The 55676-nt window shown below is 63.4% G+C and carries 54 protein-coding genes, 1 tRNA gene and 1 other RNA gene (2 of these 56 cut by a window edge); 24 read left to right on the top strand and 32 right to left on the bottom strand.

Features of this window, described 5'->3' with window-relative positions; genetic code table 11:
* The 4 genes from ACVI1L_RS19195 to ACVI1L_RS19180 all read right to left on the bottom strand — a co-directional run.
* Positions 1-254, bottom strand: the beginning of a protein-coding gene (locus tag ACVI1L_RS19195) for a 5-formyltetrahydrofolate cyclo-ligase (protein WP_057016202.1). Its footprint begins 325 nt before the window's first position; 254 of the gene's 579 nt are visible here — the first part of the coding sequence; the start codon lies at positions 252-254; the stop codon falls past the left edge of the window.
* Between the two features lie 171 nt (positions 255-425).
* Positions 426-586: non-coding RNA, 6S RNA (gene ssrS / locus ACVI1L_RS19190), on the bottom strand.
* Between the two features lie 265 nt (positions 587-851).
* On the bottom strand, positions 852-1235 hold the full coding sequence (locus ACVI1L_RS19185) for a cell division protein ZapA (RefSeq protein WP_028332812.1): 384 nt from the start codon (positions 1233-1235) through the stop codon (positions 852-854).
* Positions 1232-1552 (bottom strand): DUF4164 domain-containing protein, encoded by a 321-nt coding sequence (locus ACVI1L_RS19180; protein WP_018269681.1) that lies wholly within the window; start codon positions 1550-1552, stop codon positions 1232-1234. The genes ACVI1L_RS19185 and ACVI1L_RS19180 overlap by 4 nt, the downstream gene beginning before the upstream one ends.
* 333 nt (positions 1553-1885) lie before the next feature.
* On the opposite strand from ACVI1L_RS19180, the gene tkt reads away from it, so the two are divergent.
* The 8 genes from tkt to ACVI1L_RS19140 all read left to right on the top strand — a co-directional run bounded on the left by tkt (position 1886) and on the right by ACVI1L_RS19140 (position 11756).
* Positions 1886-3868 (top strand): transketolase, encoded by a 1983-nt coding sequence (gene tkt, locus ACVI1L_RS19175; RefSeq protein WP_057016201.1) that lies wholly within the window; start codon positions 1886-1888, stop codon positions 3866-3868.
* Between the two features lie 160 nt (positions 3869-4028).
* Positions 4029-5036 carry a type I glyceraldehyde-3-phosphate dehydrogenase gene (gene gap / locus ACVI1L_RS19170; RefSeq protein WP_016842563.1) on the top strand — a complete coding sequence of 336 codons (1008 nt, stop codon included), beginning with the start codon at positions 4029-4031 and terminating at the stop codon, positions 5034-5036.
* A gap of 179 nt (positions 5037-5215) precedes the next feature.
* The gene (locus tag ACVI1L_RS19165; protein WP_057016200.1) at positions 5216-6412 is read left to right on the top strand and encodes a phosphoglycerate kinase; all 1197 of its coding nucleotides are present in this window, start codon (positions 5216-5218) and stop codon (positions 6410-6412) included.
* A gap of 131 nt (positions 6413-6543) precedes the next feature.
* Positions 6544-7611: a class II fructose-bisphosphate aldolase gene (gene fba, locus ACVI1L_RS19160; protein ID WP_057016199.1), complete on the top strand. Its 1068-nt coding sequence runs from the start codon at positions 6544-6546 to the stop codon at positions 7609-7611.
* 316 nt (positions 7612-7927) lie between these two features.
* Positions 7928-8953 (top strand): class I fructose-bisphosphate aldolase, encoded by a 1026-nt coding sequence (locus tag ACVI1L_RS19155; protein WP_076825042.1) that lies wholly within the window; start codon positions 7928-7930, stop codon positions 8951-8953.
* The gene (locus tag ACVI1L_RS19150; RefSeq protein ID WP_456783557.1) at positions 8954-9643 is read left to right on the top strand and encodes a thiamine phosphate synthase; all 690 of its coding nucleotides are present in this window, start codon (positions 8954-8956) and stop codon (positions 9641-9643) included. It abuts the gene before it with no gap.
* A 7-nt stretch (positions 9644-9650) separates the two neighbouring features.
* Positions 9651-10733 (top strand): SEL1-like repeat protein, encoded by a 1083-nt coding sequence (locus ACVI1L_RS19145; RefSeq protein ID WP_057016198.1) that lies wholly within the window; start codon positions 9651-9653, stop codon positions 10731-10733.
* Between the two features lie 228 nt (positions 10734-10961).
* Positions 10962-11756, top strand: a complete 795-nt coding sequence (locus ACVI1L_RS19140) for an inositol monophosphatase family protein (RefSeq protein WP_253624981.1) — start codon at positions 10962-10964, stop codon at positions 11754-11756.
* A 14-nt stretch (positions 11757-11770) separates the two neighbouring features.
* On the opposite strand, the gene ACVI1L_RS19135 is transcribed toward ACVI1L_RS19140, so the two are convergent.
* The 3 genes from ACVI1L_RS19135 to ACVI1L_RS19125 all read right to left on the bottom strand — a co-directional run bounded on the left by ACVI1L_RS19135 (position 11771) and on the right by ACVI1L_RS19125 (position 17394).
* A complete protein-coding gene (locus tag ACVI1L_RS19135) occupies positions 11771-12910 on the bottom strand; it encodes an AAA family ATPase (RefSeq protein WP_316396474.1) in 1140 nt (379 codons plus the stop codon).
* A 116-nt stretch (positions 12911-13026) separates the two neighbouring features.
* On the bottom strand, positions 13027-16182 hold the full coding sequence (locus ACVI1L_RS19130; RefSeq protein WP_456783556.1) for a multidrug efflux RND transporter permease subunit: 3156 nt from the start codon (positions 16180-16182) through the stop codon (positions 13027-13029).
* Positions 16183-16188: 6 nt separating this feature from the next.
* Positions 16189-17394 carry an efflux RND transporter periplasmic adaptor subunit gene (locus ACVI1L_RS19125; RefSeq protein WP_141341973.1) on the bottom strand — a complete coding sequence of 402 codons (1206 nt, stop codon included), beginning with the start codon at positions 17392-17394 and terminating at the stop codon, positions 16189-16191.
* Between the two features lie 541 nt (positions 17395-17935).
* On the opposite strand from ACVI1L_RS19125, the gene ACVI1L_RS19120 reads away from it, so the two are divergent.
* From ACVI1L_RS19120 to ACVI1L_RS19110, 3 genes are all read left to right on the top strand, one after another.
* A complete protein-coding gene (locus ACVI1L_RS19120) occupies positions 17936-18922 on the top strand; it encodes a hypothetical protein (protein WP_057016194.1) in 987 nt (328 codons plus the stop codon).
* 27 nt (positions 18923-18949) lie between these two features.
* Positions 18950-19978, top strand: coding sequence for a peptidoglycan -binding protein (locus ACVI1L_RS19115; protein ID WP_057016193.1), 1029 nt, complete (start codon positions 18950-18952; stop codon positions 19976-19978).
* A gap of 382 nt (positions 19979-20360) precedes the next feature.
* Positions 20361-20747 carry a hypothetical protein gene (locus ACVI1L_RS19110; protein WP_456783555.1) on the top strand — a complete coding sequence of 129 codons (387 nt, stop codon included), beginning with the start codon at positions 20361-20363 and terminating at the stop codon, positions 20745-20747.
* A 115-nt stretch (positions 20748-20862) separates the two neighbouring features.
* Here the strand turns inward: ACVI1L_RS19110 and ACVI1L_RS19105 are convergent, their stop codons facing one another.
* Complete coding sequence (locus ACVI1L_RS19105) at positions 20863-21183, bottom strand: PilZ domain-containing protein (RefSeq protein ID WP_456783554.1); 321 nt, start codon at positions 21181-21183, stop codon at positions 20863-20865.
* Positions 21184-21504: 321 nt separating this feature from the next.
* On the opposite strand from ACVI1L_RS19105, the gene ACVI1L_RS19100 reads away from it, so the two are divergent.
* The 3 genes from ACVI1L_RS19100 (at position 21505) to ACVI1L_RS19090 (ending at position 25241) form a co-directional block, all read left to right on the top strand.
* Positions 21505-23019, top strand: coding sequence for an AMP-binding protein (locus tag ACVI1L_RS19100; RefSeq protein ID WP_456783553.1), 1515 nt, complete (start codon positions 21505-21507; stop codon positions 23017-23019).
* Between the two features lie 144 nt (positions 23020-23163).
* Entirely contained in the window at positions 23164-24135 is a 972-nt protein-coding gene (locus tag ACVI1L_RS19095) for a S1C family serine protease (RefSeq protein WP_057016190.1), read from the top strand.
* A 23-nt stretch (positions 24136-24158) separates the two neighbouring features.
* On the top strand, positions 24159-25241 hold the full coding sequence (locus tag ACVI1L_RS19090; protein WP_168859135.1) for a carboxylesterase family protein: 1083 nt from the start codon (positions 24159-24161) through the stop codon (positions 25239-25241).
* Between the two features lie 114 nt (positions 25242-25355).
* On the opposite strand, the gene ACVI1L_RS19085 is transcribed toward ACVI1L_RS19090, so the two are convergent.
* Positions 25356-26255 (bottom strand): SDR family oxidoreductase, encoded by a 900-nt coding sequence (locus ACVI1L_RS19085; RefSeq protein ID WP_057016188.1) that lies wholly within the window; start codon positions 26253-26255, stop codon positions 25356-25358.
* A 56-nt stretch (positions 26256-26311) separates the two neighbouring features.
* Positions 26312-27052: an SDR family oxidoreductase gene (locus tag ACVI1L_RS19080; RefSeq protein ID WP_229192660.1), complete on the bottom strand. Its 741-nt coding sequence runs from the start codon at positions 27050-27052 to the stop codon at positions 26312-26314.
* 120 nt (positions 27053-27172) lie between these two features.
* On the opposite strand from ACVI1L_RS19080, the gene ACVI1L_RS19075 reads away from it, so the two are divergent.
* Entirely contained in the window at positions 27173-28060 is an 888-nt protein-coding gene (locus ACVI1L_RS19075; protein ID WP_076824997.1) for a LysR family transcriptional regulator, read from the top strand.
* A gap of 63 nt (positions 28061-28123) precedes the next feature.
* The gene (locus ACVI1L_RS19070) at positions 28124-28330 is read left to right on the top strand and encodes a hypothetical protein (protein ID WP_016841536.1); all 207 of its coding nucleotides are present in this window, start codon (positions 28124-28126) and stop codon (positions 28328-28330) included.
* A gap of 73 nt (positions 28331-28403) precedes the next feature.
* On the opposite strand, the gene ACVI1L_RS19065 is transcribed toward ACVI1L_RS19070, so the two are convergent.
* The 6 genes from ACVI1L_RS19065 to ACVI1L_RS19040 form a co-directional block, all read right to left on the bottom strand.
* Positions 28404-29081: a DsbA family protein gene (locus tag ACVI1L_RS19065; RefSeq protein ID WP_456777802.1), complete on the bottom strand. Its 678-nt coding sequence runs from the start codon at positions 29079-29081 to the stop codon at positions 28404-28406.
* A 36-nt stretch (positions 29082-29117) separates the two neighbouring features.
* Positions 29118-29855 (bottom strand): sulfite exporter TauE/SafE family protein, encoded by a 738-nt coding sequence (locus ACVI1L_RS19060; protein ID WP_051003131.1) that lies wholly within the window; start codon positions 29853-29855, stop codon positions 29118-29120.
* 216 nt (positions 29856-30071) lie between these two features.
* Positions 30072-30794, bottom strand: coding sequence for an LrgB family protein (locus ACVI1L_RS19055; protein WP_057016186.1), 723 nt, complete (start codon positions 30792-30794; stop codon positions 30072-30074).
* Positions 30791-31177, bottom strand: a complete 387-nt coding sequence (locus ACVI1L_RS19050) for a CidA/LrgA family protein (RefSeq protein ID WP_057016185.1) — start codon at positions 31175-31177, stop codon at positions 30791-30793. The genes ACVI1L_RS19055 and ACVI1L_RS19050 overlap by 4 nt, the downstream gene beginning before the upstream one ends.
* A 414-nt stretch (positions 31178-31591) precedes the next feature.
* A complete protein-coding gene (locus ACVI1L_RS19045) occupies positions 31592-32038 on the bottom strand; it encodes a PaaI family thioesterase (protein WP_456783552.1) in 447 nt (148 codons plus the stop codon).
* 5 nt (positions 32039-32043) lie between these two features.
* Positions 32044-32478, bottom strand: coding sequence for an acyl-CoA thioesterase (locus ACVI1L_RS19040; RefSeq protein WP_456783551.1), 435 nt, complete (start codon positions 32476-32478; stop codon positions 32044-32046).
* A 207-nt stretch (positions 32479-32685) separates the two neighbouring features.
* On the opposite strand from ACVI1L_RS19040, the gene ACVI1L_RS19035 reads away from it, so the two are divergent.
* Positions 32686-33243 carry a TetR/AcrR family transcriptional regulator gene (locus ACVI1L_RS19035; RefSeq protein WP_456783550.1) on the top strand — a complete coding sequence of 186 codons (558 nt, stop codon included), beginning with the start codon at positions 32686-32688 and terminating at the stop codon, positions 33241-33243.
* 80 nt (positions 33244-33323) lie between these two features.
* On the opposite strand, the gene ACVI1L_RS19030 is transcribed toward ACVI1L_RS19035, so the two are convergent.
* Entirely contained in the window at positions 33324-33809 is a 486-nt protein-coding gene (locus ACVI1L_RS19030; RefSeq protein WP_076824984.1) for a hypothetical protein, read from the bottom strand.
* A gap of 208 nt (positions 33810-34017) precedes the next feature.
* Between ACVI1L_RS19030 and ACVI1L_RS19025 the strand changes: the two genes are divergently transcribed.
* On the top strand, positions 34018-34299 hold the full coding sequence (locus tag ACVI1L_RS19025) for a PsiF family protein (RefSeq protein ID WP_076824983.1): 282 nt from the start codon (positions 34018-34020) through the stop codon (positions 34297-34299).
* A 328-nt stretch (positions 34300-34627) separates the two neighbouring features.
* A complete protein-coding gene (locus ACVI1L_RS19020; protein WP_141343460.1) occupies positions 34628-35713 on the top strand; it encodes an AbrB family transcriptional regulator in 1086 nt (361 codons plus the stop codon).
* A gap of 206 nt (positions 35714-35919) precedes the next feature.
* Here ACVI1L_RS19020 and ACVI1L_RS19015 read toward each other — a convergent pair whose 3' ends face one another.
* Entirely contained in the window at positions 35920-36492 is a 573-nt protein-coding gene (locus ACVI1L_RS19015; protein ID WP_456783549.1) for a disulfide bond formation protein B, read from the bottom strand.
* 526 nt (positions 36493-37018) lie between these two features.
* On the opposite strand from ACVI1L_RS19015, the gene ACVI1L_RS19010 reads away from it, so the two are divergent.
* From ACVI1L_RS19010 to ACVI1L_RS19000, 3 genes are all read left to right on the top strand, one after another.
* Positions 37019-37103 (top strand) — tRNA-Leu (locus tag ACVI1L_RS19010).
* Positions 37104-37325: 222 nt separating this feature from the next.
* The gene (locus ACVI1L_RS19005) at positions 37326-38696 is read left to right on the top strand and encodes a tyrosine-type recombinase/integrase (RefSeq protein WP_456783548.1); all 1371 of its coding nucleotides are present in this window, start codon (positions 37326-37328) and stop codon (positions 38694-38696) included.
* Positions 38697-39068: 372 nt separating this feature from the next.
* Positions 39069-39989, top strand: coding sequence for a DUF6602 domain-containing protein (locus ACVI1L_RS19000; RefSeq protein ID WP_456783547.1), 921 nt, complete (start codon positions 39069-39071; stop codon positions 39987-39989).
* A 1372-nt stretch (positions 39990-41361) separates the two neighbouring features.
* Here the strand turns inward: ACVI1L_RS19000 and ACVI1L_RS18995 are convergent.
* Together ACVI1L_RS18995 and ACVI1L_RS18990 are read right to left on the bottom strand one after the other, a co-directional pair.
* Positions 41362-42282, bottom strand: coding sequence for a nucleotidyl transferase AbiEii/AbiGii toxin family protein (locus ACVI1L_RS18995; protein WP_456783546.1), 921 nt, complete (start codon positions 42280-42282; stop codon positions 41362-41364).
* Positions 42269-43066, bottom strand: a complete 798-nt coding sequence (locus ACVI1L_RS18990; protein WP_456783545.1) for a type IV toxin-antitoxin system AbiEi family antitoxin domain-containing protein — start codon at positions 43064-43066, stop codon at positions 42269-42271. Before ACVI1L_RS18990 ends, ACVI1L_RS18995 begins: the two co-directional genes overlap by 14 nt.
* A 394-nt stretch (positions 43067-43460) precedes the next feature.
* Between ACVI1L_RS18990 and ACVI1L_RS18985 the strand changes: the two genes are divergently transcribed.
* The gene (locus tag ACVI1L_RS18985; RefSeq protein WP_456783544.1) at positions 43461-44159 is read left to right on the top strand and encodes a site-specific integrase; all 699 of its coding nucleotides are present in this window, start codon (positions 43461-43463) and stop codon (positions 44157-44159) included.
* Positions 44160-44623: 464 nt separating this feature from the next.
* Here the strand turns inward: ACVI1L_RS18985 and ACVI1L_RS18980 are convergent, their stop codons facing one another.
* The 11 genes from ACVI1L_RS18980 to ACVI1L_RS18930 form a co-directional block, all read right to left on the bottom strand.
* Positions 44624-45268 (bottom strand): glutathione S-transferase family protein, encoded by a 645-nt coding sequence (locus ACVI1L_RS18980; protein WP_456783543.1) that lies wholly within the window; start codon positions 45266-45268, stop codon positions 44624-44626.
* Position 45269: 1 nt separating this feature from the next.
* Positions 45270-46010, bottom strand: coding sequence for an SDR family NAD(P)-dependent oxidoreductase (locus tag ACVI1L_RS18975; RefSeq protein ID WP_456783542.1), 741 nt, complete (start codon positions 46008-46010; stop codon positions 45270-45272).
* Entirely contained in the window at positions 46003-47223 is a 1221-nt protein-coding gene (locus ACVI1L_RS18970) for a CaiB/BaiF CoA transferase family protein (protein WP_456783541.1), read from the bottom strand. The genes ACVI1L_RS18975 and ACVI1L_RS18970 overlap by 8 nt, the downstream gene beginning before the upstream one ends.
* Positions 47224-47268: 45 nt before the next feature.
* Positions 47269-47970, bottom strand: a complete 702-nt coding sequence (locus ACVI1L_RS18965; protein WP_456783540.1) for an ABC transporter ATP-binding protein — start codon at positions 47968-47970, stop codon at positions 47269-47271.
* Positions 47957-48706, bottom strand: coding sequence for an ABC transporter ATP-binding protein (locus tag ACVI1L_RS18960; protein ID WP_456783539.1), 750 nt, complete (start codon positions 48704-48706; stop codon positions 47957-47959). The genes ACVI1L_RS18965 and ACVI1L_RS18960 overlap by 14 nt, the downstream gene beginning before the upstream one ends.
* Entirely contained in the window at positions 48703-49701 is a 999-nt protein-coding gene (locus ACVI1L_RS18955; RefSeq protein ID WP_456783538.1) for a branched-chain amino acid ABC transporter permease, read from the bottom strand. Before ACVI1L_RS18955 ends, ACVI1L_RS18960 begins: the two co-directional genes overlap by 4 nt.
* On the bottom strand, positions 49698-50576 hold the full coding sequence (locus ACVI1L_RS18950; protein WP_456783537.1) for a branched-chain amino acid ABC transporter permease: 879 nt from the start codon (positions 50574-50576) through the stop codon (positions 49698-49700). The genes ACVI1L_RS18955 and ACVI1L_RS18950 overlap by 4 nt, the downstream gene beginning before the upstream one ends.
* A 26-nt stretch (positions 50577-50602) precedes the next feature.
* Entirely contained in the window at positions 50603-51799 is a 1197-nt protein-coding gene (locus ACVI1L_RS18945; RefSeq protein WP_456783536.1) for an ABC transporter substrate-binding protein, read from the bottom strand.
* Between the two features lie 144 nt (positions 51800-51943).
* Positions 51944-52819 carry a helix-turn-helix domain-containing protein gene (locus tag ACVI1L_RS18940; protein WP_456783535.1) on the bottom strand — a complete coding sequence of 292 codons (876 nt, stop codon included), beginning with the start codon at positions 52817-52819 and terminating at the stop codon, positions 51944-51946.
* 606 nt (positions 52820-53425) lie between these two features.
* Positions 53426-53755 (bottom strand): hypothetical protein, encoded by a 330-nt coding sequence (locus tag ACVI1L_RS18935; protein WP_456783534.1) that lies wholly within the window; start codon positions 53753-53755, stop codon positions 53426-53428.
* Positions 53756-53860: 105 nt separating this feature from the next.
* Positions 53861-54355 (bottom strand): winged helix-turn-helix transcriptional regulator, encoded by a 495-nt coding sequence (locus tag ACVI1L_RS18930; RefSeq protein WP_253591799.1) that lies wholly within the window; start codon positions 54353-54355, stop codon positions 53861-53863.
* Positions 54356-54477: 122 nt separating this feature from the next.
* On the opposite strand from ACVI1L_RS18930, the gene ACVI1L_RS18925 reads away from it, so the two are divergent.
* Entirely contained in the window at positions 54478-55194 is a 717-nt protein-coding gene (locus tag ACVI1L_RS18925) for a hypothetical protein (protein ID WP_456783533.1), read from the top strand.
* 469 nt (positions 55195-55663) lie between these two features.
* Here the strand turns inward: ACVI1L_RS18925 and ACVI1L_RS18920 are convergent, their stop codons facing one another.
* Positions 55664-55676: the final stretch of a branched-chain amino acid ABC transporter permease gene (locus tag ACVI1L_RS18920; protein WP_456783532.1), read on the bottom strand. 1007 nt of this gene lie beyond the right edge of the window; the window shows 13 of its 1020 coding nt (coding positions 1008-1020); its start codon lies off the right edge, out of view — the gene reads right to left on this strand; the stop codon is at positions 55664-55666.

Below are 55676 nucleotides of genomic sequence, written 5' to 3'. Positions count from 1 at the left end.
GACTGGCCGCGCGCATTGATGCAGGGCAGCGCGAGCCGCGCGCCCCTGTCGGCAAGCTTCTTCATCAACGGCGCCGGATCGAGCTCGCTGCGGATCGGCGCATAGCCCGAGACGATCATGCCCGGCGCGATCTCGAACGGCGCGCCGCGCTTGGCGAGTGCTTCGGCAGCCGTCGCGCGCTGCTCGTCGCTCAGCGCATCGCGCTTGGCGAGAGCAAGTGCCCGGAGCTCGGCCTTCGATGGAGATGCGTGCATGATCCATCTTCCGCTGTCGTCGTCCGCGACAACGGACGATCCATCATCCCAGAGACGCTAGCTTTCGTTAAGGCCAGGCCGCGGCGCGCTGGACGCCCCGTATCGCGGGGCACAACACTGCTAGACAATTCAACCGCCGCAGCGCGACGACAAGGCAACAGCAAAAATCAGTGCGAAGCCGCAGAGGCCGTTGGAGCGCTCGATCCCGGAGTTCCCTACGAAAGTAGGTGGGCACCATATGTCCGGGTCCACGGACCCGGCCAGGGACAGTTCCCTAAAGGATCGATAAGGCCCCGGGGATATATGGCTCCTGACGCACGACGCAGCTTCGCGGGGGCTAATCTAGCCATCGTTGCCCCAATCCGCCAGCGGTAAGGAAGACGCAGCCGAGACTCATGCACTTCTCTCCACCCTCCCCTGGAGGGGGAGGGTCGGTACGCATGAAGCGTAGCGGAATGCGAACCGGGGTGGGGTGATCTCTCAACGCGGGCGCTACACGTGTGGAAAGACCGTCACCCCACCTCGCCGCTCATTTCATGAGCGTCGATCCTCCCCCTCCAGGGGAGGATAAGATCACCCGATGCCGGAAAATATAGATCACCCGATCGCGATGCCGCCGCCGATGGTGCGGTTGAGCACCTGCGTGGTGCGCTCGATCCGCTCCGCGGCGGCGTTGAGCGCGTTGGAGACCGCGGTCTGGGTCGCGCGGGCGCGGTCGATGGCGGCAACGCGCGCGTTGCGCAGCTGCTCGACCTCTTCCTCGAGGCTGCGGATGCGTGCGCTGGCGTCAACCAGTTCGTCGCAGGCGGTGAGCGCCGCCATCACCGTCAGCCGCGCATCGCCGATTTCGCCGAACTTGCCGCGCAGCGATTCCACGCGCTGCTGGAGATTTTCCGCGAGCTTCAGGAGCCGCACCTCCTGGCCCTCCTCGCAGGCCATCCGGTATTGCCGGCCATTGATGGTGACGTTGATGTGGCTCATCTGCTGTCTCCGCCGTCGAGCACGGCGCGAATGCTGCCGATTGCCGCGTCGAGTTTTTCCGCGATCTCGCGATTGGCGCGCTCGAGCTTGCGCGTCTTCACCAGCGATCCGTCGAGTTCGTCGGCAAGCCTGGAGCGATCGGCGCCGAGCGCCTGGATGCGGCTCGCCAATTCGTTCTCGTCGCGGTCGGCCTCGCGGCGCCGCTCCACCGAGCTCTCCAGCGCATCAAGCGCAGCCATCAGCCGCTTTGTCGCAGCATCGATATCGGCAAGCGGTGCCTCGGTATTGCCAGACCCGTTGGCGAGACGATCACTCATGACACGCGGCGTGGACCTTTCAAGTCGGTTGGCTTGGTAGCCTGCGGAAGACAGGCCTGCCGCACGGCAAAACAGGCGGTTCGGCAAGCGTTTACGGGACGAAATTTACGTGGCAAGCGAGCCCAGCGCAACGGCGGCGGAGAACTATGCACCGTTGAATGAAATAGGCGATTTCGGGCAACTTTTCCCCGTTTTGAGGCGTTCCATCGCCTTGGACTTGCGGAATTGAGGTGCTAATCCACCCCCCAACCCGTAAGGCCATCCACGCGCGTATCGCGGCTGCCCGCCCGATGCGTCCAGCATCAGCTCCTCATTTTAGGCGGACTTTTCATCATGACGCAGGTCGATCACACCCGTATGGCCAATGCGATCCGTGGCCTTGCCATGGACGCCGTCGAAAAGGCGAATTCCGGCCATCCCGGCCTGCCGATGGGCGCCGCCGACATCGCGACCGTCCTGTTCACAAAATTCCTGAAATTCGATGCGGCCGACACGGCGTGGCCCGATCGCGACCGCTTCGTGCTCTCGGCCGGCCATGGCTCGATGCTGCTCTATTCGTTGCTGTACCTCACCGGCAACAAGGACATGACGCTCGACCAGCTCAAGCATTTCCGCCAGCTCGGATCGCTGACGCCGGGACACCCCGAGAACTTCCACACCAAGGGTATCGAGACCACCACCGGTCCGCTCGGCCAGGGCATCGCGACCGCGGTCGGCATGGCGCTCGCCGAGAAGATGCTGGCCGCCGAGTTCGGCAAGAAGATCGTCAACCACCACACCTATGTGCTCGCCTCCGACGGCGACCTGATGGAGGGCATCTCGCAGGAAGCGATCGCGCTCGCCGGTGTCTGGCGGCTCAACAAGATGATCGTGCTGTACGACGACAACGGCATCTCGATCGACGGCCCGACCTCGATCTCCGATTCCGTCGATCAGGTGAAGCGCTTCAAGTCCGCAGGTTGGGCCGCCGAATTGATCGACGGCCAGGATCCGCAGGCGATCGCCGCTGCAATCACCCGCGCGCAGAAATCCAACAAGCCCTCGATGATCGCCTGCAAGACCACGATCGGGTACGGCGCGCCGCACAAGGCCGGCACCGCCAAGGCGCATGGCGAAGCGCTCGGCGCCGACGAGCTCAAGGCGGCAAAGGAGAAGCTCGGCATCTCGCTCGAGCCGTTCTCGGTGCCCGACGACGTGCTGAACGCCTGGCGCGAGGCAGGCGCCCGCGGCGCCGCCGAGCACAAGGCGTGGGACGAGCAGTTCGCGCAGCTCGGCAGCCGCAAGCGCGCCGAGTTCGAACGCCGCATTCGCCACGAGCGGCCGCAGTCGCTCGCCAAGGGGCTGCGCGCCTTCAAGAAGGGGCTCCTGGAAAATCCGCTCAACGTCGCGACCCGCAAATCGTCGGAAGCCGCGATCGAGGTGATTGCGGCTGCGATGCCGATGGAATTCGTCGCCGGCTCCGCCGACCTCACCGGCTCCAACAACAACAAGGCGAAGTCGGCGACGGCGTTCGGCGCCAAGACGCCGAAGGGCCGCTTCATCCATTACGGCGTCCGCGAGCACGGCATGGCGGCGTGCCTCAACGGCATCTTCCTGCATGGCGGCTTCGCGCCGAACGGCGCCACCTTCCTGGTATTCACCGACTACGCGCGCGGCGCGATGCGGCTGTCGGCGCTGATGGGCACCGGCGTCGTCTATGTCATGACCCATGACTCGATCGGCCTCGGCGAGGACGGCCCGACGCACCAGCCGGTCGAGCATCTCTCCGCGCTCCGCGCGATGCCCAACATGCGCGTGTTCCGTCCCTGTGACGCGGTCGAGACCGCCGAGTGCTGGGAACTGGCGCTCAACCGCGTCGACGGACCGACGGTGCTGGCGCTGACTCGCCAGAACCTGCCGCAGCTCCGCACCACGGCGCCGAACGACAACCCGTGCAGCCACGGCGCCTATGAGCTGGTCGCGGCGCAGGGTGACGCAAAAGTGTCATTGTTCGCGTCGGGTTCCGAGGTCCAGATCGCGGTCGAGGCGCAGAAGCAGCTCGCCGGACGCGGCATCGCGACGCGGGTGGTCTCGGTCCCGTCGCTGGAATTGCTGCTGGCACAGCCCGCCGAACGGCAAAATGCCATTATCGGCAACGCCCCGGTCAAGATCGCGATCGAGGCCGCGGTGCGCTGGGGCTGGGACAGCGTGATCGGCCATGACGGCGAATTCATCGGCATGCACGGATTCGGCGCCAGCGCCCCGGCGAAGGACCTTTTCCGGCATTTCGGCATTACTGCTGAAGCCGTCGTTAACGCTGCCACGAAGCGCGTCTGACGCTGGCCTGACACCTGTCGGCCAAGGTTGAGCTTGTCGCAAAAAAGGATTACCTAAGCTCCATCTTTTCCGTACGCGCCCGGCCGAACCGGGCGTTCCGCCGTAAAAACCTCGTGGGAGCGCTCCCGCGGGGCTGACAACAGCATTAGAGGAGACGAGCATGGCAATCCGCGTCGCGATCAACGGGTTTGGGCGTATCGGCCGCAACATTCTGCGCGCCATCGCCGAGTCCGGCCGCAAGGACATCGAGGTGGTCGGCATCAACGACCTCGGCCCGGTCGAGACCAACGCACACCTGCTGCGCTTCGATTCCGTGCACGGCCGCTTCCCCGGCACTGTCACGGTCGACGGCGACACGATCAGCCTCGGCGACAACAAGATCAAGGTTTCGGCCGAGCGCGATCCCTCCAAGCTGCCGTGGAAGGCGCTCGGCGTCGACGTCGCGCTGGAATGCACCGGCATCTTCACCGCGAAGGACAAGGCCTCCGCGCACCTCACAGCCGGCGCCAAGCGCGTGCTGGTCTCGGCGCCCGCCGACGGTGCTGACGCCACCATCGTCTACGGCGTCAACCACGACACGCTGACCAAGGATCACCTGGTGATCTCGAACGGCTCCTGCACCACCAACTGCCTCGCGCCGGTCGCCAAGGTCCTGAACGACACCGTCGGCATCGAGACCGGCTTCATGACCACGATCCATGCCTATACCGGCGACCAGCCGACGCTCGACACCCTGCACAAGGATCTCTATCGCGGCCGCGCTGCGGCGATGTCGATGATCCCGACCTCGACCGGTGCCGCGAAGGCGATCGGCCTCGTGCTGCCCGAGCTGAAGGGCAAGCTCGACGGCGTCTCGGTCCGCGTTCCGACCCCGAACGTTTCCGTGATCGACCTCAAGATCGTCGCCAAGCGCGCAACCGACGTCAAGGAGATCAACGAGGCGATGAAGCGTGCGTCCGAGCAGCAGCTCAAGGGCATCCTCGGCTACACCAACGCGCCGAACGTCTCGATCGACTTCAACCACGATCCGCACTCGTCGACCTTCCACATGGACCAGACCAAGGTGCAGAACGGCAACTTCGTGCGCGTGATGTCCTGGTACGACAATGAGTGGGGCTTCTCGAACCGTATGGCGGACACCGCCGTCGCGATCGGCAAGCTGGTTTAAGTTCGACTGTTCGCGATGCCCGGCTCACCGCCGGGCATCTGCGTGTTTGCCGCTCCGTCATTCCGGGATGGTCCGCAGGACCAGACCCGGAATCTCGAGATTCCCCGATGCGCAATTGCGCATCTGAGGTTCGATGCTCCGCATCGCCCCGGAATGACCCCAGGAGTTCGACACCCCCCATGACAAAATCGTTCCGCACCCTCGACGACGTCAACGTGAAGGGCAAGCGCGTGCTGCTGCGCGTCGACCTCAACGTCCCCATGGAAAATGGCCGCGTCACCGACGCCACCCGGCTCGAGCGCGTGGCCCCCACCATCACCGAAATATCCGACAAGGGCGGCAAGGTGATCCTGCTCGCCCATTTCGGCCGCCCCAAGGGACGCGATCCCAAGGAATCGCTGAAGCCGGTCGCCGAAGCGCTGTCGAAAGTGATCAAGCGCCCGGTCGGCTTCGCCGAGGACTGCATCGGCGAGCCTGCGGCCGCCGCTGTCGCGGCCCTCAAGGACGGCGACATCCTCTGCCTGGAAAACACCCGTTTCCATAAGGAAGAGGAGAAGAACGACGCCGGCTTCGTCGCTGAGCTCGCCAAGCTCGGCGACATCTGGGTCAACGACGCCTTCTCCGCCGCGCATCGCGCCCACGCCTCGACCGAAGGCCTCGGCCACAAGCTGCCCGCCTATGCCGGCCGCACCATGCAGGCCGAGCTCGATGCGCTCGGCAAGGCGCTGGAAGCGCCGACCAAGCCGGTGATCGCGATCATCGGCGGCGCCAAGGTCTCGACCAAGATCGACCTCCTGGAAAACCTCGTGAGCAAGGTCGACGCGCTGGTGATCGGCGGCGGCATGGCCAACACCTTCCTGCACGCGCAGGGCGTCGCCGTCGGCAAGTCGCTCGCCGAAAAGGATCTTGCCCCGACCGCGCTGCGGATCATGGAAAAGGCCAACGCCGCCAACTGCGCCATCATCCTCCCCGTCGACGCTGTCGTCGCCAACCAGTTTGCCGCCAACGCGCCGTCGCATGCCTATGGCCTCGATGCGATCCCGGCCGACGGCATGATCCTCGACGTCGGTCCGCAATCGATCGCGCGCATCCATGCCGCGATCGACGACGCGGCGACGCTGGTCTGGAACGGCCCGCTCGGCGCCTTCGAGCTGACGCCGTTCGACCGCGGCACCGTGGTGTCGGCCAAGCATGCCGCCGAACGCACCAAGGCCAGGAAGCTGATCTCGGTCGCCGGCGGCGGCGACACCGTCGCGGCGCTGAACCAGGCGGGCGTGGGCGGCGATTTTTCCTACGTCTCGACCGCGGGCGGCGCGTTTCTTGAATGGATGGAAGGCAAGCCGCTGCCGGGCGTCGAAGTTCTGAAAAACCGTTGATCCAGAGCATGATCCGGAAAAGTGTGAAGCGGTTTTCCGAAGAGATCATGCTTAAACAAAGAGCAAAAGCGCGATGAAAATGAGCTCATCGCGCTTCACATCCACGAACTTGCACTACAGGGAGAAATGGAATGGCTCGCATAACGTTGCGGCAACTGCTCGACCACGCGGCCGAGCATGATTACGGCGTACCTGCCTTCAACATTAACAACATGGAACAGGCGCTGTCGATCATGGCGGCAGCCTCCGAGGTCGACGCGCCCGTCATCATCCAGGCTTCGCGCGGCGCGCGGTCCTACGCCAACGACGTCATGCTCAAGCACATGATGGACGCCGTCACCGAGATCTACCCGCAGATCCCGGTCTGCGTGCATCTCGACCACGGCAACGAGCCCGCCACCTGCATGACCGCGATCCAGGCCGGCTTCACCTCGGTCATGATGGACGGCTCGCTGAAGGCCGACGGCAAGACCCCCGGCGACTGGGACTACAATGTCGGCGTCACCAAGACCGTGACCGGCATGGCCCATCTCGGCGGCATCTCGGTGGAAGGCGAGCTCGGCGTGCTCGGCTCGCTCGAGACCGGCATGGGCGACAAGGAAGACGGCCATGGCGCCGAGGGCAAGCTGTCGCACGACCAGCTGCTGACCAACCCGGACGAGGCCGTGAAGTTCGTCAAGGAGACCAAGGTCGACGCGTTGGCGATCGCGATGGGCACCTCGCACGGCGCCTACAAGTTCACCCGCAAGCCCGACGGCAACATCCTCGCCATGAACGTGATCGAGGAAATCCATCGCAAGCTGCCGAACACGCATCTGGTGATGCACGGCTCCTCGTCGGTGCCGCAGGAGCTGCAGGAGATCATCAACGCCAATGGCGGCAAGATGAAGCCGACCTGGGGCGTGCCGGTCGCCGAGATCCAGCGCGGCATCAAGAACGGCGTGCGCAAGATCAACATCGACACCGACAACCGGATGGCGATGACCGGCCAGATCCGCAAGGTGCTGAAGGACAATCCGGAAGAGTTCGATCCGCGTAAATACCTCAAGCCCGCAATGGAGGCGATGACCAAGCTGTGCAAGCAGCGCCTGCAGGAGTTCAACACCGCGGGCCAGGCCAGCAAGATCAAGAAGGTGCTGACCACGGCGGAAATGGCCAAGCGCTACGCCGCGGGCCAGCTCGACCCCAAGGTTGCCTGACGTATCTCTCCCTCTCCCCGCCCTTCGCGGGGAGAGGGTTGGGGTGAGGGGCTGCTTCCACGAGCGGCGAATGCGGTTAGACCTGTACCCCCTCACCCGGATTGCATCTAGCGATGCAACATAGCCGAAGCTCGACTTCGGCGTTCTTTGCCGACGGCCGCCGAAGGCGGCCTATGCCTCTCCCCGCAAGCGGGGCGAGGTGAACAGAACAAGCCAAATCTACGCGCGATCTCAGCCGCGACGAACGTTTTCTAGGCATTTGCCCGAGAACCGCCTATTTTGGTTTGCAAAGGCAATGGCTCTGGAGGACGCCCCGATGAACCTCTCCGACCTCAACAAAATCGCGCTTGCCATGGTCACCCCGGGCAAGGGCATTCTCGCCGCAGACGAATCCTCCGGCACGATCAAGAAGCGGTTCGACGCCATCAAGGTCGATTCGACCGAGGACAATCGCCGTGACTATCGCGAGATGCTGTTCCGCTCGCAGGAGGCGATGAGCAAGTACATCTCCGGCGTCATCCTTTACGACGAGACGATCTGGCAGAATGCCAAGGACGGCACGCCGCTGGTCAAGCTGATCGAGCAGGCCGGCGCGATCCCCGGCATCAAGGTCGACGAGGGCACGCAGGCGCTGCCGAACTGCCCAGGCGAACTCGTCACCGTCGGCCTCGACAAGCTCGCCGAGCGGCTGAAGAAATATTACGAGCGCGGTGCGCGCTTTGCGAAGTGGCGCGCCGTGATCGATATCGGACCGCGAATCCCGACCCAGACCGCGATCCGTGCCAACGCCCATGCGCTGGCGCGCTACGCCGCGCTGTGCCAGGCCGCGCAGATCGTCCCGATCGTCGAGCCGGAGGTGCTGATGGACGGCGATCATGACATCGACCGCTGCTACGAGGTGACGCAGCGCGTGCTGAACCGCACCTTCCAGGAATTGCGGGTGCAGCGCGTCGCGCTCGAAGGCATGATCCTGAAGCCGAACATGGCGATCTCGGGCAAGAAGTGCCCGAAGCAAGCGCCGGTGCAGGAAGTCGCCGAGAAGACCATCCGCCTGCTCAAGAGCTGCGTGCCGGCCGCGGTGCCCGGCATCGCCTTCCTCTCCGGCGGCCAGAGCGACGAGGAAGCGACCGCGCATCTCGACGCCATGAACAAGATCGGCAATTTGCCCTGGCGGCTGACCTTCTCCTACGGCCGCGCGCTGCAGGCGGCGCCGCAGAAGGCGTGGTCCGGCAAGCCCGACAACGTCCCCGCGGGCCAGCGCGCCTTCTCGCATCGCGCCCGGATGAACGGGCTCGCGAGCACCGGCAATTGGGAAGCCGGCCTCGAGAAACAGGCGGCATAGTTGGCGACCAAGCCCGTTCCGCCGCGGCCGACGCCGCGCCTCTATCTGGCAACGCCGGCGGTCGATGAGCCTGCGCGGCTTGCGGCCGAGCTCACCGAGCTGCTTGCCGCGGCCGATGTCGCGGCCGTGCTGGTGCGGCTGCGCGAGAGCGATATGCGCAGCATGATCTCCACCATCAAGGCGCTGGCGCCCGCGATCCAGAACGCCGGCGCGGCGCTGCTGATCGACGGCTATCCCGATATCGTGGCTCGCGCCGGCGCCGACGGCGCGCATCTGACCGGCGTCGTCGCGATGGAAGAGGCGATGCCGTCGCTGAAACCCGACCGCATTGTCGGCGTCGGCGGGCTCGCGACCCGTCACGATTCCATGGCCGCGGGCGAAGCCGGCGCCGACTATGTACTGTTCGGCGAGCCCGACGCCAACGGACAGCGGCCCTCGCGCGAGGCCATCGCCGAGCGGCTGGAATGGTGGGACGAATTGTTCGAGCCGCCGTGCGTCGGCTTTGCAACCTCGCGCGAGGAAGCCGAGGCGTTTGCGGCGGCCGGTGCGGATTTCGTGCTGGTCGGAGACTCCATCTGGTCCGATCCGCGCAGCGCCAAGGCGGCGCTTGTCGAGATCGGAGAGGCGATTGCGCGGGCGCATGCCGGCACATTCGGCAAGGCCAAGGCCGACGGAAAGGCCGAGGGATGACGCCGGAATGAAATGCCTGCGTCCGATAGCTGTTGCGCTCGGCTGCACGATGCTGGCGAGCGGCGCGATGGCGCAGCTCTCGATCACGCCGCCGGCACAGACGCCGCCTGCGAAGAAGGAGGCTCCGAAGCCGAAGGTGCATTCGCCGGTCGCGAAGAAGCCGACGCCGAAGCCCGCCGCCTCCGCGACGCCGAAGCCTGCCGCATCTCCGACGCCCTCGCCGACCCCGACCCAGGCCGTCGACGATCCCAATGTCGACCTCGTCTACGGCGCCTATCAGCGCGGCATGTACAAGACCGCGTTCGATCTCGCGACCGCGCGCGCGCAGAACAACAACGATGCCAAGGCCATGACGATGCTGGGCGAGCTCTATGCCAATGGGCTCGGCGTCAAGCGCGACTACGTCAAGGCCGACGAGTGGTACAAGCGCGCCTCCGATGCCGGCGACCGCGAGGCGATGTTCGCGCTCGCCATGATGAAGATCGCCGGCCGCGGCGGCGCCGTGGACAAGGATGCCGCGGTCAAGCTGCTGGCGTCGTCGGCCAAGCTCGGCGAGCCGAAGGCGGCCTATAATCTCGCGCTGCTCTATCTCGACGGCCAGACCCTGCCGCAGGACCTCCGCCGCTCCGCCGAGCTGTTGCGCATGGCCGCCGACGCCGGCAGCCCCGAGGCGCAATACGCGCTCGCGACCTTCTACAAGGAAGGCACCGGCGTGCCGAAGGACCTCGAGAAGGCGGCGCGGCTGCTGCAGGCCGCCTCGCTGGCCGACAATGTCGATGCCGAGGTCGAATATGCCATCGCGCTCTACAACGGCTCCGGCACCCCGCGGAACGTGCCGGCGGCGGTGGCGCTGCTGCGCAAGGCGGCCCGGCAGAACAGCGCGATCGCGCAAAACCGCCTCGCCCATGTGCTGGCGACCGGCGCCGGCGCCCCGGTGGACAAGGTCGAGGCGCTGAAATGGCACACGGTCGCCAAGACCGCCGGCAAGGGCGACCCCGATCTCGACGACATCCTCGCCGATATGAGCCCGGAAGACCGCGCCAAGGCCGAGGCAGCCGCGCGAAAATGGATCGGAAACAACGTCAAATGACGCCTTGACGGCGCCACTTCCAGAGGGCACCCAGTCCGAAACCCAGGGCGCCACAGGCCGTTTCCCGTCATCCTGAGGTGCGAGCGGAGCGAGCCTCGAAGGATGCACGGCCCCGGACCGGGCCGTCGATGCTTCGAGACGCGCGTTCCGCGCTCCTCAGGATGACGGGCAGGGTCTTGCTACGCTGCCCGATCGATTTCCAACGCTCGAAAGCCACCAGCTTCCATCATGCTCTATTCCGCTCTCATCAATGTCATGGTCAAGGCCGCGCGCCGCGCCGGCCGCAGCCTCAAGCGCGACCTCGGCGAGATCGAACATCTCCAGGTGTCGCTGAAGGGGCCGGCAAACTTCGTCTCGCTCGCCGACAAGCGCGCCGAGGAGATGCTCTACACCGACCTCGAGAAGGCCCGGCCCGGCTACGGGTTCGTCGGCGAGGAAGGCGGCAAGCGCGAAGGCTCTGACAAGAGCCACACCTGGATCGTCGATCCCCTGGACGGCACCACCAACTTCCTGCACGGCATCCCGCAATTCGCGATCTCGATTGGGCTGAAGCGCGAGGACACCGTGATCGCCGGCGTGATCTACAATCCCGCCAATGACGAGCTCTACATCGCCGAGCGCGGCAAGGGCGCGTTCCTCAACGACCAGCGGCTGCGCGTCGCCGGCCGCCGCCAGCTCAACGAATGCGTTGTGGCCTGCGGCCTGCCGCATATCGGCCGCGGCAGTCACCAGCTGGCGCTGCAGGAGATGGCTGCGCTGCAGACCAAGGTCGCGGGCTTCCGCCGCTTCGGCGCCGCCTCGCTCGACCTCGCCTTTGTCGCTGCCGGCCGGCTCGACGGCTATTGGGAGCGCAATCTGCAGGCCTGGGACGTCGCGGCCGGCCTGCTGATGGTCCGCGAAGCCGGCGGCACCGTCTCCGGCATCCAGGGCAATGACGACCCGCTGCAGACCGGCCACATCGTCTGCGGCAACGAGTTCGTGCACGGCGAGCTGATCAAGATCCTGAAGCCGCTCGGGCAGTAACGCGACGGCGCGATTTAATCGTCGTCGTCATCGTCATCCTGGTCGTCCTCGCGGTCACGAAATTCACCGCCCGCGGTCAGGCCCTCGATGGTGGTGGCGCCCTTCGTCTTGATCACCCGGCGCAGCGGCACCGCGCTCTCGCTGCGCAGCGCTTCCATCAGAGGCTCCGAATGGGTGACGATCCAGATGTCGGCACGGCGCGATGCCTTGGCGATCAGCCGCGCCAATGGCGCCAGCAGCGAGGGATGCAGGCTGGTCTCGGGCTCGTTCAGCGCGATGAACGGCGGCAGCCGATAGCCCATGAACACGGCGAGCAGGCAGATATATTTCAGCGTGCCGTCGGATAGTTCGTGCGCCTTGAATGGCCGCGGCATGTCCTCCAGTTGCAACTGGAATTCACATAGCCCATTTTTTTCCCAAGCCCGCAGTTCGGCGCCCGGAAATGCGTCCTCGATCGCATCCTGCAGATCGCCGGCATCCTGCCTGATCGTGAACAGGGTTGCCAACACGGCAGCCAGATCGTGGCCATCGGCGCTCAGCGAAGGTGTCGTGATCGCGAGACACGGCTTTCGTATCGGCGACGCCGGATCGGTCCGGAAGTCGTGATAGAATCGCCAACTCAGCATTGCATTTCGGATCAGGTCGATCTCGGGACTTCCCTTACCATCCGAAAATCCGGCCAGTGCGGTTTCCGACGGCAGCACCGCATCCTTGTGCTGGCTCCAGGTGCCGTTCTCATCGCGGACACTGACGAGTGAGTTGGTGCGCTCCAACATCAGTATTGTCTTCTTGCCGTGGGTCGCCTCGATCGTTTCGGACTTGATCATCGGCTCACCGGGAAATGCCGCCACGACCGGGCTCGGGAATCCGAGCTCGATGGAATATCTGACGTGGTCGAGCCTCACGGCCAACCGCAGACGCGCATCGTCTCCGCGTCTGCGATGGCCGGACCAGAAGACGGAATTCAACCCGCCTTCGTCGGAGATCGTGCGCGTGATCCGGCCGGTGGCCGCGTCGCGCAGCAGCGACAGCGACTTGTAGAGGTTGGATTTGCCGACGCCGTTCTCGCCGACGAAGACGGACAGCGGCTGGATCGGCATGAAGAGCCGCCGGATCGAGCGATAATTCGAGATCGCAATATCGCTCGGCCGCATCGCATGCCCTCAATCCCCGGGTTGCCCAAATGCTTCCCGTTCAATCCAGAGCTGCAATCTGGATTGGTCAGCTTGCGAAAGCAAGCTGCTGATCTGAGCAGCACCGGTCCCTGATGTCAGTGACCGATCCTTGCCGGCGCGGGCGGGCCATATACCTCACCCTGCCCCGGCGCCGTTTCGCGATCGCCGGCCAGCACGCGCTGCACGCTGACGAAGAACACCGGCACCAGGAGCAGCGCGAGGATCACCACCGCGATCATGCCGCCCATCACTGAGGTGCCGAGTGCCTGCTGGCTGGCGCCGCCGGCGCCGGTCGCGATCGCCATCGGCAGCACGCCGCAGACGAAGGCCAGACCGGTCATCAGGATCGGGCGGAATCTGAGGCTGCAGGCCTCGATTGTCGCCTCGACCAGCGGCTTGCCTTGCGCGCGCAGATCCTTGGCAAACTCGATGATCAGGATCGCGTCCTTGGCGGCAAGACCGATGATGGTGATCAAACCGACGGTGAAATAGACGTCGTTGGAGAGCCCGCGCATCGTCGCCGCCACCACCGCACCGAGAATGCCGAGCGGAATGGTGAGCAGCACCGCGAGCGGAATGGTCCAGCTCTCATAGAGCGCGGCCAGCAAGAGGAACACCACCAGCACCGACAGCGCGAGCAGGAACGGCGCCTGCGAGCCCGACAGCTTCTCCTGCAGCGACTGGCCGGTCCATTCATAGCCGAAGCCGCGCGGCAGCTTGTCGGCGAGCCGCTCCATTTCGGCGATCGCATCGCCCGAGGTGAAGCCGGGCCGCGCCTCGCCGGAGATGCGCACCGCCGGATAATAGTTAAAACCGGCGATCTGCGTCGGCCCCTTCGTCCACTCGATGGTGGCGAAGGCCGAGAACGGCACCAGCTGGCCGCGGCTGTTCTTGACGTTGTAGTTGAGGATGTCGTCCGCGTTCATGCGGCTGGTCTTGTCGGCCTGCACGATGACGCGCTGCATGCGCCCGCGGTTCGGGAAGTCATTGATGTAGTTCGAGCCGAGATTGGTCGAGATCGTGTTGTTGATGTCCTCGAAGGTGAGGCCGAACGCGCCCGCCTTCTCGCGGTCGATCATCAGATTGACCTGCGGCGCGGGCGGCAGGCCTTCGACATAGACCTTCTGCAGGATCGGGCTGGCATTGGCCTCCGCGATCAGGCGATCGGACGCGGCGATCAGCGCCGAATAACCCTTCTGGCCGCGGTCCTGCAGGCGGAACGAGAAGCCCGAGGAGTTGCCGAGGTTGTCGATCGGCGGCGGCTGCAACGCCGAGATCCTGGCGTCGCGAATCGACGACAAATCGCGGTTGATGTCGGCGACGATGGCGGCGGCGGAATCCTTCGGGCCGCGCTCCGACCAGTCCTTCAGGGTGATGAAGGCCTGCGCGGTGTTCATGCCCTGGCCGAGGAAGCTGAAGCCGGTGAGGAACGTAACGTTCTCGATACCGGCGCGATCCCTCAGGTACTTCTCGACCTGCTCGACCGCGGCTTCGGTCCGGGCATAGGACGACTCCGACGGCGTCTGCACGTCGGTCGTGATGAAGCCCTGGTCGTCGACCGGCAGGAAGCCGCCGGGCAACCGCACGAAGCCGTAGGCGACGCCTGCGAACAGCACCAGATAGATCAGCATCAGGCGGCCGGTGCGTTTCAGCCCGGCCTGCACCGTGCTGACATAGCCGGCGCGGCTGGTGTCGAGCACGCGATTGAACCAGCCGAACACGCCCTTGCTGGCATGGCCGTGGCCCTTCTTGACCGGCTTGAGCAAGGTCGCGCACAGCGCCGGCGTCAGCGACAGCGCGAGCAGCGCCGAGAACGCGATCGCCGCCACCATGGTGACCGAGAACTGCCGGTAGATGATGCCGACCGAGCCGGGGAAGAACGCCATCGGCACGAACACCGCCATCAGCACCAGCGTGATGCCGATGATGGCGCCGGTGATCTGCGACATCGCCTTCTTGGTGGCTTCCTTCGGCGGCAGGCCCTCCTCCGCCATGATGCGCTCGACGTTCTCGACCACGACGATGGCGTCGTCGACGAGGATGCCGACCGCCAGCACCATGCCGAACATCGTCAGCATGTTGATCGAAAAGCCCGCGATCATCAGCGTGGCGCAGGCGCCGAGCAGCGCCACCGGAACCACGATGGTCGGGATGATGGTGTAGCGGATGTTCTGCAGAAACAGGAACATCACGACGAACACCAGCACGACGGCCTCGACCAGCGTCGTCAACACCTTCTTGATCGAAGCCTCGACCACCGGCGTGATGTTGTAGGGGATTTCGTAGGAGATGTTGGCCGGGAAGAAGCGCGACAGCTCCTTCATCTTGGCTTCGACCGCGCTCGCGGTCGCCAGCGCATTGCCCTTCGGCGACAGCAGCACCGAGAGGCCGGCGGTCGGCTTGCCGTCGAGGCGGGTGTTGAACTGGTAGCTGAGGCCGCCGACCTCGATCCGCGCGACGTCGCGCAGGCGGACCGTCGAACCGTCATTGTTGGCACGCAGGATGATGGCGCCGAACTCGTCGGGCGAGGACAGCTGGCCCTTCACCAGCACCTGCGCGGAAATCTTCTGGGTATCGGTGCTCGGCTCGGCGCCGATGCTACCGGAGGCGACCTGGGCGTTCTGCGACGTGATCGCCTTGTTGACGTCGTCGGCGGACAGGCCGTAGCCGACCAGCTTGGCCGGATCGATCCAGATTCGCAGGCTGCGTTCGGTCGAATACAGCGTGGCGCGGCCGACGCCGGGGATGCGGCGCACCTCGCCCAGCACGTTGCGGATCATGAAGTCGCCGAGGCCCACTTCATCCAGCGAGCCGTCGGTCGAGTTCAGCGTGATGATCTGCAGCACGGCGGACGAGGCTTCCTCGACCAGGATGCCCTGCTGGATCACGGCGCGCGGCAGCCGCGCCTCGACGCGCTTGAGGCGGTTCTGCACCTCGACCGAAGCCTGGCTGGTGTCGGTGCCCGGCTTGAAGTTGGCGATGATCTCGACCTGGCCAAGCGAGTCGGAGGTCGATTCGAAGTTCAGGATGTTGGCGGCGCCGTTGAGCTCCTCCTCGATCAGGCGCGTCACGCTGTTGTAGAGGTTCTCCGGCGACGCGCCGGGATAGCTGGTCGAGATCGAGATCGAGGGCGGCGCGATGATCGGATATTGCGCGACCGCGAGCAGCGGAATCGAGATCGCGCCGATCAGACAGATGAACAGCGCGACGACCCAGGCGAAGATCGGCCTGTCGATGAAGAAGCTAGGCATGCCGGATCACCGCACTGCGTGCGCGGTCTGGTGCGGATCCGTCGGTGCTGCAGCTGCGTCGACCTCGCGCCAGGCTTGCGGCCGGACCTTGTCGCCGGCGGCGAATTTCTGGAACCCCTCGACGACGACCTTGTCGCCGGCCTTCAGGCCGTCGGTCACGAACCAGGAACCACCCTGCAGCGAGCCGGTGCGCACCGGCTGCACCGCGACGTGATTGTCGGCCTTGACGACGAACACCTCGCTGCCGCCGCCGCCATTGCGCTGGATCGCCTGCTGCGGCACGGCAATCGCATCGCTGTCGATGCCCTGCTCGATCAGCACGCGCACATACATGCCCGGCAGCAGGATGCGATGCGGGTTCGGGAACTCGCCGCGCAACGTCACCTGCCCGGTATAGGCGTCGACCTTGGCGTCGGAGAACAGCAGCTTGCCCGGCAGCGGGTAGATCGAGCCGTCGTCGAGCACGAGGCGCACCTTCATCGCGTCGGGCGCGATGCGGTCGAGATCGCCGCTCTCGAAGGCGCGGCGGAGCTGGTTCATCTCGGTCACCGATTGCTGGAAGTCGGCGTAGATCGGATCGAGCTGCTGGATGGTCGCAAGGCTCGCGGCGTCGTTCTGCACGACGAGCGCGCCCTCGCTGACCAGCGCCGCGCCGATGGTGCCGTCGATCGGCGCGCGGATCGTCGCATAATCCAGATTGAGCTTGGCTCGCGCGACTTCGGCCTCGCGACCCTGCACGTCGGCTTCGGCCTGCTTCAGCGTCGCGATCGCCTTTTCGTTCTCGGCTTCCGGCGCCGCGCGCTGGCTGGTCAAGGTGGCGATACGGCGGGCCTGCAGCGCGGCCTGTTCGAGCACGGCCTTGGCGCGCGCCAGCGCCGCCTCGGTCGACTGCAATTCGACTTCGAACGGGCGCGGATCGATCTGGTACAGGGGATCGCCGACCTTCACCTCGCTGCCCTGATGGAACATGCGGTTGACCACGATGCCCGAGACGCGCGGGCGTACCTCGGAAACACGGGTCGGCGCGATGCGGCCCGGCAGCTCGCGCAGCATCGCGCGCGCCTGCGGCTTCACGGTGACGACACTGACGTCCGGCTCGGGTGCTTGCACGGCGGCGGTTGCGGTGTTCGGCTCGTCGCAGCCTGCAAGCAGTGGCGCCGTCACGGCCAGCATCAGAGCAATGCATGCCGATTGCGCGCGAAGTCCAGACATTGAGATAATCGCCCCTGAAAGGTTTGAACAAACGAACGGCGGTGTCACGGCGACACCGCTCGCGTTGCTGCGATGAAAATAAAATCTGCTTGCTGCGACGCAATGCGTTTTTGGGCGGCTCAATGTCACAGAATGCTATCACTCTGATTTCGCGGCATCTTTTGTCTTGTCACCGCATTGTGAGCGGGTTCCATCGCAGGCTGTGGGAATGCATTAAGGTCTGCGTGAGCGGGAACCCCGCCATTTTGCCTGCGCGGAATGCCGCACCTTGCAACATCGAGACAATCGGACCGAATCACCATCGTCGCGTTCGCCTCACCGAATGACGCGTGCAAGCCGACCTCATTTCGCGATCTGCGGGTGGGGTGTGCAGTTCAGCGGATGGTGATGCGCCGAGCGGTCGGAAAGCCGTGCAAAGCGGCAACGGCCCACGAGATTCCAACTCAAGGTCCTGTTTGCTGCCCCTGGAATCGGCTTTCCTCACTCCGCCGCTGTGCCATATTGCTCGCAGATGCGGCCTTCGCGAACGGATGACCCGGCAATGCCTCCTTCCCGCTCCGACATGGAGATCGAATTGAGCAAGCTGTCCTCGCCTCGTATCTTCCTGGTGCGGATGCTGGTGTTCCTGGTGCTCTGCGGCCTGGTCGGGGTCGTGCTGTACAAGCAGATCGTCACCGCCTTCTTTGCCAATCCGGGGCTGAACGCCCTGATCGGGGCGGTGCTGCTGATCGGCATCATCCTGGCGTTCCGCCAGGTGATCCGGCTCTATCCCGAGGTCGCCTGGGTCAACAATTTCCGCATCGCCGATCCCGGCCTTGCGATCGAGCGCCGCCCGACGCTGCTTGCCCCGATGGCCGCGATCCTCGGCGGCGAACGCTCGGGGCGGATGTCGATCTCGCAGCAGACCATGCGACATCTGCTCGATTCGATCGCAACCCGCCTCGATGAAGCCCGCGACATCTCGCGCTACATGACCGGCCTGTTGGTGTTCCTCGGCCTGCTCGGCACCTTCTGGGGCCTGATCGAGACGGTGGGCTCGGTCGGCAAGGTGATCGACGGGCTCAAGGTCGGCGGCGACTCCGGCGCGCTGTTCGATACGCTGAAGGAGGGCCTCGCCGCGCCGCTCGGCGGCATGGGCATCTCGTTCTCGTCCTCGCTGTTCGGCCTCGCCGGCTCGCTGATCCTCGGCTTCCTCGACCTGCAGTCGAGCCAGGCCCAGAACCGCTTCTACACCGACCTCGAGGACTGGCTCGCCGGCACCGTGCGCGGCATTTCCGGCGATGAAGCCGGCGTCTCCGGCGACATGCAGGGCGCGATCGATCGGCTCCGCACCGCGCTCGAGGAAGGCGGCGGCGGCCGCAGCACCACGGCCGCGATGGCCAATCTTGCCGAGGCGATCCAGGGACTGGTTGCGCATATGCGCACCGAGCAGCAGATGATCCGGGAATGGGCCGACGGCCAGGGCGAGCAGAACCGCGAGATCAAGCGGCTGCTCGAACGCCTCGCCCGCCAGCCCGAGAAAAGCTAGCCGGGGAGCAAGCCCAAGGAGACACCCATGGCCCTCGCCCGCTCGCGCCGCAGCGAATCCGGCTTCAACTACTGGCCCGGCTTTGTCGACGCATTGTCGACGCTGGTGCTGTCGATCGTGTTCCTGCTGTCGGTGTTCCTCGTCGTGCAGTTCTTCCTGTCGCAGGAGGTCACCGGCAAGGACAAGGCACTGGAACAGCTCACCGCCAAGATCGCTCAGCTCAACGACCTGCTATCGCTGGAGAAGCTCTCCAAGCTGACGCTCGACGACCAGGTAGCGCAGCTGCGCGCCGGGCTCGCTTCCGCCGAAGGCGAGCGCGACCGCATGAAGGGACTCTATGAGGGGCTCGCGAGTTCCGGCAGCGACGCGCAGGGCCGCGCCAACGAACTCAACAAGGCGCTGGAGTCCGAGAAGGCCGTATCGTCGCGCGCACTTGCGCAGATCGAGCTGCTGAACCAGCAGATCAGCGCGCTGCGCCGCCAGCTCGCCGCGCTCGAGGAGGCGCTCGACGCCTCCGAGAAACGCGACAAGGAATCGCAGAACCGCATCGCCGATCTCGGCCAGCGCCTCAATGTCGCGCTGGCGCAGCGGGTGCAGGAACTGTCGAAATACCGCTCGGAATTCTTCGGCCGGCTGCGTGCGATCCTCGGCAACCGTCCCGATATCCGCGTCGTCGGCGACCGCTTCGTGTTCCAGTCGGAAGTGTTCTTCGACACCGGCCAGGCGACGCTGCTGCCCGAGGGCAAGACCGAACTCGAAACGGTCGCGAGCGCGCTGATCGATCTCGACAAGCAGATTCCGCCCGAGATCGCCTGGGTGCTGCGCGTCGACGGCCACACCGACGTGCGGCCGATCAACAGCCCGCTGTTCAAGTCCAACTGGGAGCTGTCCTCGGCGCGCGCGATCTCGGTGGTGCAGTACCTGGTCTCGCTCGGCGTGCCGGCGCAGCGCCTGGTCGCCGCCGGCTTTGCCGAATTCCAGCCGCTCGACACCGCGCAGACCGAAGAGGCCTACAAGCGCAACCGCCGCATCGAGCTGAAGCTGACGGAACGCTAGGGCGACGGCGCCTGGCCAACCAGTCGTCATTGCCGGGCTCGACTGTGTTTGCGTCAACCCGTGGGACGGGCACACGGCACTATCCGTTCGTCGTCCTGGCGAAAGCCAGGACCTATAACCACCGCACTTGATCCTGGACGGGATCGTGGCCCCAGCATCGCGCAACAATTGAGATTTGGGGTAATGGGTCCTGGCTTTCGCCAGGACGACATTGAGTGTGTGGCGAGGTCTGTGAGTCACACATCCGCATTCTCGCGACATGAATGTCCAAACTTCATGTCGAAAGATCTGCAACACCGGCGAGGCGTCGCCGCGATCGGTGGAGACCGTTCATTACACGGATATTTGCTTCGCCTTGGCGAGGCGTCCGGGAACGCATCAAATGCGGCTGACGTTATGTTGGTATCGCAATCTCGCGGGCTTGGCGGATATCTCGTCTCCGTCGCGGCTGAGCCTGTCGCTCAAGCCTCACCGCGCCATCTCGGACCAGCGCATGTTCAAGACCAAATTTGCCATCGTCGTCGCCGCCGGCCTCAGCCTCGCGCCGGCCCAGCTTCTCGCGCAAAACACCGGCGGCACCCCGCTGCCACCGAGGCCAGGCGACCGCGCCGCGCCGTCGAACGGCGTCGGCGGCACTGCGCTCCCGACCCAGTCCGGCCAGCGCGTCGCACCGTCTTCGGGCACCGGCGGCGGCAGCGCCGCACCGGCGCTTCCGGGAGGCCCGACGGGCACCACCACCGGCAATGCCGACAATCCGCAGCGACGTTGACGTGAGCCACGCTTGCGCGGGACGTCCTGGCGTGAGCCATTGAACGCGCGCCCGATCCGATCGGCGATGGCCTGCGCCGAACGTCCATTCGAACATTGATTGATGAAACGCCGCGCTAGGTCGCGCCGGCCGGCTCCGCGGCAGGTTCAACCGGCTCGACTTCGGCCGTCACGAATTTGAGCCCGTAGGTCTTGCCGCGACGCCAGACCACCTCGCACGGATAGCGCTTGGCATGATCAGCGAGTAGCGTCAGCGCGAGGCGGTCATTCACCTCGAACTCGACCTCGGTGGTGATCTTGGCGCCGCCCGGCGAGATGTCGACCACGGCGCATTCGCTCTCGGTCGCGCCGTTGTCGACCGTGATCCAGGCCGCACGATTGTTGAGCTGGCGCCGCGGCTCGCGACTGACCTTGGTCCGTGCTCCATTGCTCGCCATCGTCGCCGTCCTTGAAGCCATTGGTCATTGAAAGACATTGCACGCCGTGCACGTCGCTCGACGCGCCCGGCACAGAACCGCAACGGCCACAATGCCGGCCCCCCGTAAAGCCTGGCTTAGCGCGATCGCTTGAACTTTACCGGAATCTTGACGCGGCTTTTAGCGAACAGGGATTCTGCAACTCCATCAGCGGGATACCGGCCGCATGGACAGCCGCCGGCTTGACACGGAGACTGCACTCTTGGTGAAGTGGCGGCCGTGGCCTTGGCCACATCCCTGCAACAAGAGCGCTTCAAGCCGCCTTTTCCGACGGAAACGACCATGCTGATCCCCCTCGCCGACGTGCCGCACTGGTATGCCGAACGCAAGCCAACGGATGCGATCGCCATCAGTCATGGCGCGGATGCGCTGACCTGGCTCGAGCTCGAGCGCCGCGCCAATGCACGGGCGCGCGCCTTCGCCGCCAAGGGCGTCAAGCCCGGCGACTTCGTCGCGATCGGGCTGCCCAACAGCAACGCGTTCTTCGAGACGACCTTCGCGGTGTGGAAGTGCGGCGCGACGCCGACCTCGCTGTCATGGCGGCTGCCGCGCGGCGAGGCCGCTGCCGTGCTCGAGATTCTGAAACCGTCGCTGGTGGTCGGCGGCGAGGCCGACTGGAATGCGCCGAATTCGCTGCCGGTGAATTTCGTGCCGGACGGATTCTCCGAGGAGCCGCTCGATGCGCCGGTCGCGCGCTACTGGAAGGCGATGACGAGCGGCGGCTCGACCGGGCGGCCGAAGGTGATCCTCGATCACAACCCCGCGGTGATCGAGACCACGGCCGAGGCGACGCTTGGCATTGCGCGCGACACCTCGCTGCTCAATCCGGGGCCGCTCTATCACAATGCGCCATTCATCCTCTCGCACTTTGCGCTGTTCGGGGGCGGAAGGGTCACCGGCATGGTGAAGTTCGACGCCGAGGAGACGCTGCGGCTGATCGAGCGCGAGCGCGTGCAATGGGTGAACTTCGTGCCGACCATGATGCACCGGATCTGGGCGCTGCCCGAGGAGGTGCGCAGCCGCTACGACGTCTCCAGCCTGAAAATCGTGTTTCACATGGCAGCGCCGATGCCGCCCTGGCTGAAGGAGAAATGGATCGAATGGCTCGGCCCCGAGCGGATCTGGGAGCTCTATGGCGGCACCGAGCGGCAGGGCGCCTGCGTGATCTCGGGCACCGAATGGATGGCGCACAAGGGCTCGGTCGGCAAGATCGGCGAGACCGCGAAACTGCGCATCGTCGGCGAGGACGGCAACGACGTCGCGCCCGGCGAGACCGGCGAAATCTATTTCCTGCCCAATGACGGCGCCGGCTCGACCTATCACTATCTCGGCGCAACGCCGAAGCGGCGGCCGGATGGCTGGGAGTCGCTCGGCGACATCGGCCGACTCGATGAAGAAGGCTATCTCTATCTCGGCGACCGGCTCGCCGATATGGTTCTGCGCGGCGGCGCCAACATCTATCCGGCCGAGGTCGAGGCCGCGGTCAGCGAGCATCCCGAGGTGCGCTCCTGCGTCGTGGTCGGACTGCCCGATCCGGAATTCGGCCAGCGCGTGCATGCAATCCTCGAGCTCGCCGACAGCGCCGATGCGCAAGCGATCGCCGACGGCATGGGCGATTTCCTGAAGGACCGGCTCAGCCGCTACAAGCATCCGGAAAGTTTCGAGCGCGTCGGCACCGCGCCGCGCGACGATTCCGGAAAGGTTCGCCGCACCATGCTGCGCGACGAGCGCGCCGCGTGGATCAAGGACAACCGTGCCTTCCGCATCATGCCGGCGCGTGCGGCAAAAACCGAATAGGTTCAATTATCTTGCGAGGGGCAGGTCTGCACGCCACATGAGCTGTGCAGGCTGCCCTGCAAGGTATATCATTCCATCTTCCCTGCCGGCAGAACCTCGGTCTACCTTGAGGTTCCAGCGCCCTGCACGCCAGGAGATCCCTTGATGCCCTCCACGACCGAATGGAAAGTGCCCGCGGCCTTTCAGCCTCGCCCCGAAGATTACCGCTACGATCTCGATCGCGCGCTGATGAGTGTGGTCGGGCTGCACTCGATCATTCCGCCGGATGCTTTCAGCGCCGAGACGCTCGGCACCGAGCGCGCCGGCAATGGCGTCCTGATCGACGACGGGCTGGTGCTGACGATCGGCTATCTGATCACTGAAGCCGCCACGGTGTGGCTGCATCTCGGCGACGGCCGCGCGGTCGAGGGCCACGCGCTCGGCTTCGATTTCGAATCCGGCTTCGGCCTGGTGCAGGCGCTCGGCCGGGTCGATCTCGAGCCGCTGCGGATCGGCTCGTCCGCGGCGACGCAGGTCGGCGACAATGTGGTGCTCGGCGGCGCCGGCGGCCGCACGCGCTCGGTCGCAAGCCAGATCGCGGCGAAGCAGGAATTCGCCGGCTACTGGGAGTATCTGCTGGACGAGGCGATCTTCACTTCTCCGTCGCATCCGAACTGGGGCGGCACCGGGCTGATCAACAATGCCGGCGAGCTGATCGGCATCGGCTCGCTGCAGCTCGAACGCGAGCGCTCGGGCCACGCCGAGCATGTCAACATGATCGTGCCGATCGATCTGCTCAATCCGGTGCTGGACGATTTGCGCAAGTTCGGCCGGGTCGACAAGCCGGCGCGGCCGTGGCTCGGCATGTTCACGACCGAGATCGACAACCGCCTCGTGGTGGTCGGCGTCGCCAGCAAGGGACCGGCGGCGCGCGCCGAACTGAAGACCGGCGACGTGATCCTCGCGGTCGACGGCGACAAGGTGACGAGCCAGGCCGGCTTCTACCGCAAGCTCTGGTCGCTCGGCGCGGCCGGCGTCGACGTGCCGCTGACCATCTATCACGAGGGCGTCACCTTCGACGTCACGCTGACCTCGATCGACCGCATAAAGCTGTTGAAGGCGCCGCGGCTTCATTGAGGCAAAGGGAAGAGGCAGCGGCGATGAGCGAGGCGGTGGTTGACGACATCGTGGCCGTGCTGCCGCCGCTGTTGCAGACGCTGGAATCGCTGTCCTTCGTCGCGCGCAACCTCAATCCGCCGGACTTCGATCGCGTGATGCAGATTGCGGGCGAGCCGGAGGAGGCCTTGCAGGCGGTGCGGCCGCGGCTCGCCGACTGGCCGGAGAAATTCGCGCACATCAAGACCGCGCTGGAAGCCGCGATCGAACCGGCGCTCGCCGGCTACGCAGGGCTGCGCGCCGTGCAGAACGGCGAAGGCGATCTGGTCAACGTATTCCGCGCGCTGCGCTATCTGCCGCGGGCGCAGGAGGCGCTCTATCCCTTGACCGAGTTGCCGCCGGTCAGCGGCTTCTTCATCGCGCCCGATCTGCGCGAGGATACCGAGCTGCAGGCGAAGCTCGCGGCCAAGCCCAACGCCGACACCGGCATCTTCCACGAGCGCAACGAGCCGGGCAGCCGCGGCGGCTTCTCGATGTACGTGCCGGAGTATTACACGCCCGACCGCGCCTGGCCGCTGGTGATGGCGCTGCATGGCGGCAGCGGCAATGGCCGCGGCTTCCTGTGGAGCTGGCTGCGCGATGCGCGCAGCCGCGGCGCCATCCTGGTGGCGCCGACCGCGACCGGCCAGACCTGGGCGCTGATGGGCGAGGACACCGACACGCCGAACCTGAACCGCATCATCGACCAGGTGCGCGCGCACTGGACGATCGACGAGACGCGCACGCTGCTCACCGGCATGAGCGACGGCGGCACCTTCAGCTATGTGAGCGGGCTCGACGGCGCCTCGCGCTTCACGCATCTGGCGCCCGTTGCCGCGACCTTCCATCCGCTGATGGCGGAAATCGCCGACGCGGAGCGGCTGCGCGGCTTGCCGATCTTCATCACCCACGGCCGGCTCGACTGGATGTTCCCGGTGCAGACCGCGCGGCAGACCCAAGGCCTGCTGTCGGCCGCCGGCGCGAGGGTGACCTATCGCGAGATCGACGATCTCAGCCACACCTATCCGCGCGAGATCAATGCGGAGATCATGCAGTGGATGAATGGTGAGCGAGCCGACAGCACCTGAGGGATCGTATCCCGTCATTGCGAGCGAAGCGAAGCAATCCATTGTCACCGAGCACGCAGGCAGATGGATTGCTTCGTCGCTGTCGCTCCTCGCAATGACGTTGCGGGGAGAAGATTACCCGTTCACTCGCGGCTTGAGCAGGTCGGAGAAGCCGACCCGGTGCAGCATCTCGTTGCGGACGCGGTCGATCACGCCGAATGCGACTTCGGCGCCATCTTGCGTCGGATCGATGTGGACGCGGAACGGCCGCTTGCCGAACGGCGTATCGACGACCTTGACGATCGCGTCGGCGACCGACGAGGCGTCGGCATCCTCGGGCACGATCGCCGCGAACGCCTTCATGATCTCCTCGCCGAAGCCGGCATAGGGACCAGCCTCATATTCGGCGACGCGGGCCTCGTCGGCGGGACGGCCGGAATGCGCAAAGTGGTTGGTGCCGCCGGTGAAGGCGCCGGGCACGATGATCGAGGTCTCGATGCCCCAGCGCGTAAGCTCCCGGGCATAGATCACGGCCATCGCATCCATGCCGGCCTTGGCCGCGAAATACGGCGCGAGATAGGGCGGCGTGCCGCCGGCCGAAGAGCTGCTTGACACCCAGACCACGAGTCCCCTGCCCTGTTTGCGCAGTTGCGGCAGCGCCGCGCGATTGACGCGCTGTGTCGACAGCACGTTGACGTCGTAGAGCTCGGCAAGCTGCTCGGGCGTGAACGCCTCCGCCGGGCCGAACACCATGTGGCCGGCATTGTGCATCACGACGTCGAGGCGGCCTTCCTCGGCGACGATCTGCGCAATCGCCGCATCGACCGACGCCTGCGAGCCGACATCGAGCTCGAGCGCGCGCAGGTCGACCTTGTTGTCGCGCGCGAACTCCTCGATATCGGCGACCGCGGAGGCGTTGCGGCCGGTGGTGTGGCGCATCGAGGCGTAGACGGTGTGGCCGGCCTTGGCGAGCGCGTTGGCGGTGAGGCGGCCGAAGCCGCTCGAAGCGCCGGTGATGACGATGACCTGTTTCATGACACGTATCCTTGTGAAGTCGGTTGAATGCGAGTTGGGTTGGAGATGTGCGGGCGTCAGACCAGGCCGCCATTGGCGCGGAGCGCCTGGCCGTTGATCCAGGAGCCGTCGGGGCCGGCGAGGAACGACACGACATTGGCGATGTCATCGGGCGTGCCGAGCCGCTCCAGCGGCACCATCTTGGCGAAGCGGTCGATCAATTCGTCCGACTTGCCGTGCAGGAACAGGTCGGTCGCGGTCGGCCCGGGCGCGACCGCATTCACCGTGATGCCGCGGCCGCGCAACTCCTTGGACAGGATCGCGGTCAACGACTCGATCGCGGCCTTGGTCGCGACATAGATGCCGTAGGTCTCGAGCTTGGTGCCGACGACGCTGGTTGAGAAGTTGACGATGCGTCCGCCGTTGCGCAGGCGGCGCGCCGCCTCGCGCATGGTGTTGAAGCTGCCCTTCAAATTGACCGCGACCTGCTGGTCGAACGCGGCATCGTCGCTGTCGGCGATCTTGCCGAGCTTCATGATGCCGGCATTGTTGACCAGCACGTCGACGCCGCCGAAGGCGGCTTCCGCCGCGTCGAACATGCCGCGCACCGCGTGGGCATCGCTCACATCGGCCTTCGCGGTCAGTGCCCGGCCGCCGGCGGCCTCGATCCTGTCGGCCACCGCCTGGGCGGACTTGGCGTCGCCGGAGTAGTTGATGACGACGGTGAAGCCGTCCTTGGCGAGGCGTTCGGCCACCGCCGCGCCGATCCCGCGCGAGGCACCCGTCACCAGAGCTACCTTGTTGGTTTGGTTGGTCATTTTCAGTCTCCCATCAGGTTGTGCGGCCGCGCCGCGTTCGATGGGAGGACACTATGTCTTGGCACCTGCCGGATAATCGTACATGATCCGACATCACTATTCGTTATTACCGGATAATAGATGGACCGTTTCGACGCGATGCGCGTGTTCACCCGGGTGGTCGAGCGGCGCAGCTTTTCGCTCGCCGCCGAGGATCTGGGGCTGCCGCGCTCGACGGTGACGGACGCGGTGAAGGGGCTGGAGGCGCGGCTCGGCGTGCGGCTGCTCGAGCGCACCACGCGCACGGTCCGCCCGACGCTCGATGGCGAGGCGCACTACCGCCGCTGCCTGTCGCTGATCGCGGATCTCGAAGACGCCGAGGGCGCGTTCGGCGGCGCGCGGCCGAAGGGGCTACTGCGGCTCGAGGTGCAGGGCACGCTGGCGCGGCACTTCCTGCTGCCGAACCTGCCGGGCTTCCTCGCCGAATATCCTGATATCGAGATCAACATGAGCGAGAGCGACCGCTGGGTCGATCTGATCCGCGAAGGCGTCGACTGCGTGCTGCGCTTCGGCAAGCTGCCCGACAGCGACATGATCGCGCGGCAGGTCACGATGCTGGAGCGGTTGACCTGCGCGACGCCGGATTACCTTGCGCGTTTCGGCACACCGGTCGACCCGTTCGCACTCGATGGCCATCGCATGATCGGCATCCGCTCGCTGACCACCGGACGCCTGCGGCCGATCGAGTTCGTGATCGACGGCGCGCTGAAGCAGTTTCCGCTGCCGGCGCCGATGTCGGTGACCGGCCCCGAGAGTTACCTGGCGAGCGCCAAACTCGGCCTCGGCCTCGTGCAGGTGCCGCGCTTCCACGCCGAAGCCGATCTGACAAACGGCACGCTGATCCCGGTGCTGCAGCAATGCCCGCCGCCATCGGTGCCGGTAAACCTGCTCTATCCGCGCAACCGCCAGCTCTCGCCGCGCGTGCGCGTGTTCATCGATTACGTGATGCGGGCGTTCGCGCGCAGTTGATCGATCGCCGGAACCACAGCGAGCCCGGCGACGTTATGCTTCCGACACCGGAGGGATTGAGCGATGCGGACCTTTTTCGGCATGATTTTGGGCGCGCTGCTGCTGATATGCGGCGTCTACGTCTACGATTCCATGCGGACATCGAGCGTCGCCAATGGCGAGGTGGCGCAGGACACGCGCACCATCGTCAATTGGGACGTCGCAGCGCATGACTGGAACCTGCTGAAGACGCGCACCCGCGAGCAGTGGGACAAGATCGCGGCGAAGTAACGATTGTTTTCAAGCCGACACAAAAGCAAATGGCCTCTCGCCGGAGAGGCCATTTTCGTTGCAGGAAGCGCGATCAATTCTGCTCGGTCTTGCGACCCATATTGGCCTTGCGGGCGTCGGCGATCACCTGCTCGAACTGATCCATGCTGAGCACGCCTGGTACGCGGTACTTGCCGACGATGAATGACGGCGTGCCGTTGAAGCCGAACGCCAGCGCCTGCTCGTTGTTGCGGGAAAGGATCGCATCGATCGCCTTGGCGTTGGCGTCGTGATCCTTCTTCAGGCGGTCCATGTCGAGGCCGGCGCCCGAGAGCAATTCGGCGATGCGCGGCTCGGTGATGCGCGAATTGACCGAGATCATCGCCTCATGCGCGACGTCGAACTTGTTCTGGTACTTCGCCGCCAGCGCCATCCGCGCCGCGACCTTGGAGACCGGTCCGAGGATCGGCCAATCCTTCAGCACGAGGCGGACCTTGCCGTCGTCCTGCACCACCTGGCGCAGCTCCGGCGCGAGCTTGCGGCAATAGGGGCAGTTGTAGTCGAACCATTCGACGATGGTGATGTCGCCCTTGGGGTTGCCGATGTCAGGAATATCCGGATCGCGCAGCACCTGCTCCTCGGTCAGGACATTGTCGTCCTCGGCGCGTGCGGCGCCCGCGGCCATGAGCGCGATGCCGGCACCGAACAGGCCGAGCGCGCCGCGGCGGGTGGCACCGGCGTTGATCAGGGGCGATTTCGTCAGTTGGTTCATGGCTGGCTTTCGCAAGAGCGCTGCGCCCTTCTTCGTTCAGGACACATTGATGTTACGCAGCAGCATATAGATCGCCACCACGATAATCACAGTCGCAAACACGATATTAAGCGCGCCGCGCCGTTCCGACAGGTGGCGGGCGCTGCTTGTGCCGAGCAGGCCGCCCGCGATGCCGCCGGCGACGAATAGCCCCGCCAGGCCCCACGACACCAGCCCGGACCACGCATAGCTCAGGGCCGTGGTCATGCCGAACGCGGTGACGGCCACCAGCGAGGAACTGACCGCGTTCATGATCGGCATCCCGGTCGCCAGCATCAGCGCCGGCACGATCAGGAAGCCGCCGCCGATGCCGAAGAAGCCGGACATGGTTCCGGTGGCAAGTCCGAGGCCGATGATCGCGGGCATGTTGGACATCGAGATCTTGACGTCGGTCAGCCCGACCCGCGCGCGGTTCTTCAGCATCAGGCCCGCGATGACCAGCATCACCAGCGAGAACAGCGCGAGCAGCTTCTGCCCCTCCAGCATCTTGCCGAGGATGGAGCCGCCGAATGCGCCCAGCATGCCCGACAGCGCGAACACCAGCGCGCAGGACCAGATCACGGTGCCGCCGCGGGCGTGGTTGGAGAGATTGACCGCGGCGTTGGCGGCGACCGCGATCGCCGAGGTGCCGATCGCGACATGCGGCTCCGGCACGCCGACCACGTAGACCATCAACGGCACGGCAAGGATCGAGCCGCCGCCGCCGACCAGGCCCAGCGAAAAACCGACCAGCATGCCCGATGCCAGCCCAAGCACGCTTTGAGTTGCGGAGAAGACCAAGGGGAACAGACTCGCGTTTGAGCCGGCGACCCTAGAAGGATTTGCTGCTCAACGCCATACTAATAGCACAAAACTGCCCTGCAGCCGAACTCTCTATATCAGCATGATCTCCACGCAAACGCGTTGCGTTTGTCGCGAGGGAAAACCGGTTCCCACTTTTCCGGATCACGCTCAGCGCAGCAGATATGTCACAGCCAGCGGCACCAGCAGCGAGGTGACCAGCGCATTCAGGCTCATCGCGATCCCGGCGAAGACGCCGGCGACCTCGTCGACTTGGAAGGCGCGCGCGGTGCCGATGCCATGGGCGGCGATGCCCGCCGCAAAGCCACGGGCACGGAAGTCCGTGATGCCGGTGAAGTTCATCAGGGGCGTGACGATGATCGCCCCCATGATGCCGGTGAGGATCACCGATACCGCGGTCAGCGAGGGATCGGCATGCAGGGATTCGCTGATGCCCATCGCGACGCCGGCGGTGACCGATTTCGGCGCCAGCGACAGGATGACGTCGCGCGGCAGCCCGAACGCCTGCGCCAGCAGCACCACCGAGACGATCGCCGTCAGCGAGCCGATCGCGAGCGCAACCAGCATCGGCAGGATCGCCGCCGCGACCCGCCGGCGATTCTCGTAGAGCGGCACCGCGAGCGCCACCGTCGCCGGCCCGAGCAGGAAGTGCACGAACTGCGCACCGGCAAAATAGGTGGTGTAGGAGGTCCCGGTCAGCAGCAGGAATACGCCGATGATCCACACCGAATGCAGCACGGGATTGGCGAGCGGGTGCCGCCTCGTCTTCAGCGACACCGCGTCGGCCGCCGCATAGGTCAACAGCGTCACCGTCAGCCAGAGCAGCGGCGACTGCGAGAGATAGACCCAGAGCGAGAACGAATTGTCGTTCACGGCCTCTCCTCCTCGCTCGAAAGCAGGCTGCTCGCCGCAACGAAGGTCGCAACCGTCGCCAGCAGGGTGACGATGACGGACACCGCGAGGATCACCAGGACCGCGATACCGTGCTCGGCGAGCAGATCGAGCTTCTGCACCACGCCGACGCCGGCCGGAATGAACAGCAGCGAGAGATTGGCAAGCATGCCGCGGCTCGCGCTCTCGACGCCGTCATCGCCGAGCGGCCCGCGCGCCAGCGCCGGAAAGCGGTCGCGCGCCAACAGCAGCAACAGCAGCAGCACGAGGCCAACCACCGGGCCCGGCACCGGTACCGCCAGCGCGCGCACGGCGACCTCGCCGACCAGCTGGCAGAGCAGGATCAGGCTGAGGCTGGCGATCATGGCAGGAAGCTCACGCGAGACATCCGCCTATCAGGTCGGTGTGGCGGGACCTTGTCAATGCGTGGGTCTTGGATGCATGCGCAGATCTTGGGCGCCGCCGCCTTCAAATCCGTCACACTTTCTCAGACCGTCATCCCCGCTTGTCGTCCCTGCGAAAGCAATGCGAAAGCAGGGACCCATAACCACCGCGCTCGGTGATGACCGGGATCGTGGCCCCAGCCAGCGCAACAATTGAGATTCGGGGTATTGGGTCCTGGCTTTCGCCAGGACGACACGGGGTGTGTGGCGCGGCCTGCATCCACAATCGTCGTCCCTGCGAAAGCAACACGCGCTTCGACCAGCCCCGTCCTCCCGAGGTGTGTGCCTTGCGCCGCAAGGCTCGCACCTCAGGGTGACGGGGATAGAGTTAGCCTTCTACGACTCCCGCCGCGCCAGCGCCATCAGCGTGCCGCTCATGGTCGCGACCAGCGTCTCGACGCCGTCCTGGATCGCGTAGGCGCGGCCGTCGCAGACGGTCAGCGTGCGGCCGGGCTTGACCACGACGCCGCGGAACACGAACCGCTCGCCGCGCGCCGGCGCCAGCAGGTTGGTCTTGAACTCCACGGTGAGGATGTCGGAGCCTTCGGGCATCAACGTGAAGGCGGCGATGCCGCAGGCATTGTCGAGGCCCGCGGTGATGATTCCGGCATGCACGAAGCCGTTCTGCTGGCAGAATTCCGGCGCGTAGGGCATCGCGAGATCGACCTCGCCGGGCTCCATGCGCGCGATCGAGATACCAAGCGTCTGCATCGCCCGCTGGCGTGCGAATGTATCGGTCGCGACGGCGCGATAGTTTGGATTCTTCGGCTCGAAACGCGGCATGGCGGTTACGCGATTGCGGGCTCGGACGGCACAAGATGCGGCATCGCCGCGTAGCGGATCGCCGGCGCGAACGGCATCGATCTGCGCGCGGCACGGTCGATATGCACGGCCGCGATCTCGCAGGTCGCGGCGATCTCGCCGGTCTCCGCATTGCGCATCTCGTGCAGGATACGGATCGACTTGTCGCGGAACTCGACCAGCCGGCTCTTGACCTCGACGAGGTCGCCGGCGAGCAGCTCGCGCTTGTAGGAGATGTTCTGCTGCACGGCGGCCATGCCGCGGCCGGACTCGCGCAGATAGCTCGGCGTCAGGCCGAGCCGCGCGAACATGTTCCAGCTCGCCTCGTCGAACTTGCCGACATACCACATGACGTTCATGTGGCCGATATGGTCGCAGTGCCAGGGGTAGACCATGCCGCGGTAGGTCGCCTCGCCCTCCATCTGATCCCTCCTTCGATTTTTGATACGGTAGCGTATCAGGGACGATAGCAGGCTAGCAATACGGTACCGTATCAAAGCATGATCCGGAAAAGTGCGAAGCGGTTTTCCCTCGCGACAAACGCAACGCGTTTGCGCGGAGATCATGCACAAACAAGCGATTAATGCGCGATGACGATCCCATCGCGCATTATGATGCGCGGAGATCGCATGACTGAAAGCAAAGGCGACGTCTGGGTCGCGGCCGGCTTCGCCGAACTCGCGCATAGCGGAGTCGACGGCGTGCGGGTCGAGGTGCTGGCGAAGAATCTCGGCGTCACCAAGGGCGGCTTCTACCGCCGCTTCAGGGATCGCGCCGCGCTGCTCGAGGCCATGCTGACGCGCTGGCGCGACGGCCGCATCGCATCGATCGAGAAGCACACCGCGCTCGACGGCGCCAGCGCGCGCGAGCGGCTGAAGGCGATCATCACGCTGTATTCGGAGCGCATGAACACCGAGGCGATGGCGGTCGAGCTCGCGATCCGGCAATGGGCGCGCACCGATGAGGCCGCTGCCGCTGCCGCCGCGAGCGTCGATGCCGCGCGGCTGAAGAATGTCGCCCAGCTCTATCGCGCCACCGGGCTGCCGACTGACGAGGCCGATGCGCAGGCCTTCCTGTTCTACTGCTTCATCTTCGGCCAGAGCCTGCTGTTTCTCGAGCGCGGCCCGCGCAAGCGCGCGCAATTGCTGACGCAGTCGGCGGACAAGCTGCTGACGGAAAACCCGTAGAGAGAGTTGCAGCCAATAGAGCCGGTGCAAACGGAAAGCGGCCGGCTTACGCCTCCGCTCGCCAAACTCGGTCGGCTCGCTCAGGCGCCCTTCAGGCGCTTGTTGCATTCGCTGTAATAGCCGCCGCCCTTCTGGATCCACTTCAGGCCGCCATTGCCGCCGGTGGCCTTGTTGGCGTTGTACTGGTCGACGCAGGTGTGCATGCGTCCCTTGCCTTCGGACTCCTTGGCGTATTTGGGATCGATGGCGTTCGGAAATACGGCGGGTCCTGCCGGCGCCGCCGGTGCCGCGGCGGGCGCCTGCTTGGCTTCCTTCGGCGCGGCCGGAGCGGGCGCGGCGGCTGCCGGCGGCGGAGCGGCGGGCGCCGCAGCCGGGGTCGCGTCGGCGCCGCACTGCGCCTTGCGGAAATCATTCCACTTCTGGCCGCCGAGGGTGCCGGCCGACTTGGCCGCCTGGTACTTGGCGCTGCATTCCTGCGCGGTCAGGGCCTGCGCCGGCGCGCTCGCCGCAAAGGCTGCAAAGCCCGACACCGCAAGCACGCACAACAATCTGGTCTGAATGGTCATCCCTGGTCTCCCGTCATCCCTGGTTTCCCGTTGGTTTCCCGTGGGGAGCATTGGCGTAAGACCATTATCCTAGCTCAACCCCGACTTGCGACAACGCGCCAGCGCGCCTGTGCGTTAAAATATTGTGGCGGCGGGACCGCTGCATGTTCATCCACGGTTCAGCATCGTCGCGCGACGTTTCGGCCCTCTTTCCCTCACGAGGTGCCCCATGAAGACGATTTCCACGCTCGCGTCCGCAACCGCCCTGGCCTCCCTGCTGCTGATGGGCGGAGCTTTCGCGCAAACGGCCGCGCCCGCCGCCAAGGACGCCGCTCCGAAGGCCGAGACCAAGGCGCCGGCCGAGAAGAAGCCGCGCACCGCCCAGTCGCTGGAATGCTCGAAGGAAGCCGACGCCAAGGGGCTGCACGGCAAGGAGCGCAAGAAATTCCGCTCCGAGTGCAAAAAGGAGAAGTCGGACGGCGCCGCCGCTGCGCCCGCGGCGACGAAGTAACGTCCGGACAGGCTTGATGCGATTCGCTCTCCCCATCGGGGAGGGCAATCGCAAATGCGCTCGATCGCTCGACGAACCCGTGATGCCCGGCCTTATGCCGGGCATCATGGGTGTTGGCTGGCACGTGGAAAAGACGTGGATGGCCGGGACACCTGCGCGAACACGCGCTTCGCGCTTCTGCCCGGTCATGACGAGTTTGTGGCGACACTGATCGCAATCCCCGGCGCGTTTCGAAGGGTGAAAAATCCGTGCGCCGGGCGAGCCGCGGCGCAATGCTGCAATCGCGAGATGCATTTGTCGCGTTCACGCGAATTTGCCATAAGGCGGCGTGACCCTGATCCGCGCTTCGATGGCAACGGCCATTCCCGACCGCAGCAAAGTCCTGAACGGGCTCGAGACCCTCGTCATCGGCACCGTCGGCGGCTTGCTGTTTCTGTGGGCAGAATTGCCGGGCGGCCTGATCTCGGGGGCGATGGTCGCGGTCGGGATCGCCGCATTGGCCGGACGGCCGCTCGCGGTGCCGGCGGTGCTGACGCAATCGGTGCTGCTGTTGCTCGGCATCTCCCTCGGCTCGCTGATGTCGCAGCAATTGCTGCAGCACATGAGCTCCTATCCGCTCACCATCGGCCTGCTGGCCCTGGCGACGTTCTGCTCGACCTTCGGCTCGAGCCTCTATCTGCAACGCATCCATGGCTGGGACCAGACCTCGGCTTTCCTTGCCGGCAGCCCGGGCGCGCTGTCGCAGATCACGATCCTCGCCGCGGAAAAGGGCGCCGACGTCGCGGCGATCGCGGTGGTGCAGACCATGCGCGTGATCATCTTGACCGCGGCGCTGCCGCTGGTGCTGGCGCTGACCGGGGTGACGCATGCAGCGCCGCCGCCATTGCCAACCTCAGTCGCCTCGCCGTTCGGCCTCGTCGCGCTGGTCGCCTTATCGATCGGCGTCTCGCTGCTGCTGCGCTGGATCAAATTCCCCGCCAGCTGGATGTTCGGCGCGATGCTCGCCTCCAGCCTGCTGCACGGCTCCGGGCTGGTCGATGGCGGCCTGCCGCCCTGGCTCCGCAACGTCGCGCTGGTCGGCATCGGCGCCATCATCGGCACCCGCTTCGCGCGGATGAAGACCTCGACGCTGCTCAGTCACGTCAATGCCGGGCTCGGCTCGTTTGCGATTGCCATCCTGATCTCGGCCGTGTTCGTCGCGGTGATCGGCTTCACCACCCATGTGCGGCTCGCGGACGTCGTGGTCGCCTTCGCGCCGGGCGCGATGGACGCGATGCTGGCGCTGGCGTTGACGCTGCACATCGACCCGATCTTCGTCGGCGCGCATCATCTGTCGCGCTTCCTGTTCGTCACCATCTCGACGCCGGGCATCATCCATCTGTTCGGCCGGCCGCAGGACGACGTCGACGATTAGGCCCCCTTTGTCCCGTCATCCTGAGGAGCGCCACCGGGTCCGCGCGAAGCGCGGCCCGATGACAGGCTCCGCGCGTCTCGAAGGATGAACGGCCCGGCTGGTGCCCGTCCATGCTTCGAGACGGCCGCTTCGCGGCCTCCTCCAGCGGCAAAGGCGAAGCCTTTGCGCGGGCATGACGGATAACGGGAAAACCGTACGGCCCGACCTCAGGCCCTCGCGGCCTTCATCACGCCCCAACCGGCGATCGCGGCCATCAGCAGCGAAATCAGCGCGTTGTAGCCGGCGAGCGAAATGCCGAGGAAGCGCCACTGCACCTCGTCGCAGCGCACCACCTTGACCTTGTCGAGCTGGTCCAGCAGCGAGCCGGCCTTGCCGAAATCCACCATCGGGCCGGTGCAATCGGTCGGCCCCGGCCAGAACCCCCATTCGACACCGGCGTGATAGGTGCCGAGCCCGGCATTGGCGAGCGCGGCGAGGCCGAGGATCACAAGGCCCGCGAGCAGCACCGGACGCGGCGCGTCGCGGGCGGCCGTGAGCGCCACCACGGCGCCGAGCGGCACCGCGAGGTAATAGGCATAGCGCTGCTCGAGGCAGAGCGGACAGGGCATGATCTCCAGCACGAGCTGGAAGAACCAGGCGCCGGCCAGGGTCGCCGCCGCGATCACGGCAATCGCCAGCGCCGAGGTCAGCGCCGGATTGCCGGCGGCGGAAGCATGCGACGGATGGGCGGTGGCAATCGTCACGTCGGTCCTCCGGGGAGCATCGTTCGGGAGGGTCATGGGCCCTGCTCCAAGGTCGTCGATTGCGGTCGTATCGCGTGAAAATACCGCTGTCGAGGCGCGGGACAATCACATCCGCGCGGGTTGACCGTGACGGCCGCCGTCCGCCGCGGTCAGATCGCGTTCAGTCGGTGATGCGTGGGAACGCGCAGGCCCCACTGGGTCATCGCCGCCTGCAGCTCATCGGAAAAGAAAAGGCTCGGATTGAGCAGCCTGCGTTCATGTACGTCATCGAGATCGACGAACCGGACAATACCGTTACGCTCGCGCCTCCGTCTCGAAGTAGGTTGCCGCAGCCGCGGCCAGGCTTGGGGACGGTGGCAGCGGCTGCCGCCGCCGGGCAAACTCGTCCGTGACCGCCATACGGACGGCAACGGCCTTGCGTCGTCCTCGGGGTCACACCCACCGGAAATTCCGCTGCCGGGGCGCGGGACATCCCGCCCGTGCGGGTTGACCATGACGGGCCGCCCGCTATAGTCCGCCGCGCTTCGCGACCCCGGCCTTCCCGGCCGGGACCGTTGCGAATGCCCCTGTGGCGGAACTGGTAGACGCGCTCGACTCAAAATCGAGTTCCGCAAGGAGTGCTGGTTCGATTCCGGCCAGGGGCACCAACCAGGCTGTTCGGGCCCGTTCCAAATCGTCCGCAACCGTCCGCACAGTGCTCAGAAGCCCTTGAAAAATAGGCCTTTCTGCGTACATCCGCGTTCGTCACCGTTTGTTCTTATCCGATCCCAGCCGGCCGGTTTGCTGGTATTTTTGCTGGTATCGTGCTGGTATCGGGAGAACAAACGTTCACGGCGACTTTCGCTATTCCGAACGAAGGAATTGAGCAGATGGCCGGCAAGAACGATGGCGCGTGCGCCAATCCTAAGCAGATCAGGACCGACGTCGACTGCCGCGCAGCCCGACCGAAATTCAACAAGGGCGCGTGGAGTCCCGCCAAGATTTCCGACGTGACCGGTGGCTGGCTCTATCTCCTCGTAACGCCGGACGTGAGCAGGCCAGGTAACGCTGCCTCCAAGCTCTGGCGGATGGACTACCGGTTCCACGGCCGCCAGAAAACCTACTCCATCGGCCCCTACGGCAACGGCAAGGATGGCACCTTCTCGCTCGCCGACGCGCGGCACGAGCGCGATAAGGCCAAGGACCTGCTCAAGGAAGGCAAAGACCCGAGCATCGAGAAGCAGCTCGACAAGCATAGGCAGGCAGCCGCCCGGCCTTTCGGGCAATGGGCCGACGAGTGGCTCGCAAAGAAGAAGGTCGAAAAGGTCAAACGCGGTAGGATCGTCGCGGTGCGCGACCCCAAGACCATAGAGGTGCTTGAACTGCGCGTCGGCTACGTCAAGGCTCGCTTCGGCAAACTTTGCAGGCAGGATATCAAGCGTCCGGACGTGCTCGCTTTCCTGCGTTCATACGAAGCCGAAGGAAAGCTGGAAACCCGGGACCGCGTGCGCAGCATCTGTGAGCAAATCTGCGACTACGCCGATGTCGAAGGAGACGGCTACAATCCATTCCGCAACCTGAATGGGCAGATGATTGCCAACATTTCGACGCCGCGTCCCGGCGTCACCGAACCACGTGACGTGACGCGCGTCTTCAAGCTCATCAGCGCACCGTGGACGAGAGCGAGGTTTGGTGACGTTGTTGGCCTTGCCTTGCGTTTCGATGCGCTGACCATTCCCCGCCCCGGCATGGTCAATGAAATGGAATGGAGCGAGGTCGATTGGGATGACAAACGCTGGACTATTCCAGCCACCAAAATGAAGACTGGTTGGGACCACGTCGTGCCTTTGTCACGGCAGGCGCTCGCAGTCCTGCGCAGCGTTCAGAAGCTTACTGGCAATCGGCGGTACGTATTTTCCTGCTCAAAGGACGCGCCACTATCAAACAATACGCTCAACAAGCGCTTGCGGCTGCTTGGCATTGACACCAAGACTGATCATTGTGCCCACGGCTTCCGGACCACCTTCTCGACCCTGTCTCACCACGAAGAGATCAAGGACGCCAAGGCATGGGATGGTGATGTCGTCGAGCTGCAGCTCGCGCATCTCGATAACTCTACTGTGGAAGGTCTCTACAAGAAGCACGGACCGCTCGCGCTGATCGGCTCGCGCACGAAGCTGATGCAGCATTGGGCTGATCGGATCGACCACTGGCTTGATCCCAAGAAGTTGATGTCGATCAAGGGCGGCGCGCAGGGTTGAGTCACCTATCATCAGGGCTAGTTAGGGCTAGCCAATTCAACACGTGGCAAAGCTCATGTTGATAGCCGTCGACACTTGGACATCTCATACCGGAAGCGGATTGATTTCGCAGCACCCTTGTAAGGCGCTGCGCTTGTCCGCCTGAGAGGTTCGAATCGTGTCGGATGCACCAATTGAATTAGTAACTCCTATAGTTTCTGGCCTTCATCCCACACACCTTTCTCACACAAGGGGAGTTCCAGAGATCGGAGCTTGCCTGTGGCCGTTGGCGCCGCGATCATATAACTCCTTGGTAGACCGCCGCGATAGCGACCAAAGCAGTACAGTGGGTCTTAAGACGTAGCGCACCGCGGCTCGCGGCGGAGGCTTGAGATGACGCGCAGATCCGGCCAGCACCTGACGTATTTGCGGATGCTGCAATTGATAGCCGATCAATCCCGGCAGGAGCTCGCAACGCTTATGCCTCACATGGGAGAGCGAGGACGCATCGCCGAGGAAATCATCAAGAACATTCTGATGCGGATTCTTCCGAAACGGTTTTCAATTGGCACCGGAGTGATCATTTCGGCCAGCGGTGATTGCAGCCCTCAGATCGACATCGTGATCTACGATAATTTCCACAACGCTCCTCTTTTGTCAGAGTTTGGAGCATGCCTTTTTCCCGTGGAGATAGTTCATGCGACGATCGAAGTGAAGTCGCGGCTCACCAAAAGGGAATTCGAGAAATCGCTGGCGGCTATCCGCACACTTCGATCGCTCGGAAGCCAAAGGCACTACATCGTCCCCTCGTACACTAAGAAGGGGAAGCGTTTAGTGTCGAGACCGGTCAAACGCACTCTAGATGTACCGCCTCGCAACTATGTCGTTGCTTTCGCGCAGGAAGGCTTTGGTAAAACCTATTCCGAGTTCAAAACGAACCTGTCAGCGAGTCTCGATAACCCCGATACGTTCATCCATGGTGTTTGCATATTGAAAGACGATTGGTTCGCTGGAAGAATAGCATATGAGCCTCCGTCCGAATTGTATGGATGGGATAGGAACGGCCTACTGCGGTTTTACTCGTCGCTGCTCAAGGGACAGCAGAACTACAGCGTCTATCCGATAGACCTCGACGCTTACCTGAACCAAATATCAGACCCCGCCGAAGGCAGCCCCCCGAGCGCCGACTCACTGCTGATAGTGCCGCCATCACCCCGAAAACCGCCGAAACGGAAGACTCCTGCGTCGACACGCGCGCCGCGAACCGGATTGAAAAAACGGGGAATCGCGGCTCGACGTCGGAAAAATACGTAGTGTCGATGACCGGCTGTGCGCAAATACACTGTTCCAGAAACGGCCGCGCGGCTGATCCGGATCATCCCCTTGATGGCCAAGCAGGGGGAGCTCGTCGAAAGAGGCCGCTTCGAGCTTCCGGTCACTGGATCGAAGCCTGGCTGCGTCGCGACTAGCTCGTGACGACTACTAATATTGCCATCCAGCACCAGCTGCCCAGCCATCGAGCTTCATGATGTTCCCGCACCTTCCACCGTTAGAACTGCGAAATATCTCGCCGATCGAGCACTGTGTGTATTGCGACTCGCGCGAAGGTCTCTCAAGAGAACATGTCATGCCAAGGGGGATGTCAGGTGCGGTAACGCTGCCTGCGGGCAGCTGTGACCAGTGCGCAAAAATCACCAAACGAATAGAAACGACGTGCATGCGTGGGTCGCTGCTGCACGCTCGTGTGAAATATGCCTTGCACAACACGCCATCAGAAAGACCAGAAGGATTCCCGATCAAATTCACGGCTAGCGACGGCCGCAGGTGGACTCAAAAAGTAAGGCCAGACGAGTTTCCTATCACGTGGATGCTACCCGTGCTCGAGCAACCAGGGATAATTTCGGGAGTGACTCCCGAAGAATCGAAGCTCGGCATTTTGACTATAAAGAATGATGACGAGCTTTACCAAAAGCTACTTCGCCGACCAGGCGTCCACTCGGTCCAGCCGGAAAGTGGCGGCGTAGTGATCGATCAATTCTATCGGTGGATAGCAAAAATTGCCTTTTGTTATGCCGTTGCAAGGTTTGGTTATCAGCACGTCGCAGATTCTGCTTTGAGGTCACTTGTAAGAGAATGGCATCCTCACGCTAATTATGTCGTTGGAGGCAAGAATGAGCTCGCTCTGCCAAACACGTCTTACAAACTTGAACAAGCGGAGCCCCTAATTTTCCGGGTTCGAGCATACGAGAAACGGCGCAGAAATCGTCGCTACCTGTGCGTTGAACTGAGATTGCTACCTATAATCGAAACTCCGACCTATTTAGCCGTCGTGAAGGAGCTCTCCCTTGACGCCCCCGAGACGCCTCACGACGCGGGATATCAACTGCACGCGACTTCCGTCTAGCACGGGCATCGATTGTGAAGCATCTGGTATCGCGGCCACCTTTTGGGCGGCATTTCTGGTTGAGTTGTGTCGGCACGCTGCTCCATTCCCCTGCATTTCGCTGGGATAGCTTTACGTCGTACTCGCGTAACGCGCGTTTGCCGGCACTTTAGGCAATCCCACATCAGGCCCTCCAGGCCTGCTTTGCTTTACGCTGGTTGCTTTCGCAACGCCTTCATCAGGTAACCGAATGGGATGCCGCCGCTTCCTATTTAGTCCCGCAAGCTTCGTGGCGAGGCGGATTCAAGCATTGCCCAAGGCACGTTCGAGCTGCGCGACCAGCTTCGCCCTTTGCTCGGTAGGAAGCTTGTCCAGATTGATCTGCTTCCAGCGTACCGCGGGTAGATCCGCCGCAGTAGGGACGCCCAGCAGGCCCCAATCCGGTTTTCCGCGCTTAAACCCTATCAGAAAATCCTTGTGAGCTTGCGGCATTTTTCCCGCGAGTTCTACAACCAGCGTCTCCCGGGCTTCAAGCAACTCGTCCAGCGTCACTTCATCGACAGTCATGCCCTCGAAGCCGTGCGTGAATTCGTGTTGAATGTCTTTGCGGCGAGGAACGACGACTTCGGAAATCGGCCTGTCATGGCTGATGAGGTAGACGATGAACGCCTTACGGAGGTCGTCGGTGATGCCTTCGTTTGCGAGAAGATCGCGGACATCGAAGAGGTCGCGCGGATGCTGCCGGTCGAGCGCCGCGACGAGCTTACCGGCGTATAGATCGGCAAACGAAACAACTTTCATCTGCGCGAACCCGAACGTTACTTCGACGCTCGGCGACACATCGCGCAGTTCGGAGTCGAAGACGCTGCCCCTGATCACGGGTGTGACCTCGATCTTGATCTGTGCATCGCCTTTCTGGACAGTCAGCTTGGTCACGATCTTCTCGCGGGGGTTGACGACCTCCGTCACCTTGGCGCCGAGCAATCCCTTCCTGATAGCCGCCGCCGTGCGCTTCATCGCCGCATCGATCGCAGCAAGGGATTCGGGACGCGGAGCCACCGGCAGATAGGTGAGGTCGATATCGACCGACAGGCGCGGCATATCGCGGTGGAAGAGATTGATGGCGGTCCCGCCCTTAAGCGCAAAATCGGGCTCGGCCGCGACGAACGGCATCGTCTCAATCAACAAAGCCACTTGATGCCGATATTTTTCAGACAGGGGCATTTAGGTCGTCCGGGATGGTTATGAGGTATTTGGTATCGAGTTTGCCGCCCTTGACGAGCATGCGCTTTCCCGTGCCGAGATTAACTTTCGCCTTATCGATCTGTTTGAGCCAGGCGTGCTGATGCCGATCCGCGAGCCAGAAGAACAATCGTGTGACCTTGACGCTCTTGCAGTCGTTCAGAAGCGTTTGCAGCCGCCGCGGACTGAGGTTCCTCAAGCCTTCCGCCAGTGCATCGACCTGATGGAAGCTTTCGTTGCGGGGCAATTCGTCGAGCAGTTCGAGAAACGCGCGTTCGGGCGTCGATACCGTGAGAGGTCGGTCGAATGGTCCCGGCAGTTCTCGCGTTGTGCCCGACTTTGATCCCACCGCGCTTGCGTGCGTTTTGAACAGGCTTTGCGCGCGGTGAACGCGGAATTTCTGTTTAAGTTTGAGTTTGCCGAGCCAGCCGGGAGCAGGGCTCGTTCCGTATAGGTGTACGATCGAAGGACCCGTCTGGCTCAAATAGTGGCCGAGGCCTTGCGCTTCGAGAGCGGTACGTCCACCGACGACGAGGTCGGAGCCGAGCAGTCGCTGCAGTGAAACGACAACGCTTTGCCACGAGAGTTCGCCAAGTGGACGCTTGAAGGTTCCCCGAGCAGGCTGAACAAGCCATCCGGCCGATACATATTGGCTGCGCAGGCTGGTGGAATATCCATGGCGCTCCATCCAGGCGGCGTCGACCAAGAGCCCTTGCGGAAGGGTCCTTTCGAGCTGGTTTAGCTTTCCGTCTGTTTGCTTAGCCATACTAAGTAAACTAACTCTTTTTCAAACCTAGCTCAAGGTTTGAAATCCACCAAATTTACGCAGTCAGACTAAGTAAAAATACATAAACGTAAACTCCTCAGGAACTACTTGGCGAGCGCCACAGCGGTGCGCGGCGTTTGCTGCTTCCCGCGCCATGGTAGCTACGTGGTAGCTATGGCGATAAGTCAGCCCGGAACCATTTACCTAAGTATTTGATTTTTCTGGTACAGTTGGGTGGGCTCGAACCACCGACCTCCTGTTCCACAGCTGGAAACCCCTACATCCGATCTCGGTGTTCCAGCTCACCCGTCGTCACATCTCGGCTCGTGTCGCTGACATTGTCTCAGCTCATGGAGCGGTCTCAGCGGCCCGCGCCCGTACAGCCCTGTCTTCCATGTTCAACTGGGCAATACGCGAGGGCCTCGACATTGCTGCGAACCCGGTTCTCGGCACAAATCGGCCCGCGCAGCCGGGAAGTCGGGAGCGGGTCCTCAGCGAAACGGAGCTCTCAGCCATTTGGCAGGCCTGTGGCGACGACGATTACGGACGCATCGTGCGCCTGTTGCTACTCACAGCCCAACGGCGTGATGAAGTAGGCAGTATGCAATGGGCCGAACTTGATACCAGTTCGGAACTCTGGACGCTGCCAGCCGCCCGGACCAAGAACCACCGCGAGCATTTGCTACCCTTGGTTCCCGCTGCCTTGGCCCTGCTCCCGCCCCGCCGAAACGACCGAATTTTCATTTTTGGTGACGGACCCCGACGCAGCGGCGACCCGCACCGCGGCTTCTCGGGCTGGTCAAAGTCGAAGGCGGCGCTTGATGCCCGAATTGCGGAAGCCGTGGGCGAGCCGCTGCCCCATTGGACGGTTCACGATCTTCGGAGATCAGCGTCCACGATGATGGCCGATCAGCTAGGCGTGTTGCCACACATAGTGGAAGCGATCCTAAACCACGTCAGCGGTCACCGGGCTGGCGTTGCCGGGGTATATAACCGCGCCCGGTATGCGAGCGAGATGCGCGAGGCGCTTCAACGCTGGGCACGGCACGTTGAGGCCCTGGCAGTCCGAAGGTTGGGACAGGTTGCCGCGTGATCGCGAGCTTCGGCCTTTCTCCAACTGGTGTCCTCACGGGGCCGTCGGGTGCCACTCCAATCCTTCGCATAAGGCGGTTCGTGAGCCAGTGGGGCGAGTGCAGATTTACCCCAACAACGAGGAACGTTGTAAGACCCCCGCTTGCAGGTCAGACGAAAGCGACCTCTGTCGCGGAATATCGAAAGCCCGTGTTCGGTGCCGGCATCGTACCGTAGGCGCGTGGTGCCCCCTGTCTGCTTCCTCCCGACCTAGATTGCAGGTTCAATCGCGGAGGCGCCAACCAACTCTCCGACATAGTCATGAACCGCTTTGAACTCCATTTTGTATATGTCAGGCAGAATCTTAGCGGTAAACCCGCCGTGGGGATAGCGCCGCCAACAGGATAACAATTCGTCATTACAGGCTCATTCCCCTCTGGGAGAGCGGTTCTTCATCTCAAGGAGCCACGGACGATAATCCACGTCTCAAATCGCGCAGTTTGTCTTCTCACTGGCGAGGTAAGCTTGCCTTGCTGTTGTTCGTTCAAGATACGGGACCGCGCTATCGCAAATTCCCACGCCATAGTCGATCGCCCAGGTAAGGCACGTCGTGAGAAGGATGTCCGCCGTCGTGAATTGATCACCCATGAGATAGGTTCGCCCGTCACGCAATGCGACATCGACGTTTCGGAGTTGGCCACGAAAGTACTCGCCGGCTTGCTGCACGACTTCTGGCGCATGACCGTAAATATGTGCCAATCCCTTCACCGTTCCATGCCGCCGCATCACATACAGGCTGGTCGAATCGAGTTCGGTGACAATGAAGAAGCACCACTCCAGCCACTTCGCGTAGCCATCGGGATCCAGAGGCACCAGGGGGTTCTCACTGGTCCCGTAGCGACGCGCGAGGTAAGCAACGATCGCGGCGCTTTCGCCGATTGTGAGGTCGTTGTCCTGAAGCAGCGGAATTTTCTGCCGCGGACTAAGTGCAGTAAATTCAGCCGTTTTAGTCTCACCCGTGCGCGGCTGTATGGGGCGCATCTCGTATCGAAGCCCAAGCTCATGCAGTGCCCAATGCGGACGGATCGTGCGAGACGTCCCGACTCCCCATAGAATGATACTGGGATCCATGTCACCAAGCCTCCACGCTTGGCCGCAAATCTAGCTCATGTGTCCAGCCGTCGCGGCTCTGCCGATGGGCGAACCAATAGGCCTCAGCGATCGAGGATGTCCTGGTCAGGCTATCAGGCTTGATAGTCGCGAGATCCACACCCGCGGCCTTCATACGTTCGTGGATAGCCACACTATCAACGCCAGCGTCTATGATGAGGTGCATGACGTGAACGCCTTTCGGCCCAAGTTCACGAGCCATGGCCTGCGCCACTGCCCGCAGACCAAATTTGGCTGCCGAGAACGCGGCAAACCCCTTGCCGCCGCGCAGACTGGCCGTCGCGCCCGTGAACAGGATTGTGCCGCGTCCACGTGGGACCATATGCCGCGCAGCTTCCCGGCCGACGAGAAATCCCGCGTAGCAGGCGAGCTCCCAAGCTCTGGTGAAGAGCTTCTCGGTGGTTTCGAGGAGCGGCTTGTTCACGTTTGATCCGGCATTGAACAGGCAGACCTCGATCGGTCCTACCTCCTTCTCCACCTTCGCGAACAATCCTTGCACCGCCTCCTCGCTGCGCGCATCGACCGAGAAGGCGTGGAAGTCACAGCCCTCGTTCCTGAGCTCTTCGCCGAGTTGATCCGACTTCGCGGCATCCCTCCTCGCGACGCACACGATGAAGCCGCCCAGCGCGAAACGCCTTGCGACCGCAGCTCCGATTGCGTCGCCTGCGCCAACCAGCAATGCAACCTTTTTCGATTCAGACATGTTCGCGCTCCTTGTTGACAGCAACCCGCACGGCCTTGTCTGCGATCATTCTTTCGATCTCCGCATCGGAATATGCGAGTTCGCGAAGCACCTCGCGGCTGTGTTCGCCGATCCGCGGCGCAGGCCCGCCGATCGCAGACTGATTCAGGGCGAACTGAGCCGCTGGCTTCGGCTGCCGAACGCGGCCGACGCCGGGTTGTTCGAATTCTGTAATGATGCCTCTGGCGACGACCTGTTCGTTCTCGATGATTTCCGACCGACGCAAGATCGGCGCGCACGGCACATCAGCGGAGTCAAGTCGCTCGAGCCATTCTGCCGTGGTTCGCTGGCCGATATATTCCTGCATCTTGTTGATGCGTGCGGTGGCATTCAACGAGCGAGCGGTCGGTGTCGCAAAGCGTTCGTCCTTGGCGAGTTCCGGATCGCCCGAGGCCTTGCAGAACCCTTGCCACTCCGAATCCGAGATCGTGCCACAGGTTAAGAAACCGTCCTGCGTCTTGAAGACCAGATCGGGCCGATCGTTGGGGTCGGTGACGGTTTGCTCCTTGCCGACGACCGTGTACTGCATCATCCCCTCGGGCCAAAGGTAGGAGATCATGACGTCAAGCATGGCGACGTGGATGTGATCCCCATGCCCGGACTTTTCTCGCGCATACAGAGCGGCGGCCACGGCCTGCGCGGTCATCACTGCCGTCGTCTTGTCGCAGACGATTGTGCGGATCATCTGCGGCCGATTGGTCACCGGCTGCGACTGAATGTCTGCGAAGCCTGACAGGCCCTGGACGATCGGGTCATAGACCCGCTTCTTGACGTAAGGGCCGTGGTCTCCAACCCCGCTGATCGACACGTAGATCAAGCGTGGGTGGCGCTTCCGCAGTTCGTCGACTCCGAGGCCAAGCCGCTCCATCGTTCCAGGGCGGAAGTTCTGCACGAGTACATCCGCTTGAGCGACCAGTCGAGCGAGGATATCCCGCCCGGCATCGGACTTGACGTCGACGGAGAGAGAGCGCTTGCCTCGATTGGAGGAGATGAACAACGCGGAGAATTCGCCCGCGCTGTCAATGGTTGCCCGGCTGCGGCGGGTGATGTCGCCTCCGATCGGCTCGATTTTCAGGACATCGGCCCCCTGATCCGCGAGGAACATCGTCGCAAATGGCCCGGATACGACCCCGGTCAGGTCCAGCACACGAACGCCGTTCAGTGGTCCCGACATTGAACTCTCCTTTTGGCTTCAGAACTCTGAAAGTGTCTCGAACTATCAAATGCTCAGATACGTGCGGCGCATGGCTTCATCGGAATCCAGCGCCGACATCGCTCCGGCGAATTGAACGCATCCCTGGCTCAGAACGTAGGCTCGGTGAGCGAGCCGCACAGCGAGCCGATAATTCTGCTCGACCAGTAGAATGGGCGTGCCCTCGTCCCTGACCAGTTCAAGGACATCCGCCAGATGGTCCACGATCACGGGCGCCAATCCCTCGCTCGGCTCGTCCAGGATGAGAAGATCGGGGCCGGAGAGAAGTGCGCGTCCGATCGCCAGCATCTGTTGCTCACCGCCAGACAACTGCCCGCCGAGACTGCTGCGCCGTTCCGCGAGCCGCGGAAACAGCCCATAGACATAGTCCGCCGTCTTTCTGGATTGGCGACCACGCGACACCTTCACTGCAATGCCGAGGTGCTCATCAACGGTTACCGACGGAAAGATGCCGCGATCTTCCGGAACATAGGCGATGCCTGCCCGAGCGACCCGATAGGTCGGCAATCGCTCGATCCGGCGATCGCCGAAGACCACCTTGCCCTTGCGCGACGGAACAAGGCCGACAATGGCCTTCAGTGTCGTGCTTTTACCTGCCCCATTGCGGCCGAGAAGCGCCACGCATTCGCGCGAGCTGACGTTGAGCGATACTCCCTGGACCACATGACTGTCGCCGTAATAAGCGTGGAGGTCCTCAACCTTTAACATGGCGGTGCCCCAGGTAAGCTGCGATGACCGCGGAATCCTCCTGAATGTCGCGACGCGTTCCGGTGGCCAGCACTTTGCCGTAGCTGAGCACGGTGATGATGTCGCAGGTCGCGAATACGACGTCCATGTCGTGCTCGACCAGCACAATCGTCAGATCCTTCGGGAGTCGGTTGATGAGATCGATCAGCCGGGCCCGTTCTTGCGGCGAAGTTCCGGCCGCGGGCTCGTCCATGAGGAGGATTTTCGGATTCGCACATAGCGCCAGCGCCACCTCGAGCTGCCGCTTTTGCCCGTAGGAAAGATGCGTGACCGGTACATCGAGGATGTCGGTCAAGTGCATCCGTTCTGCGGCCTGTCTGGCCTTCGCGAACAGATCGCCGAATTCTCCCTTCGAACGCCAGAAGACGCGGCGGCACGGATCGAAGGCCTGGCAGGCGACCCTCAGATTCTCCAGGACGGTCAGATCTTCGAGCAGCATGTTGCGCTGGAACGAGCGTGCAATGCCGGAGTGAGTTACTTTCTCGGGATCGGTTGCGACGGCCTGCCCGTCAACCAGCACCTCTCCGCTGGTCGGTGTCAGCCAGCCGGTGATCAGGTTGAGGAAGGTGGTTTTTCCGGCGCCATTCGGCCCGATCACGGCGCGCCGTTGCCCGGGCGGCACCGTCAGGTTGAGGTTCGAGATGACATCGAGCCCGCCAAAGGCCTTGTGCAGATTTCTGACCTCGAGCGTGCTCATGCCTTGCTCCGAAAGGCCGATTTGAATGCCTCAACCACGCCGTTACGAAAGAACGCGACCACCAGCATGAAGAAAATGCCGAAGAACAGCATGTACTCGGTGGTAAGGACACTCAGCCCCTGCTTCGCCAGGACGAAGACGGCCGCGCCGACCAGCGGACCAGCCACCGTCGTCGTGCTGCCGATAATGACCATCAGGACACCCTCGCCGCTCAATTGCCAGCTCATCGAGTCCGGATTGATGAAGTAGGTGTATTGAGACTGAAGGATGCCGGCGACGGCACAGGTGACAGCCGCAACAACGAACGCGCCGACCTTGTAGCTGCTCACCGTGTACCCCATGGCTGCCGCGCGTCTTTCGTTTTCGCGGATGGCGGCCAAGACGCTGCCGAACGGCGAATCCACGATCCGCCACACGGCTGCGACCGCAAGAACGGTGACCACGAGAATGTAATAGTAGAAAACCACCGGGCTATCGGCGTTCAAGCCGAGGAAGCCGAGATCGGGCCGCGGGATACCCGACATTCCGTCCGAACCGTTGGTCAACCGGAGCTTGATCGCAGCACCGTAGAACATCTGCGAAAACGCAAGCGTGATGAGCAGGAATTCGACGCCGCGGGTGCGCGTGCAGACGGCGCCAATTCCGGCTGCCAGCATCGCAACCAGAACCAAGGTCGCAGGGACAGACAGCCACAGTGGCAGCCCCAGCACAGTCGTCCCGATTCCGATGCCGTAGCCTCCGAGACCCAGGAACATTCCCTGCCCCAAGGAGACGAGCCCGGTGGTGCCGACGAGCAGATTAACTCCTGAAGCAAATATTCCCGCGATCATGATCTCGATCGCGAGCGTCGTGGCGTACGAGGTCGACAGCCAGGGAAGCGCCAGCGCCCCCAGAACGGCCGAAGCGGCCAGCACAAGCGTGGCACGGCGGACCTGGACCGCGGGAGAGATCCCGTCCGACGCCGTCGTTTGAGCAATCGTGACCTCGTCGCTCATGCCACGCGCTCCACGCTGCGGAACATGCCCTGCGGGCGGATGATCATGACGCCAATCAAAAGGACGTAGATCGCAAACATCTCGACCTCAGGCAGGTACGCCTGCGACATCGCATTCGTCATCCCGACGATGAGCGACGCATAGAAGGAGCCTCTGAGATTGCCCAGACCGCCGACCACCACCACGACAAACGTCTCGACGACGATGGTGATACCCATTTGCGAATAGACGCTCGTGAGCGGCGCAGCTATGACGCCGGCCAAGCCGGCCAGTGCGGCTCCAAGGCCGAAGACCGCCGCAAACAGCGCGTTGATGTTCACGCCTAACGCCGTCACCATGGCGCGGTCGTCGACGCCGGCGCGTAGTGTCGCCCCGAGCAGCGTCCGGTCGAAGACGAAAGTCAACCCGGTGGCGACCGCGAGGCCGACGCCGATGATGAACAGCCGGTACACCGGGTAGGATATGCCGAGCAGACTGACGTGGCCCGCCAGCACTGGCGGCGTCGGTACGGCCAGGAAAGCGGACCCGAACAACCATTCGACGGCTCCGGCCGTCGCGAAAAGCAGGCCGAACGTCAGCAGTGCGAGATCAAGATGGGTGGATCGACCACGTTCGGCGAGGGGCTGCAACAGCATCGACTGGAGGACAGCGCCCAGCACAAGCGGCAACAGCGGACCCAGCAGCAACGCGAGCCAGAATGAGCCTGTGGCACTTGCAACGACAACGCCGCAATAGGCGCCCAGCGTGAAAAACGCGCCGTGCGCGAGATTCAGGATGTTCATCAGCCCAAAAATCAAGGTGAGGCCTGCGGCAAGAAGGTACACCAGCATGCTGAGCTGTAGACCATTCAATACCTGTGTGAGGAAAACCTGCATCTGACTGCGCTTTCACTGACGTCGGTTCAGAAGGACTTCGTGCATCCCGGCAAATCTTCGGCGCCCGCGAACTCGGCCACATAGGTCGGCACGAGATTGCCTGCCGGATCCTTCTTGATCTTCACCACGTAGACTTTCTCAAGCAGCGCGCTATTGGTCGCATTGAAGCGGAGCTTTCCCCGTGGCGAGTCGAAGACCAGAGCTCGCATGGTCGCGATGAACTGAGCTTTGTCCGCCGGCATCCTGCCGCCCAGTTTCTCCAGGGTGAGCATGATGGCCTTTCCGTTGTCGTAGCCGAGCTCGGCATTGACTTCAGGATCCTGCTTGAACATCTCGCGATATCTCGCGACGAACTTTTCGTTCGCCTCGGTCTTGACGGTCGGCAGGTAGGTGGTGATGAATTGCGGCCCCACGATCAAGTCGCCGAGGGCCGACCAGTTGAGCTGGTCATATATCCAGTGGTCTCCGACCAGCGGGAGCTTCTCGCGCAAGCCGAAGTCGGCATGTTGCTTGACCAGCTGGACGGCTTCAGCACCGGCGTAGAACGAGTAGATGATTTGCGCGCCCGAATTGCTCGCCTGGGTCAGCGCCGCGCCCCAATCCTTGGTCTTCTGAAAGGGTGTCCAGATTTCCTGAACGACCTTGCCGCCAGCCTCCTGGAACCCACGCTTGAACGCGTCCAGGAAGGAATGTCCGGCGGAGTAGTCGGGCCCCATGATAACGGCAGTGTGGATGCCGTGGGTCGCCCAGTACTTGCCCGAGTTATACTGAAACCCGTTGGCGCTGAACGATGTGCGGGCCACATACGGGCTGCAGAATTTGGCGGTGATCTCGTCCGCGAAAGTGTTCGCGAGAACCAGCGGCACGCCGGCCTTATCGGCCAACCCCGAAACTGCGATGCCGACGCTTGAGCTGACCACACCCGCTACCAGGTCGACTTTCTCAAGTTGAACCAGGCGATTGAACTGCTGAACGCCCACGTTCGGTGTCAATTCGTCGTCGGCCCGGACCACTTCGACGCGTCGACCACCGGCGCTGTTTCCGTATTCCGCGAGAGCGACCTGGAAGCCTCGGTCAATTCCCTCGCTCGGAACCGCATAAACCCCCTTGTACGGAAGCAGGAGGCCGATCTTCAGGGGCGGCAGATCGTCAGCGAGCGCGACCTGCGTCCCGGTGCCGGCGGCAAAAAGCATTGCAGCCGCCAAAATGCTTGTACGCTTCATCCGCGTCCTCCTGCAGCTCATCTCCCGTGGCGCCCGCCTTCCGCGGATGGGCTGCCACGCCCGAGCTCTACAAGGACACGTGATGCAGTACTTCCGTCAGAGCGCCGGCATTTACGAAAAAGCGCCGCAAACCGACTTGGTGCCTCAGGACAGCCGGCTACGGCGAAATGCCGACGGGGTCATTCCGGTTGCGCGTCGGAAGCTGGTAGAAAAGTGCTGCGAATGGCTGAAACCGGATGCACAGGCAATGCTCGTAAGATCTGCGTCCGAGCCTGTCAGCCGCTGTTTGGCGTCTTCTATTCGCAGATTGAGCACGTGACGGTGCGGCGTCGTCCCCGTGCTTACCTGGAAGGCTCGCAGGAAGTGGCGCCTGCTCAGCCCGGCAACACCACTCAAATCCTCTAGCGAAATGGGCTCCGCTAGACGAACCCTGATGTACTCATCCAGCTGCGCCAGAACCCGCGTGCTCAGGCCGCCACGCGACACGATCCTTTCCGCGCCGGCGATCTGGGTGACCCGCGCCAAATGGGCTAGGGCTTGGGCACCCCATCCCTCGGCAAAGAGCTCAAACACATTGTCCGGCGCCAAAGCTTCCCGGCGAAGCTCTTCCAGGCCTCTCGTCAACTGTTCGTGGGCAAAGCCAACCAGCGGACGATCGATGTTGGCCTTAAGGCGGCCATGCACGAACTCCGGATCGATAAACACGACGACGTAGTCGAGCGACGGGCCGACACTCCATTGACCTTGGATCTCCATACCCGCTGGAAAGAGCGCGAGATTGGCTCTTCCGCTGAAACGATGGGCGGCATTGCAGCCGTCGATCATACCTTGGAGATTTTCAGCCCCCCGCCGAAACCAGAACAGCGTGACCTCGGGCTGCCGGAAGTGCCACTCCATCTTGGGCCGGGAAACCCGACGCAGTACCTCGATCCGCATTGCGTCGGTGTTGGTGATCTTCGACGAAACGAGATCGCCCCCCACCATGCGGACGAATGAATTGGACGCATGAAGCGCGGTCATGCCTTCCTCCCTTTCGCGTCCTTCTTCGGGATCGCGACATCGATATCAGTTCCAATATAGAATGCACGAAACCACACACTAATCCAGCGATTTATCGTAACCGCTTGACTTTGAAGACGGTTCGGCGAGCGTTCCACTGCCGCGCCAGGATCGACCTCCATGCCAGCAACCACGACGTCAAGCATCGCGTCGACAAGCTCGGCGGCGCGCCGAGCCTTCACATTGCTGCCCGGAGAGGTGGGCGATCCGATCTAACCCACCGAGATCCGCTGCAGAGTGGACCACCACCACGGACAATCTCGGCAGCCACAAGTCGGCGGCCCTACGCAGCTTGATCGCAGCGGCCAGCGCCAGGCTCCGGTACTGCCGCCATACTCCTAGACCTCGATCCGATCGGAGGGACCTTCGCCAGATCAAGCACTGGATGCGTTCCGCCCTGAAGCGCACGATCGACGACATCTGCCACCATCTCGGCGGCCTCATCACAACCATCCAGCCTAACGAATGCGGCAACTACTTCGAAAACGCCGGACATGCTTCTATCGAAAACGTGAAACGCTCTAGACCAAAAGCAGCACGTCGCGAACTACGACCGCAGCCGGCGAATCAATCGAGGGCCCGTTCGAGAAGCCTACGCAGCTCGGGCAGATCCATCCCATTGTTGGCCGTCGTGAAGTAGCGGCTGCACTCCTGCAGGAGGCTGTAGATGCCCTCGCCCACCAGGTCATCGAAGGTCAGAAGGCCTACGGGGACAGGAAAGGCACGGACGGCATCCACCGGGAGATGGACGCAGATGGCCGCCATTAGACCGGGCACAAGCAAAATTTCGAGCCCTGTGGGGACACTTGCGACGTCGTGCCCGGATATGACGAGGTCGAATGCCTCGACGAGATGATTCGGCATCCGCCCTGCCGCAAGCGCGATCGAACCGGACAATTTTTCAACCAGACTCTGCGGCGTCCGTGGCGACCTCAGCGCGACAATGGCTCGTCAGAAAGCTCCAGGCTTTGAAGCCTGCGCCCATTAGCAACAATTCGAAAATCATCGCGGGACGAACTTTGTCAGTCGCCACCGCACGAGGTCGTCGGCGCCCGGCCCGGCCTGCGGCCGGACGTCTTTCAGACGCACGATCTCGCCTGACTTGTCGTCAACCAAGGCAACCCTTACCGGACGTCCGCTGTTCTTGTTGATGAACTTGAGCGGTGGGCCCGCCTCACCTGCTACAGCCCACTTGTCGCCGACCTGCGCGAGTGCCTGAATAACCAAGGCGATGTCCCACCCCTTTCTCGTGAGGACGTATTCATAGCGATCAGGACCCGTCTGGTACTGCCGCCGCTCGATCAAGTCGTTTTCTTCCAGATGTCCAAGGCGATCCGACAGCGTCGCGTTCGTAACCCCCGTCGACTTTCTCAATTCCTCATATTTGCTTAGTCCGAGCGAGAGATCCCGCAGGATCAACATGGCCCAGCGGTCGCCGACGGCATCAAGCACCCCAGCAATCGAGCACGTCATCCCCTCGAAGCTCTTCGACCGCATCCTGTTCGCCCTCGCAACGCTCTCAGATCTTAGAGAAATCGATTTTCAGCGCAAATCTGAAAGGGCTTGCCTTTTTATTACTCTTATCATTAGAGTTACAAACACGCAAACGGAGAGAAGCCATGGCCGACCTGCGCGATCTGGTTCTGGAGGCGCACGGCGCCGCGAAATGGAAGCGGTTCCGGAGGATTGAAGGCGACATGTCGATTGTCGGCATTCTCTGGGCGCGGAAGGGCTGGCCGGACGTGCTGAAGAGTGTTCACGTAACGGCCGATATTGCCGAGCAGCAGCTCAGCTACCAGCCATTCACGGCGGAGGGCCTGCGCAGCTTTTATCGTCCCGACCTAGTCGCAATCGATACCTTGGATGGCAAGCGCCTTAAGCAGCGGACCAATCCGCGCAATGCATTTGCGAACCACACGCCGGCTACGCCCTGGGACGATCTCCACCTCGCCTACTTCAGTGGCTATGCGATGTGGAATTACCTCAATACGCCCTTCATGCTCGAGCAGCCTGGCTTTCTGACCGAGGAGATCAAGCCCTACGTTGAAGGACATCAGACTTGGCGCCGACTTAAAGTCACTTTTCCGGGGTCAGTCGCCACGCACTCCCGCGAGCAAGTCTTCTATGTGGATGAGAACAGCTTGATTGCGAGGCTCGACTATTCGGCGGACGTCAGCGGCGGCGTTCCAAGTGCGCATTTTACGTCCAACTATCTAGACTTCGAAGGGATCAAGATTCCAACCAGACGCCGCGCCTATGTGCGAAACACCGACGGAACGCCGATCCAGGACGGGGTCGCCGTGGCCATCGACATCAGCAACATCAGATTTTCCTGAGGGAGGCGTCGCATCTACTGAACAGCGTCATGCCGTGAGGTTGTTACGCAACCAAAAACTGCTCGATAGCCACGGCGCGACCTCTTAGGCTTACTACGCTGCGGAAAGTATCTCTCTCGACCGGGGATGCCTACCGCCGGCTTTCCAGACGCGGACCCAAAACGACCGTTCGCGTAGCGCTGATCGGCTGCTTAGAGGACTTGACCGACAAGGAGGGCGTAAGGATCGTCCTCTCTTGACTTCCCTTCCGATTCCGCCTCGAACTCATGTGCATAGGGGCGACGTGCCATTTATCTGAACGTCTGCTCATAGGGCGATGTAGCCGCGTCTGCAGCAGCTACATTGCGGGCTTGAGGCCTTCCCGGACAGCGCTCCCATCGAAATGCGCCTTGGCCGACGAAATGCTCAGGCTCGAAGAAGGCTTCTGCTTAACCGCCATCCCGAGATCTGCGCCTTTATGACCACGCGCCTAGTTCTTCTTC

The organism is Bradyrhizobium sp. USDA 4516, from assembly GCF_054055915.1.
Note: the sequence above shows the minus strand (reverse complement) of the source record. Positions and strands in the feature narration are given on the sequence as shown.

What these genes read in the sequence shown, in the direction of transcription:
- ACVI1L_RS19185 (WP_028332812.1), bottom strand. Translation starts at nt 1,235, where the DNA reads ATGAGCCACATCAACGTCACCATCAATGGCCGGCAATACCGGATGGCC.
- ACVI1L_RS19180 (WP_018269681.1), bottom strand. Translation starts at nt 1,552, where the DNA reads ATGAGTGATCGTCTCGCCAACGGGTCTGGCAATACCGAGGCACCGCTT.
- tkt (WP_057016201.1), top strand. Translation starts at nt 1,886, where the DNA reads ATGACGCAGGTCGATCACACCCGTATGGCCAATGCGATCCGTGGCCTT.
- gap (WP_016842563.1), top strand. Translation starts at nt 4,029, where the DNA reads ATGGCAATCCGCGTCGCGATCAACGGGTTTGGGCGTATCGGCCGCAAC.
- ACVI1L_RS19165 (WP_057016200.1), top strand. Translation starts at nt 5,216, where the DNA reads ATGACAAAATCGTTCCGCACCCTCGACGACGTCAACGTGAAGGGCAAG.
- fba (WP_057016199.1), top strand. Translation starts at nt 6,544, where the DNA reads ATGGCTCGCATAACGTTGCGGCAACTGCTCGACCACGCGGCCGAGCAT.
- ACVI1L_RS19155 (WP_076825042.1), top strand. Translation starts at nt 7,928, where the DNA reads ATGAACCTCTCCGACCTCAACAAAATCGCGCTTGCCATGGTCACCCCG.
- ACVI1L_RS19145 (WP_057016198.1), top strand. Translation starts at nt 9,651, where the DNA reads ATGAAATGCCTGCGTCCGATAGCTGTTGCGCTCGGCTGCACGATGCTG.
- ACVI1L_RS19140 (WP_253624981.1), top strand. Translation starts at nt 10,962, where the DNA reads ATGCTCTATTCCGCTCTCATCAATGTCATGGTCAAGGCCGCGCGCCGC.
- ACVI1L_RS19135 (WP_316396474.1), bottom strand. Translation starts at nt 12,910, where the DNA reads ATGCGGCCGAGCGATATTGCGATCTCGAATTATCGCTCGATCCGGCGG.
- ACVI1L_RS19130 (WP_456783556.1), bottom strand. Translation starts at nt 16,182, where the DNA reads ATGCCTAGCTTCTTCATCGACAGGCCGATCTTCGCCTGGGTCGTCGCG.
- ACVI1L_RS19125 (WP_141341973.1), bottom strand. Translation starts at nt 17,394, where the DNA reads ATGTCTGGACTTCGCGCGCAATCGGCATGCATTGCTCTGATGCTGGCC.
- ACVI1L_RS19120 (WP_057016194.1), top strand. Translation starts at nt 17,936, where the DNA reads ATGCCTCCTTCCCGCTCCGACATGGAGATCGAATTGAGCAAGCTGTCC.
- ACVI1L_RS19115 (WP_057016193.1), top strand. Translation starts at nt 18,950, where the DNA reads ATGGCCCTCGCCCGCTCGCGCCGCAGCGAATCCGGCTTCAACTACTGG.
- ACVI1L_RS19110 (WP_456783555.1), top strand. Translation starts at nt 20,361, where the DNA reads ATGCGGCTGACGTTATGTTGGTATCGCAATCTCGCGGGCTTGGCGGAT.
- ACVI1L_RS19105 (WP_456783554.1), bottom strand. Translation starts at nt 21,183, where the DNA reads ATGGCGAGCAATGGAGCACGGACCAAGGTCAGTCGCGAGCCGCGGCGC.
- ACVI1L_RS19100 (WP_456783553.1), top strand. Translation starts at nt 21,505, where the DNA reads ATGCTGATCCCCCTCGCCGACGTGCCGCACTGGTATGCCGAACGCAAG.
- ACVI1L_RS19095 (WP_057016190.1), top strand. Translation starts at nt 23,164, where the DNA reads ATGCCCTCCACGACCGAATGGAAAGTGCCCGCGGCCTTTCAGCCTCGC.
- ACVI1L_RS19090 (WP_168859135.1), top strand. Translation starts at nt 24,159, where the DNA reads ATGAGCGAGGCGGTGGTTGACGACATCGTGGCCGTGCTGCCGCCGCTG.
- ACVI1L_RS19085 (WP_057016188.1), bottom strand. Translation starts at nt 26,255, where the DNA reads ATGAAACAGGTCATCGTCATCACCGGCGCTTCGAGCGGCTTCGGCCGC.
- ACVI1L_RS19080 (WP_229192660.1), bottom strand. Translation starts at nt 27,052, where the DNA reads ATGACCAACCAAACCAACAAGGTAGCTCTGGTGACGGGTGCCTCGCGC.
- ACVI1L_RS19075 (WP_076824997.1), top strand. Translation starts at nt 27,173, where the DNA reads ATGGACCGTTTCGACGCGATGCGCGTGTTCACCCGGGTGGTCGAGCGG.
- ACVI1L_RS19070 (WP_016841536.1), top strand. Translation starts at nt 28,124, where the DNA reads ATGCGGACCTTTTTCGGCATGATTTTGGGCGCGCTGCTGCTGATATGC.
- ACVI1L_RS19065 (WP_456777802.1), bottom strand. Translation starts at nt 29,081, where the DNA reads ATGAACCAACTGACGAAATCGCCCCTGATCAACGCCGGTGCCACCCGC.
- ACVI1L_RS19060 (WP_051003131.1), bottom strand. Translation starts at nt 29,855, where the DNA reads ATGCTGGTCGGTTTTTCGCTGGGCCTGGTCGGCGGCGGCGGCTCGATC.
- ACVI1L_RS19050 (WP_057016185.1), bottom strand. Translation starts at nt 31,177, where the DNA reads ATGATCGCCAGCCTCAGCCTGATCCTGCTCTGCCAGCTGGTCGGCGAG.
- ACVI1L_RS19045 (WP_456783552.1), bottom strand. Translation starts at nt 32,038, where the DNA reads ATGCCGCGTTTCGAGCCGAAGAATCCAAACTATCGCGCCGTCGCGACC.
- ACVI1L_RS19040 (WP_456783551.1), bottom strand. Translation starts at nt 32,478, where the DNA reads ATGGAGGGCGAGGCGACCTACCGCGGCATGGTCTACCCCTGGCACTGC.
- ACVI1L_RS19035 (WP_456783550.1), top strand. Translation starts at nt 32,686, where the DNA reads ATGACTGAAAGCAAAGGCGACGTCTGGGTCGCGGCCGGCTTCGCCGAA.
- ACVI1L_RS19030 (WP_076824984.1), bottom strand. Translation starts at nt 33,809, where the DNA reads ATGACCATTCAGACCAGATTGTTGTGCGTGCTTGCGGTGTCGGGCTTT.
- ACVI1L_RS19025 (WP_076824983.1), top strand. Translation starts at nt 34,018, where the DNA reads ATGAAGACGATTTCCACGCTCGCGTCCGCAACCGCCCTGGCCTCCCTG.
- ACVI1L_RS19015 (WP_456783549.1), bottom strand. Translation starts at nt 36,492, where the DNA reads ATGACCCTCCCGAACGATGCTCCCCGGAGGACCGACGTGACGATTGCC.
- ACVI1L_RS19005 (WP_456783548.1), top strand. Translation starts at nt 37,326, where the DNA reads ATGGCCGGCAAGAACGATGGCGCGTGCGCCAATCCTAAGCAGATCAGG.
- ACVI1L_RS19000 (WP_456783547.1), top strand. Translation starts at nt 39,069, where the DNA reads ATGACGCGCAGATCCGGCCAGCACCTGACGTATTTGCGGATGCTGCAA.
- ACVI1L_RS18995 (WP_456783546.1), bottom strand. Translation starts at nt 42,282, where the DNA reads ATGCCCCTGTCTGAAAAATATCGGCATCAAGTGGCTTTGTTGATTGAG.
- ACVI1L_RS18990 (WP_456783545.1), bottom strand. Translation starts at nt 43,066, where the DNA reads ATGGCTAAGCAAACAGACGGAAAGCTAAACCAGCTCGAAAGGACCCTT.
- ACVI1L_RS18985 (WP_456783544.1), top strand. Translation starts at nt 43,461, where the DNA reads ATGTTCAACTGGGCAATACGCGAGGGCCTCGACATTGCTGCGAACCCG.
- ACVI1L_RS18980 (WP_456783543.1), bottom strand. Translation starts at nt 45,268, where the DNA reads ATGGATCCCAGTATCATTCTATGGGGAGTCGGGACGTCTCGCACGATC.
- ACVI1L_RS18975 (WP_456783542.1), bottom strand. Translation starts at nt 46,010, where the DNA reads ATGTCTGAATCGAAAAAGGTTGCATTGCTGGTTGGCGCAGGCGACGCA.
- ACVI1L_RS18970 (WP_456783541.1), bottom strand. Translation starts at nt 47,223, where the DNA reads ATGTCGGGACCACTGAACGGCGTTCGTGTGCTGGACCTGACCGGGGTC.
- ACVI1L_RS18965 (WP_456783540.1), bottom strand. Translation starts at nt 47,970, where the DNA reads ATGTTAAAGGTTGAGGACCTCCACGCTTATTACGGCGACAGTCATGTG.
- ACVI1L_RS18960 (WP_456783539.1), bottom strand. Translation starts at nt 48,706, where the DNA reads ATGAGCACGCTCGAGGTCAGAAATCTGCACAAGGCCTTTGGCGGGCTC.
- ACVI1L_RS18955 (WP_456783538.1), bottom strand. Translation starts at nt 49,701, where the DNA reads ATGAGCGACGAGGTCACGATTGCTCAAACGACGGCGTCGGACGGGATC.
- ACVI1L_RS18950 (WP_456783537.1), bottom strand. Translation starts at nt 50,576, where the DNA reads ATGCAGGTTTTCCTCACACAGGTATTGAATGGTCTACAGCTCAGCATG.
- ACVI1L_RS18945 (WP_456783536.1), bottom strand. Translation starts at nt 51,799, where the DNA reads ATGAAGCGTACAAGCATTTTGGCGGCTGCAATGCTTTTTGCCGCCGGC.
- ACVI1L_RS18940 (WP_456783535.1), bottom strand. Translation starts at nt 52,819, where the DNA reads ATGACCGCGCTTCATGCGTCCAATTCATTCGTCCGCATGGTGGGGGGC.
- ACVI1L_RS18930 (WP_253591799.1), bottom strand. Translation starts at nt 54,355, where the DNA reads ATGCGGTCGAAGAGCTTCGAGGGGATGACGTGCTCGATTGCTGGGGTG.
- ACVI1L_RS18925 (WP_456783533.1), top strand. Translation starts at nt 54,478, where the DNA reads ATGGCCGACCTGCGCGATCTGGTTCTGGAGGCGCACGGCGCCGCGAAA.